At 56.1% G+C, this 57,671-nt stretch carries 34 protein-coding genes and 1 pseudogene (1 of these 35 only partly in view); 27 read left to right on the top strand and 8 right to left on the bottom strand.

Annotated elements, in window-relative coordinates; translation table 11 throughout:
* The first annotated feature begins 479 nt into the window (after positions 1-479).
* From IDH45_RS11275 to IDH45_RS11260, 4 genes are all read left to right on the top strand, one after another.
* Positions 480-1,919, top strand: a complete 1,440-nt coding sequence (locus IDH45_RS11275; protein ID WP_190927582.1) for an RtcB family protein — start codon at positions 480-482, stop codon at positions 1,917-1,919.
* Positions 1,920-1,937: 18 nt separating this feature from the next.
* Positions 1,938-3,248 carry an AAA family ATPase gene (locus tag IDH45_RS11270; protein ID WP_223836562.1) on the top strand — a complete coding sequence of 437 codons (1,311 nt, stop codon included), beginning with the start codon at positions 1,938-1,940 and terminating at the stop codon, positions 3,246-3,248.
* Between the two features lie 115 nt (positions 3,249-3,363).
* Positions 3,364-3,933 (top strand): RNA 2'-phosphotransferase, encoded by a 570-nt coding sequence (locus IDH45_RS11265; protein WP_190927578.1) that lies wholly within the window; start codon positions 3,364-3,366, stop codon positions 3,931-3,933.
* A complete protein-coding gene (locus IDH45_RS11260) occupies positions 3,933-4,730 on the top strand; it encodes a TatD family hydrolase (RefSeq protein WP_190927577.1) in 798 nt (265 codons plus the stop codon). Before IDH45_RS11265 ends, IDH45_RS11260 begins: the two co-directional genes overlap by 1 nt.
* Positions 4,731-5,216: 486 nt before the next feature.
* On the opposite strand, the gene IDH45_RS11255 is transcribed toward IDH45_RS11260, so the two are convergent.
* Together IDH45_RS11255 and IDH45_RS11250 are read right to left on the bottom strand one after the other, a co-directional pair.
* Positions 5,217-6,026, bottom strand: a complete 810-nt coding sequence (locus IDH45_RS11255; RefSeq protein WP_190927575.1) for a helix-turn-helix domain-containing protein — start codon at positions 6,024-6,026, stop codon at positions 5,217-5,219.
* 197 nt (positions 6,027-6,223) lie between these two features.
* Positions 6,224-6,880 carry a GntR family transcriptional regulator gene (locus tag IDH45_RS11250; protein WP_190927573.1) on the bottom strand — a complete coding sequence of 219 codons (657 nt, stop codon included), beginning with the start codon at positions 6,878-6,880 and terminating at the stop codon, positions 6,224-6,226.
* A gap of 155 nt (positions 6,881-7,035) precedes the next feature.
* Here IDH45_RS11250 and IDH45_RS11245 point away from each other — a divergent pair, with 155 nt between their 5' ends.
* The 3 genes from IDH45_RS11245 to IDH45_RS11235 are packed head-to-tail and all read left to right on the top strand — an operon-like array spanning position 7,036 to position 9,594.
* Positions 7,036-7,743: a PIG-L deacetylase family protein gene (locus IDH45_RS11245; RefSeq protein WP_190927572.1), complete on the top strand. Its 708-nt coding sequence runs from the start codon at positions 7,036-7,038 to the stop codon at positions 7,741-7,743.
* A gap of 34 nt (positions 7,744-7,777) precedes the next feature.
* The gene (locus IDH45_RS11240) at positions 7,778-8,560 is read left to right on the top strand and encodes an SDR family NAD(P)-dependent oxidoreductase (protein ID WP_190927570.1); all 783 of its coding nucleotides are present in this window, start codon (positions 7,778-7,780) and stop codon (positions 8,558-8,560) included.
* Between the two features lie 23 nt (positions 8,561-8,583).
* A complete protein-coding gene (locus IDH45_RS11235) occupies positions 8,584-9,594 on the top strand; it encodes a zinc-dependent alcohol dehydrogenase (RefSeq protein WP_223836560.1) in 1,011 nt (336 codons plus the stop codon).
* Between the two features lie 78 nt (positions 9,595-9,672).
* On the opposite strand, the gene IDH45_RS11230 is transcribed toward IDH45_RS11235, so the two are convergent.
* Complete coding sequence (locus tag IDH45_RS11230) at positions 9,673-10,737, bottom strand: hypothetical protein (protein ID WP_190927569.1); 1,065 nt, start codon at positions 10,735-10,737, stop codon at positions 9,673-9,675.
* A gap of 282 nt (positions 10,738-11,019) precedes the next feature.
* Here IDH45_RS11230 and IDH45_RS11225 point away from each other — a divergent pair, with 282 nt between their 5' ends.
* The 4 genes from IDH45_RS11225 to IDH45_RS11210 are packed head-to-tail and all read left to right on the top strand — an operon-like array spanning position 11,020 to position 16,801.
* Positions 11,020-12,141, top strand: a complete 1,122-nt coding sequence (locus IDH45_RS11225) for a mandelate racemase/muconate lactonizing enzyme family protein (RefSeq protein WP_190927567.1) — start codon at positions 11,020-11,022, stop codon at positions 12,139-12,141.
* 40 nt (positions 12,142-12,181) lie between these two features.
* Entirely contained in the window at positions 12,182-14,161 is a 1,980-nt protein-coding gene (locus IDH45_RS11220; RefSeq protein WP_190927566.1) for a hypothetical protein, read from the top strand.
* A 30-nt stretch (positions 14,162-14,191) separates the two neighbouring features.
* Entirely contained in the window at positions 14,192-15,463 is a 1,272-nt protein-coding gene (locus IDH45_RS11215; RefSeq protein WP_190927564.1) for an FAD-dependent oxidoreductase, read from the top strand.
* Between the two features lie 48 nt (positions 15,464-15,511).
* Entirely contained in the window at positions 15,512-16,801 is a 1,290-nt protein-coding gene (locus tag IDH45_RS11210; protein WP_190927563.1) for an ABC transporter substrate-binding protein, read from the top strand.
* Positions 16,802-16,926: 125 nt separating this feature from the next.
* On the opposite strand, the gene IDH45_RS11205 is transcribed toward IDH45_RS11210, so the two are convergent.
* A complete protein-coding gene (locus IDH45_RS11205; protein ID WP_190927561.1) occupies positions 16,927-17,730 on the bottom strand; it encodes an SGNH/GDSL hydrolase family protein in 804 nt (267 codons plus the stop codon).
* Positions 17,731-17,877: 147 nt separating this feature from the next.
* Here IDH45_RS11205 and IDH45_RS11200 point away from each other — a divergent pair, with 147 nt between their 5' ends.
* The gene (locus tag IDH45_RS11200) at positions 17,878-20,178 is read left to right on the top strand and encodes a right-handed parallel beta-helix repeat-containing protein (RefSeq protein WP_190927560.1); all 2,301 of its coding nucleotides are present in this window, start codon (positions 17,878-17,880) and stop codon (positions 20,176-20,178) included.
* A 123-nt stretch (positions 20,179-20,301) separates the two neighbouring features.
* Here IDH45_RS11200 and IDH45_RS35415 read toward each other — a convergent pair.
* A pseudogene (locus tag IDH45_RS35415) lies at positions 20,302-20,455 on the bottom strand (IS5/IS1182 family transposase); the annotation flags it as partial.
* A gap of 595 nt (positions 20,456-21,050) precedes the next feature.
* Between IDH45_RS35415 and IDH45_RS11195 the strand changes: the two are divergent.
* The 9 genes from IDH45_RS11195 to IDH45_RS11155 all read left to right on the top strand — a co-directional run bounded on the left by IDH45_RS11195 (position 21,051) and on the right by IDH45_RS11155 (position 39,103).
* Complete coding sequence (locus IDH45_RS11195) at positions 21,051-24,365, top strand: S-layer homology domain-containing protein (protein ID WP_190927559.1); 3,315 nt, start codon at positions 21,051-21,053, stop codon at positions 24,363-24,365.
* A 597-nt stretch (positions 24,366-24,962) separates the two neighbouring features.
* Complete coding sequence (gene pnuC, locus IDH45_RS11190; protein ID WP_223836559.1) at positions 24,963-25,655, top strand: nicotinamide riboside transporter PnuC; 693 nt, start codon at positions 24,963-24,965, stop codon at positions 25,653-25,655.
* Complete coding sequence (locus tag IDH45_RS11185; protein ID WP_397327026.1) at positions 25,648-26,679, top strand: AAA family ATPase; 1,032 nt, start codon at positions 25,648-25,650, stop codon at positions 26,677-26,679. The genes pnuC and IDH45_RS11185 overlap by 8 nt, the downstream gene beginning before the upstream one ends.
* A gap of 252 nt (positions 26,680-26,931) precedes the next feature.
* On the top strand, positions 26,932-28,383 hold the full coding sequence (locus IDH45_RS11180) for an SWIM zinc finger family protein (protein WP_190927555.1): 1,452 nt from the start codon (positions 26,932-26,934) through the stop codon (positions 28,381-28,383).
* 51 nt (positions 28,384-28,434) lie between these two features.
* Positions 28,435-30,306, top strand: coding sequence for a HEAT repeat domain-containing protein (locus IDH45_RS11175; protein ID WP_190927554.1), 1,872 nt, complete (start codon positions 28,435-28,437; stop codon positions 30,304-30,306).
* Positions 30,282-31,373: an ATP-binding protein gene (locus tag IDH45_RS11170; RefSeq protein WP_190927552.1), complete on the top strand. Its 1,092-nt coding sequence runs from the start codon at positions 30,282-30,284 to the stop codon at positions 31,371-31,373. Before IDH45_RS11175 ends, IDH45_RS11170 begins: the two co-directional genes overlap by 25 nt.
* Positions 31,370-34,009 carry a DUF5682 family protein gene (locus tag IDH45_RS11165; protein WP_223836558.1) on the top strand — a complete coding sequence of 880 codons (2,640 nt, stop codon included), beginning with the start codon at positions 31,370-31,372 and terminating at the stop codon, positions 34,007-34,009. The genes IDH45_RS11170 and IDH45_RS11165 overlap by 4 nt, the downstream gene beginning before the upstream one ends.
* 98 nt (positions 34,010-34,107) lie before the next feature.
* Positions 34,108-35,295 carry a VWA domain-containing protein gene (locus IDH45_RS11160; RefSeq protein ID WP_190927623.1) on the top strand — a complete coding sequence of 396 codons (1,188 nt, stop codon included), beginning with the start codon at positions 34,108-34,110 and terminating at the stop codon, positions 35,293-35,295.
* Between the two features lie 1,102 nt (positions 35,296-36,397).
* Entirely contained in the window at positions 36,398-39,103 is a 2,706-nt protein-coding gene (locus IDH45_RS11155; RefSeq protein WP_190927551.1) for a P-loop NTPase fold protein, read from the top strand.
* Positions 39,104-39,256: 153 nt separating this feature from the next.
* Here IDH45_RS11155 and IDH45_RS11150 read toward each other — a convergent pair whose 3' ends face one another.
* Entirely contained in the window at positions 39,257-41,656 is a 2,400-nt protein-coding gene (locus tag IDH45_RS11150; RefSeq protein ID WP_190927550.1) for a helix-turn-helix domain-containing protein, read from the bottom strand.
* A 299-nt stretch (positions 41,657-41,955) separates the two neighbouring features.
* On the opposite strand from IDH45_RS11150, the gene IDH45_RS11145 reads away from it, so the two are divergent.
* From IDH45_RS11145 to IDH45_RS11130, 4 genes are all read left to right on the top strand, one after another.
* The gene (locus IDH45_RS11145; protein WP_190927548.1) at positions 41,956-43,950 is read left to right on the top strand and encodes an extracellular solute-binding protein; all 1,995 of its coding nucleotides are present in this window, start codon (positions 41,956-41,958) and stop codon (positions 43,948-43,950) included.
* Between the two features lie 19 nt (positions 43,951-43,969).
* A complete protein-coding gene (locus tag IDH45_RS11140; RefSeq protein WP_190927547.1) occupies positions 43,970-45,313 on the top strand; it encodes an ABC transporter substrate-binding protein in 1,344 nt (447 codons plus the stop codon).
* Between the two features lie 163 nt (positions 45,314-45,476).
* The gene (locus IDH45_RS11135) at positions 45,477-47,543 is read left to right on the top strand and encodes a beta-galactosidase trimerization domain-containing protein (RefSeq protein ID WP_190927546.1); all 2,067 of its coding nucleotides are present in this window, start codon (positions 45,477-45,479) and stop codon (positions 47,541-47,543) included.
* 70 nt (positions 47,544-47,613) lie between these two features.
* Positions 47,614-49,344 (top strand): glycosyl hydrolase family 28-related protein, encoded by a 1,731-nt coding sequence (locus IDH45_RS11130; protein ID WP_190927544.1) that lies wholly within the window; start codon positions 47,614-47,616, stop codon positions 49,342-49,344.
* 566 nt (positions 49,345-49,910) lie between these two features.
* On the opposite strand, the gene IDH45_RS11125 is transcribed toward IDH45_RS11130, so the two are convergent.
* Both IDH45_RS11125 and IDH45_RS11120 read right to left on the bottom strand, forming a co-directional pair.
* Positions 49,911-52,040, bottom strand: a complete 2,130-nt coding sequence (locus tag IDH45_RS11125) for a beta-galactosidase trimerization domain-containing protein (RefSeq protein WP_190927542.1) — start codon at positions 52,038-52,040, stop codon at positions 49,911-49,913.
* Between the two features lie 981 nt (positions 52,041-53,021).
* The gene (locus IDH45_RS11120) at positions 53,022-54,341 is read right to left on the bottom strand and encodes an ABC transporter substrate-binding protein (protein WP_190927540.1); all 1,320 of its coding nucleotides are present in this window, start codon (positions 54,339-54,341) and stop codon (positions 53,022-53,024) included.
* Positions 54,342-55,450: 1,109 nt separating this feature from the next.
* Here IDH45_RS11120 and IDH45_RS11115 point away from each other — a divergent pair.
* Together IDH45_RS11115 and IDH45_RS11110 are read left to right on the top strand one after the other, a co-directional pair.
* Positions 55,451-56,761: an ABC transporter substrate-binding protein gene (locus tag IDH45_RS11115; RefSeq protein ID WP_190927538.1), complete on the top strand. Its 1,311-nt coding sequence runs from the start codon at positions 55,451-55,453 to the stop codon at positions 56,759-56,761.
* A 73-nt stretch (positions 56,762-56,834) separates the two neighbouring features.
* On the top strand, positions 56,835-57,671 hold the 5' portion of the coding sequence (locus IDH45_RS11110; RefSeq protein WP_190927536.1) for a hydroxyacid dehydrogenase. It continues 159 nt past the right edge of the window; the window shows 837 of its 996 coding nt (coding positions 1-837); the start codon lies at positions 56,835-56,837; the stop codon falls past the right edge of the window.

Raw genomic sequence — 57,671 nt, 5'->3', positions numbered from 1 at the left:
TATATTTTGGAAGGAGGTCGAAGACAATGATCCGCGATATTCGTTCGAATCAACAGCCACACTTCATTTCCGATTCCACAATCGCATATATCCGCTCATTCTTCATCGGCCTCTCCGGGTGCAGTACCGGATAACGGTCGCCGCTTGTTCGTGCACATTTATTTGTGCGTATGTCGGCCGTTTCCTTTGCTTGATCCGCTATGGACGCTTGGAGTCCATAGCTTTTTTGCGTTTCCGGCGATCGGGTTCGGGCGTCGCGGACGATGCGGAACTTCCCGAAGTGTTGCAGTCGAGCGAACCGGATGGGGGGCTGCGGAAATGGACTCCCGCTTGAGGATGCGGGACCGAGCCAAGAGCGGGAAGTTAGCGCAGCAGAACAGCAGAACAGCAGAACAGCAGAACAGCAGAACAGCAGAACAGCATATCTATAAATAACGATCGTTCGTTACTCACACTCATTTGAAAGGACTAATCGACTTATGTTTACCATTACAGCACATGACAACCAACCCTATTACCGGCAAGTGGAGCTCCCCGCAGGACCGCTGCACGTATACGCCGGAGACTCGCTGTACAGCGCCATGGAATACAAGGTGTTCGAGATGGCGAACAACAATTTGCAAATTCCGAACCGGGTGTACATGAGCTATACGCCGGACGTCCATGTAGGCGTAGGCACGTGCATCGGCACTACGGCCGTCTGGAAGTCGCGGGACGGTTATGTGTCCCCGTCGATCGTCGGCAGCGATATCGGCTGCGGGATGCGCGTCCATCTGACGAACCTGCACGCCGAGGAACTGCGCGAGGTCAAGCTTCGCCGCAAGCTGGTGAAGGCGATCGAAGCGAATCTGCCAGTCGAGGAGCACGCCAGAGGGTACTTCTCGGACATCCGGCTCGAGCATGTCGTGAAGAAAGGACTGCACGGCCTGCCGAAAAAGTACATTCCGGACGGTTACACGCCGCGCAAGTCGACCTCACTTACCCATGTGGAATGCGCCAAGTTCGGTTTCGACGAAGCGTATCTGGACCGGTTCCCGGAAGCGGTCTGGCATCGCTCGCACCGGCAGCTCGGGACGCTCGGCAGCGGCAATCATTTTGCCGAAATTCAGGAAATTCGGATCGACGAGAGCAACCGGGCGATCGCGGAAGCATGGGGACTGTTCGACGGTCAGATCGTCGTTATGATTCATTCCGGCTCCCGTTCCTGGGGCGGTGCGGTCAATCAGCACTGCGGGACGGAGATCGCCAAGATGATGCGCGCTCTCGGACTCGGAACGGCCGACCCGAAGCTCGTGTTCGCACCGCTCGACTCGCCTGCCGCCCAGTCGTACGTGCATCTGATGTACTCGGCGCTTAACTACGCGGTCGTCAACCGCCATCTGATCGCTTACGGCATCCGCGAAGCGCTCCGTGACGTGATGGGCCCGAAGGTAGAGCTGTCGACTTTGAACGACCTGATGCACAACTATGCATGGGAGGAAGAGCATGACGGCGAGGCGCACTTCATTCACCGCAAAGGCGCTACCCGGGCGCTTCCGGCGGAACATCCCGACAATCCGGCACCTTACCTTGCTACCGGCCACCCCGCATTGATCCCGGGATCGATGGGCACGTCGTCCTACATCATGGTCGGCGCAGCCGGAGGGAAAGCCAACTATTACTCGATCTGCCACGGAGCGGGGCGCATTCGTTCACGCAGCGCGACCAAAAGACTCGTCTCCGTAGAAGAGTTTAAAGCATCGCTCGGGGTAGGCACCGAATCGGAAATCGTAGTCAACCAGCGGACGCTGGAGTCGATCGTCGACGAATCGCCGCAAGCTTATAAAGATGTAGATCAAATCATCGAAAGCGTCGCAGGAGCCGGACTTGCCGGCGTAGTGGCCAAATGTAGGCCTCTCGCGACCGTAAAAGGAGTATAAATGACGATACCAACTATCATGAATCAACGAGCGGGGCTGTCTCATGAGACGGCAAGCACGGTCATCTCGTACCAGGAAGGAAACGCAGCGGCTTTGCCGGAATATGCGGATTATGCCCGGGTCGTACACCGGATTCGGGAAGTGTTGAAAACGAAATACGGAGCCGACTTCCATCTGTATGTGAGCGAGGACAACGGCCGGGAAGACTTCTGGGAGCTGCTTGAGGAGGATGTGCAGGACGGCTGCCCGGAAGTGGAATATGTGGCGCGTATCTTTGATCTGATCGAGTCGCGTGCGTTCTCTTACAAAGCCGAGCCGGAAGCGGCCGGCTACCGGGTGTACCCGTCGCAGCGCAATAACGTGTTTGCTTACCCGCAGCTGGGCGTGGCGCTTGCTCACATTCCGGTGTTCCGCGACCACGGCATTTTCTGCGATCAGGTTCTGTTTGCCGAGAACGACGTTGCCTTGCACCGGTTCCTGGCCCATATGCAGCGCAGACGCCAAGACCGGGACAGCAGCCGGGTGACCGTGTTCAGCGATACGCGGCATGGCATCGACCAGTCCCAGGAGCCGATAACCCGTCAGGTGGATCGCGACGAAGTGATTATGGACGAATCGCTCAAAACGGACATTTTCCGCTCGATCGACGAGTTTTTCGCAGAGGACCGGGGGTTTTTCCGCGAGTTCGACATCCCCTATAAGCGGGGTATCCTGCTCTACGGCAAGCCGGGCAACGGTAAAACGACGCTGGTCAAAGCGATCGCCGGAAGCGTGCGAGCGCCTGCCGCTTATTGGCAAATTACGGAGCATACGAGCAGCGACTCGGTGCAGGAAGTGTTCGAATCGGCAGTCAAGATGGCGCCGATGGTGCTGATCATTGAGGACATCGATTCGATGCCGGAGCATGTGCGCTCCTTTTTCCTGAACACGCTGGACGGAGCCACTTCCAAGGAAGGCATCTTCCTGATCGGCACGACAAATTATCCGGAGAAAATCGATCCGGCGCTCATGAACCGGGCCGGACGGTTCGACCGTGCCTACGAGATCGCGCTTCCCGATACGGCGGCGAGGGCAAGGTATTTGAAGCAGCGGGGGCTGGTGCGTCTGATCGGTGACGAAGCTTTGCCGGAGGCGGCCAGGCTGACCGAATCGTTCTCGCTCGCCCAGTTGAACGAGCTGTACGTATCGGCGGCGCTGCAATGGCACTATGAGCGGGAGGTCCGTCTGGAGGCTCTCGTGCGCAGCATGCGGGCGGATCTGAACAAGGGCCGTACCGGAGGCTGGATGAAGGAACCGGCGGACGGCAAAGTGGGCTTTATCCCTGCATAACCAAGCTGGCTGGCGGGGCCGCTGCCGGATTGCAACCGGCGGTGGCGTGTCTCACCGGCCTTACAATAAAAGTGTGTAATATCGGATACGTTAGGATTGGAAAGGATTGTACGTGATGTTAAGCAAAGAATACGAGGTAAGTTTAAGTAAAAGGATGACCAAAATTCTCCGGCACGATCCGGCGTCTTACGGTCTTGCATTGGACCCGCACGACGGTTCGGTACCGGTGGAGGAGCTGCTTCATGCGCTGCGGAGGTTAAAGGGATGGCAGTCGGTGACGATGGAAAATCTGCATCAGGTGGTCGCTAATTCGGATAAACAGCGGTTTGAGATCAAAGGCGACCGCATCCGCGCCCGGTACGGCCACAGCGTCGAACGGGTTACATATGAAGCGGGGCAGCCTCCGGCAGTGTTGTATCACGGAACGGGGAGCGGTGCGACCGTGGTCATTCTGAAAGATGGAATCCGCCCGATGGGCAGGCAGTACGTTCATTTGTCGGAAGGGCTGCAATTCGCTTCGCTCGCGGGAAAACGCAAAGGGCAATTGGCCATCGTCGCAGTCGATACAGCGAAAGCGGCGGGTGAGGGCGTCATCTTTTATTTCGCCGGCAACGAAGTGTGGCTCGCGGACTACGTCCCGGCGGGCTGCTGCAGCATCTATAAACCGGAAGCGAGGAGAAGGTAATGATGACTCCACTTATAGATATCGGTGTTAACCTGATGCACCGATCGTTTCATACCGACAGGGAGGAAGCGGTGCGCCGCGCGGCTGAAGCCGGAGTTACCCGAATGATCATTACCGGAACGAGCGTGCGAAGCAGCGAGGAGGCGGCCGCTTATGCGGGAGGACAGCCGGCGGGAACGCTGTATTCGACTGCCGGCGTTCATCCGCACGACGCGAAGAGGTGCAACCCCGGCACGATCAGCCGGCTCCGGCGATTGGCGGTGCAGCCGCACGTAGTTGCGATTGGCGAATGTGGTCTCGACTACAACCGGGATTTCTCGCCGCGTGACGTGCAGCGCACCTGGTTCGACGCACAGGTGAAGCTGGCGTGTGAGCTGCGGCTGCCGTTGTTTCTGCATGAGAGGGAAGCGTTCCGCGACTTTGTGCAGATTTTGCAAAGCTATGGGAAGGAGCTGCCGCCTTCCGTCGTCCACTGCTTCACCGGAACGGGAGCCGAGCTTGACGCCTATGTCAACATGGGGTTGTACATTGGCGTCACCGGCTGGATCTGCGACGAGCGGCGCGGCCAGCATCTGCGGGAGCTGGTCGGGCGGATTCCCGCCGACCGCCTGCTCGTGGAGACGGATGCGCCGTTCCTTACGCCGCGCGATTTGCATCCGAAGCCTGCCGGCTCCCGCAACGAGCCGGCTTATCTCCCGCATATCGTGCGTACGCTTGCGGAGTGTACGGGGCGATCGTTCGAGGAGATCGCGGCACAAACGACGCAAAATGCGATACGGTTATTCGGGCTGGCTTGACGCTGGGGCGAGCTCGCCAGTCTATGGAAGGAAGCGGGCGTACTCATCGGCGGTTGCAAGAAGGAATAGCGGCGCGATTCCCTTCAATATTCCATATTGGAAATATAGGGGATTATGACAAAGATAATGGATTATCACCGGAGAGGCTAACTTCTGGGTTGCCCATACTCCCACCGGACGAAGCGAATATGACCCGTGCGGAAGCGACGGCCATGATCGCAAGACTGCTCAAGATCACGGATCTGATCGACAGGTAATGAGGGATTCCAACAACCATTGATGACCTTCCGTTTCGTCGATGGTTGTTTTTTTGTCCAGTAGTCAGGTCATCAGTTGAGCCAAAGGATAAACAAGCCGAAAAAAAGGACACCTCGCTTAAGAATCCAAGTATTTCGCGGTTTATTTATAGTGATATGAACCGTATGAACCAAGATTATAAAGCTACTCTGAATAGGAGCTATATTACTCCTACTAGCAGTTGCCCGGTTAAGTCAAGACCTCAAGGTCGTGTATCGATTCTTGGCGTTTGCGCCACAGGGATGGGGAGGTGCCCTCCGCGCACTTGAACCATTGGGAGAACGAATGTAGCCGATGAAAGCCTACCTGCTCGGCGATTTCGTTCAGATCCTTGTCGGTCGCGCTCAGCAGCCATTTGGCTTCCTGCATCCGGCATTGCTGCTGGTACTGCTTCGGGCTCAGCCGGTACATTTTTTCGAAGGTGCGGCGGAAGGCGGCTGAGGTCATTCCGGTTAGTTCGGCTAGGTCGGTCACCTGAACGTTCTCGTGCAAGTTTTCCCGCAGGAAGTCGGCGGCCTTCGTGACCGTCATCGCCTGCAAATCTGATTGAGAATGCTCGTACAAGTAGAGCAGAAGCAACTCCGCCCATACAGCATGAATCCGCTTAGGATCTTTCAGAGGAGAAGCAAAAACGCGCAGACACTCACGGAACAGCTTCTCGAAACGGTCGCGATCGATCCGGGAGAGTGCGTATATTTGCGGCTGTTCATACCCGCGCGCAAGCTTGTCGGCGACTTCCCGGAGATTAGGCGGCATTCCCTGCAGATGAAGCACACCGAACCGCACCTTCGTTACGGCTGCAAACCGGTGTGATAAGCCGGGCGGTATGATGACGACATGACCGGTTTCGATAAACGCCTTATGCTCCGGCCATTCGAATAAGGCTCGTCCTTCAAGGACAACTTCGATTTCGAGCGTAGTGTTCTGATGAAAGCCTACATCGTACCAGTCTTCATTATAGGTTCCAATAGAGCCGTTTTTGTAAAAGGCCGGTTGCATCAGGCTTGTCCCTCCAACCGTAAAAGGGGATTTATCGAATCAATTATCCGTTTTCCACGTGATAGACTAGGCTTCTCGTTCTTATTAAATCGACTGCTCCACCGAGCTTGATCGGCTGCTTCTGGATCCTCCGGTTCGGCTGTCGGAAAAGCAGGACCGTTCCTGCTTGCAAAAACGTGCAGGAACGGTCTGCGGCTTTACAAGTAAAGCAAGCAATCGTCGTCTTCAATATGCTTCTCCCAGGCCGAAGTAATAACGCCAAGATCTTTCGTAACGAGGGCATCGACGAGCGTTCGATGATCGCTTGGGACCCTGGACAAATCAGGAAAGTGAAGTGTATTTTTCATAAAATGCAGCCTCAGCCGGTTGACGATGCCTGACCATATTTGTTGGGTATACGTGGACTCCGTCCATAACAGAATGCGTTCATGGAATAAAATATCCTCCTCCACGAGTCCAGCGATGTCGTTATCGGCTGCAAGCCGGTCCATTCGGACGATGGTCTCGTTCAACGAATCAATGAAAACGGCGTCATACTTATCCAGATTATATTTAATGGAGTACAGTTCCAGCCTTAGGCGGATCGGGATAAGCAGATCGACGATTTCTTCTCTCTTGACGTCAGCCACGACGGTTTCCTTATAAGGAAGACAAGTGACGAGCCCCATCGCTTCCAGATCCCGCAGCGCTTCACGGATCGGGCCGCGGCTGATGCCCATCTGTTCAGAAATCTCCTGCTCCTTAAGCTTTTCACCGGGCTTTAGGCTACCCTGGATGATCGCTTCGCGTATATCGGCCGCTACTTTTTGGCGAAGCGATAAGTTTTCTTGACTCTTAAATTGAAATTTACTCATTACCTTCTCCTAAGTGATGCAAAATTTTTCTCTCGTCTCTAGTATAACGCACTAAAATAAAAAATCAACAGAAATCAATTGATAGTTGATTGTTGACAATTTTAAATGTATGATGTGATGGAAGTTTTTATTCACTAGGAAGAGGGTATAAAGCGATGAATATACTGGCAATCTGTGCGCATCCGGACGATGCTGAAATTTGCTGCGGTGGTACGCTAGCCAAGTTCGCACAAAGAGGAGATAAAGTGGCGATCGCGGTAGTCACGAACGGGGAAGTCGGTTCGCCCACGCTGCCTAAAAGCGAAATAGCCCGAATTCGTCAAGCAGAAGCCGAAGCTGCAGCCGCCTTAATTGGCGCTGAACTAATCTGGATGGGGTTCCCCGACGAGTTTTTATTCGATGCGGAGCAGACCAGACTCGCCTTTATCGATGCGATGCGCCGGGTAAACGCCGATCTCGTATTGACCCATTGGCCCGGCGATCTGTACAATCCGGATCATACAATCACGGGCCAGATCGCCAATGATGTGGCGATTATGACGACCGTACCGAACATTAAGACTGGGCATCCGCCCTCGGCGCGAATTCCGGTTGTCTACTTTTTCGAAAGCATGGCCGGTCTCGGTTTTTTGCCGGAAGAGTATGTAGATATTACGGACACGTTCAAGACCAAGAGAAGTATGCTTGAGAAGCACGAAAGCCAGGTAGGGGATTGGCTGAAAGATCAATACGGCTCCAATGCGCTGGATATGATCGAGGTCATCTCGCGCTTCCGCGGTATTCAGTGCGGCGTACGTTACGCGGAAGGGTTTATCCGGGCCAAAGCTTATCCGCGCAACATTGCCGGCAGTTTGCTCCCATAACGGAAAGGAGCAGCTTGAAGAAGGGCGGTACATTGTGGAACGCTTCAAGGAGAAAACGGTCATCATTACCGGCGGAGCTACCGGAATCGGCTATGCAACAGCGAGGAGATTCGCCGTGGAAGGAGCTCACGTAGTTATAGCGGGGCCGCATCCTACAGCAGGAGAGAAAGCGATGCAAGGGCTTAGCGATTTGGGCGGAAATCATTTGTTCATCAAAACCGACGTTACCCGGGAGGAAGAGGTACGGTTGCTCATGGAGCAAACGATCGAAAGCACGGGACGTATTGATGTGCTCGTCAACAATGCGGCCATCTTTTATGAGAGCGGTTACTTGTTCGAAACGACATCGCGCTGGCGTAAAGTATTCGACGTCATTGTGGAAGGCGCATACTTGTGCACGCGGTACGGAGCCGGCGCCATGATTGCGCACGGAAACGGGATCGGCGGCGCCATTGTAAATGTTTCTTCTATTAATAGCAGCCGCGCGCTGGACAAATCGAGTCATTACAATGCGGCTAAAGGAGCGCTTGATCAATTGACCCGCTGCACCGCACTGGAGCTATCGCCTTACGGCATTCGCGTCAATGGTGTCGCACCGGGTTTCGTCGACGCCGGGCTAGCCGTCGTCGGAGGGATCGATGAACTGCAAACTGAGAACTTTCAATCCCAATACGTGGAGCAAAGAAAAATTCCGCTGGCGCGGCCGGGTCGCGCGGACGAGATTGCGGAGGTTATAGCTTTTCTCGCGTCCGCTCAAGCATCTTACATCCAAGGGGCGATCATCCCGGTCGACGGCGGCTTGTCTGTTACTTTCTAAGGATAATGAGGTGTACAAGACAGATGATGGAAACGATGAGAGCGCTTGTATATGAAGACCCTAAGGTTATGAATGTGCGGCAGGTGCCGATCCCCGTACCCGGAGACAAGGAACTGCTTATCCGCGTTAGTCGGGTCGGCATATGCGGTTCCGAGCTGAGTGGTTATTTGGGCTACAATTCTTTGCGCAAGCCTCCACTAATTATGGGGCATGAATTTGCCGGAACAGTCGCGGGGCTGGGCAAGCATGCGGATATGTTCCGGATCGGTGATAGGGTAACGGCGAACCCGCTTCTTTCGTGCGGAAGATGCGACCCTTGCACCGGCGGCAGCGCCCAGCTATGTGTCGAGCGCAAGCTAGTCGGCGCGCATGTACCGGGAGCTTTTGCTGAATACGTTGTCGTATCCGAAGCTAATGTTTACCCAATCCCGGACTCGGTTTCGTTTGAAGTGGCAGCTTATACAGAACCGTTCGCGTGCGCAGTTCATATATGCCGGTTAGCGGAGTTGTCTGCAAACGATCAAGTCCTGATCATCGGTGCTGGACCGATTGGACTATGTGTTCTTGCAGCAGCGAAAGCTATGGGCTTGCGGGATGTCGTTGTGATGGACTTGAATCCGGATCGGCTGCAGATCGTCAGGGAGTTGGGCGGATATGCGGTAAGCAGCGAGCGGGAGGTGGTCACGGTCCGGCCGAAACTAGGGTTTGACGCGGCAGTGGATGCGGTCGGCGCGCAGACGACCCGGATCCGCTGCGTAGAGTCGGTCCGAAGAGGAGGCCGCGTTGTCTTCAGCGGCTTGCATGAGGCGGACGCTAGTTTGCCTGTAAATACGATCATCCGGGAGGAACTGAAGCTGTTCGGCGCATTTGCCTATTCGCAGGAAGATTTTGCGACGGCGATATCCCGTATCGCAGACGGCACATTTAATTTGCTTCCTTGGACATTGCTGCATCCGCTGGAGCAGGGAACGGCATGCTTCGAGAAGCTGATTTCCGGTCCCGGCTCGATTGCGAAAATCTTGTTGGTAGTGTGAGCGCCCATCATGCGTTTACGGCTTGCTCAAAACAGGCATGCTTCCGTCGAACAACATCGGCGGAAGCACGCCTGTTTGTCATGTTACGGAAACGCGGATTCCGAGCATCAGGCTTGCGAGCGCATGGATTCGCCCGGTTTCTCCTGTGAAGTAGTACAGCTGCGACCGATCGGAGGTGAAGGAATGCGTGCCGATCGGAACGGCAGGGGTATGATACTCTAACTCCCCGAAGCCTCCCAATTGCCCACCGTCGTAAAAAAATTGCGTGCACAATCCGCGACAGTTCGTATCGCCAGGTGGGTAGTCGGCGTATAAGTCAGCCGGATATACCGAGAACTGACGGACAACCAAGTTGCTTTCCCGTTCGTTAAGCCGTCGAATATAGCCGAACCGTCCGGTCGACTGAAGCGCGTCGAAAGAAAGCTTGTACAAATGGGAGCCGCGGTATGGCAAGCAAATGCCGCTGGGATGGGCATCCACTTCGATCTGCCTGTCGTTGCCGAACATTACCAACGGTTTTGTGCTGCCCCATGTCGGGACGATAGCAGTTCCTCCTGCCGGTACCTGCATGATGCTCCATAGTCCGCAATACCCGGCTGCGGTCTGTGAAGGAGTGGGCTGGCAGCCTTCGCCGGGTAGGAGAGGGGAAACTGTCATCCGTTGCCTTACCTCATAACCGATATAGCCGATACCGGCCAGCTCTACATATGCAGTCGAAGTATTTGTCAGCAACGGATTAGGAATCGTCATAAGCTGTTTTTCCAGATGGATCCTAATCTCTTTGCCGGATGGACGGTGATGAAGCGTACAGTCTTGCTCCAGTTTTACGAAGGGCTCTCCAGCGTTTGCGGTCATGCTCCAGTCTCCGGGATCCAGCTCTGGGGGGACACGATAGCGGTTAGCGCGATCGTTAAAATAGTCCAGCTCGGGACTAATCCAAGTGCGATCCCCTCCAATGTTCCATGCATCTTGTTCAAGGGCGGCTGGGTTGGTCCAGAAGGCTGATTCTATTCTGGTGGCTGGGGTTAACGCCCACACTCTTCCTCCTCTCTCCACAATGACTATCTGTCCTCCGTGGACGCCTTCCATTACCGCAAAGCGTTGAGCAGAGCGGGAAAGATGTCTAATCAAATGCTCCTGCAAGAGACTTCCTCCTTTACATTAGAAAAATAAATAACAATCGATTGTTGACAATTATAACATGGCCGTCAACTAAAAATGAAGTATCATCAAGTAATATTATTAATTGTTGACAACCGACAGTCGTCAATTTACTATAAACCTATCAACAACCAAAAAGTTGATAATTCAAAAGGAGGACGAACAATTAACGAAACAACTAACGGATTTAATAGCTACCGGACGATTCAGTCATAACGAAAAAACTTGTTTTTGATCAATCACATTTTACTTGGGGTGACTTCATTGAAAATTACCGATGTGGAAACGATCTACCTACGCTTGCCTGAGCTGGATGCCTCGCGCTGCGATGGTACTCAGGATACTCTGCTCATTCGGGTCCACACAGACGAAGGCTTTGTCGGCATAGGCGAGGTCGACTCCGTTCCTTCGGTCGCGAAGGCGATTGTGGAAGCGCCTCCATCACATTCAATCGCAGCGGGTCTGAAGCATTTGCTAATCGGGGAAAATCCGTTCGAGATCGAGAGGTTATGGGACAAAATGTACCGGGGTACGATTTATTTCGGGAGAACGGGACCGGCGCTTCATGCGATTAGCGGAGTTGACATCGCTCTGTGGGATATCGCCGGGCAGGCTTCCGGACGTCCGGTCAGTGAGATGCTCGGTGGTACGTTTCGTAGGAAAATAAAAGCGTATGCCAGCGTTCTGATGCCCGAAACGCCACATGAAGCCGGGCGGCTGGCGGAACGATATGCAAAGCAAGGCTATTTGGCGGCCAAGTTCGGCTGGGGACCGATCGGGCGCGATTCGAAGCTGGACGAGGAGCTGGTCCGGGCGATTCGCTCGGCGGTAGGGGATCAGATGGACATTATGATTGATGCCGGTTTGGCCTGGGATTTAAAAGGCGCATTGAGAATGGCGAGTGTATACGAGAAATACGGCGTCTACTGGCTGGAAGAACCGCTGCATTCCAATGACATTGCCGGGTACCGGGAGCTGGCGCGCCGGACGAATCTATACATAGCCGGAGGGGAGCAGGAAAGCGGGCGGCTTGCCTTTCAGCGGCTGCTGGACGAAGGGCAGTTCGACATCATTCAGCCGGATCTTGCCCGTTGCGGCGGTTTGAGCGAAGGGAAAAAGATCGCATACATGGCTTACGACCGGCACAAAAAGGTCGTTCCCCATGCGTTTAAAACCGGCGTTCTACTGGCCGCGAGCACGCATTTTACCGCCGCTATTCCGAACGGGTTCCTGCTCGAATATACGATGTCCGATTCCCCGCTGGCGAGAGACTTGTCGGAGACGCCGATTGAATTCAAGGACGGGTACGTGAGCCTTCCGGACGACAGACCGGGTCTTGGAATAACCCTGAATAAGCGGATCGTGGAGCAATATAGAGTCGGATGACAGGCGGAGATGGACAAGATCGACGAGGGGGAACGCAGGCATGAAGCTTTCTTTAAGGGTTTGGCCGGCTAGATTTATAGAAGACGATCATTTTGAGCAGTTCCGTTCGTTGCTGCAGCCGTACCGGCATGCGATAGACGAATTGGCGTTAATTCTTGAATTTGTATACAGCGGCTATACGCCGCTCGATACGTTCAGGACGTGGTGCGAGACGCTCGCGGTCCGGGCGGAAACGCTGCGGCAGGACGGCTTCAGGGTCGGAGTCAATACCGTTTCGATCGGAGGCTTAAACGACGCGTGGGACTGGTATCCCACATTTGGCCAGCCGATGATAAGCCATGACGGTACCGTTGCGACAAGTCCGTTTTGCCCGAATCATGAGTCGTTTTACACATATTTGACGGATAAGTACCGTCTAATCGCGGAAGCGGGCGTCGATTTCATCTGGGTGGACGACGATTGCCGAATCCATCATCATCGGCCCGCAACACATCCTTGTTTTTGCCCGACATGCCTGGACGTGTTCAATCGTACGAACGGCGGCGCACATACGCGCGAGGAGCTCGTCGCTCTGCTCGATTCGCCGGAAGGGGGAGCTTACCGGGAACAATGGGTAGAGCATAACATCGCTACCATCGAGCGGATGCTGGGCGTCATCGAACGAGCGGTTCACGGTGTCGATCCGGAGATCGAGCTCGGACTGATGACCGGGACGCTTGAATGGACGACTTATTCGGGCGCCGCCTTCGATCGTTGGATGAAAGCGCTGAAGGCGGTCAAAGGCCGGCCCGGCGGCGGCTTCTACAGCGATCATGCGCCAGCGGGCATGTTGTTCAAAAGCATCGAATGCGCCCGGCAAAGCGAATTGTACCCGGATGTCGTGTCCGACGTGCAATACGAGCTGGAAACATTTCCGCAGCAGCGATATATGAAATCGGCCCGCATCATCAAGACCGAGTGCACGGTTGCAATGGCAAGCGGGGTGAATGGAATTATCGGGCATATCCTGAAGTCGGAGAAAGGCTCGATTGCCGAGTACGGGGATTGGCTGGAGGCGCTGACCGATATGAAGCCGCTCTGGGAGACGATGGACCGAATTTCCCGGGGGTTGGAACCGCTTGGCTTGTATCCCGCCTTGTCTCAAAAGTTCGAAGCCCGGCGGAAAGTCGACCGGAGCGGCTGGTTTAAAAACTCAAGCGGTACGACAGCCTCATACATATTGCACGAGCTGGGCATTCCGTTTTCCCTGAAGCCGGAATCGTCGTGCGGTGTTGTTTTGAGTGGTGATATGGCTCAAGGATACTCGAGGGACGAACTGCTGGATATGCTCTCCAAAGGCGTTCTGATAGATGGTCCCACTCTGGAGCTGTTGACGGAGCAAGGCCTAGGGGAATATTGCGGTGTGCGCGTCGTCGGTAAATACAATAACGGAGTCATGGAACAACATACGGCGGATGAACTTAACGCTCCTTACATTGGCGAACAACGGGTCGCCAGAAGTACGCATCTCCACGAAAACGGCTATGTGCTCGAACCGCTGTCCGATCATGGCGTACGCGTCTTGAGTGAGCTTATCAGCTATACCGGAATAAATCTGGGTCCGGCCTTCACCCTGTACGAGAACAGTCTGGGGGGACGCGTTGCCGTACACGGCTATGCTCCATGGTCCTGCTTGTATTCAGGAGCGAAGCGGCTGCAACTGATCCGCACGCTAGACTGGATCAGCAGGGAATCGCTACCCATTGTCGTCAAGGAAAGAAGCTTGAAGGTTGTCCCTTATATAAAATCGTCGGCCGACCGTTTACGTTCGCTGATTCTCCTCGTTAACGCCAGTCTGGACGAAACCGGCGAGTTCGAAACGGAGCTGCGTATTCCCGCTGGGCGATTGCGCCGTTTGGAGTTGACAGGAAATCCGGTGCTGATCCCGGAGGAGTGTATCCGCAGGAACAACGGCATAACCTATGTGACCTTGACGAATATAAAGCCGTGGGACTTTGTAGTACTATCGACTGACGAGTGAAACGATACCAAAACCGGAGGGCTTGGAACGATGAATGGGAAAAGGGCGGAATACGATGTTATTGTAGTCGGAGGGGGGCCGAGCGGTATCGCGGCTGCGGTTGCATCCGCAAGGGAAGGCAGCCGGACGCTTCTGGTCGAACGCTACGGCTTTCTCGGCGGTGCGGGAACGGCGATGATGGTGAACCCATGGATGTCCTACTCGGCAGCGCTCAGCTCCGAACAAATCATATTCGGGATCTTGCAGGAATTGATCGATGGGATGACCCGGATGGGGATGTACGGCAGCCCGAAAGCCAGAAACGCTTTCGACCCGGAAGCGCTGAAAGTTGTTGCTGAACGGCTATGTATGGAAGCCGGCGTCGAGTTGCTGTATCATACGTTCCTTGCGGGCGTCAAGATGGAGCCGAACGGGCAAAATATTGGTTCAATTGAGCTGGCCAACAAGGCGGGGCTCGTCGAGATGAAGGCAAGAATGTACATCGATGCGACAGGAGACGCGGATTTGGCGGCTTTGGCCGGTGCAGTCGTCGAGAAAGGCCGGGAAGTGGACAGCAACTGCCAGCCGATGACGCTGAATTTCCGGATGGCAAACGTCGATATGGACCGGCTGGCCGACCGGCAGACCATTACCGATCTGTATTTGGCGGCGAAAGCTCGCGGCGAGGTCGACTGTCCGCGTGAAAATGTGCTGTGGTTTCATACGAATCAGCCCGGCGTTATCCATTTCAATACGACACGCATTTTGTTAAAGGACGCAACCGATCCGTGGCAGCTGACTGAAGCGGAGATCGAAGGGAGAAGGCAAGTTCAGGAGCTCGTAATTTTTCTGAAAAAGGACGTGCCCGGCTTCGAGGAATCGTATCTGCAAACGACCGCTCCGCAAATTGGCGTCCGCGAATCGCGCCGGGTGATCGGAGAGCATCTTCTGACTGCCGACGAGCTGCTCTCGGCCTGCAAGTTCGATGACGTGATTGCGCGCGGCGCTTACCCGGTTGACATCCATAACCCAATAGGGGGCGGAACCATCATCCAGGAACTTGTGCCGGGGGAGTGGTACGATATTCCGCTCCGGGCGCTTATCCCGTTAAAAATCAATAACTTGCTTATCGGCGGGCGTCCGGTCTCGGCTACCCACGAGGCGCATTCGGCAATCCGAGTACAGCCGATCGCGATTGCGATCGGGCAAGCGGCGGGCACGGCAGCGGCGCTCTGCGCCCAATCCGGCAGTATTCCCAGGACGATAGAAACAAGTGTCGTACAGCGGTCGTTAAACAAGCAGGGAGCCCGGCTGTTCGGTTAGTTTTTATACGATGACCCGTCAGTACGTGGTCAATTAGGGGGAATTCCATTGAAAACTTGGATGAAAACGCTGTCATATTTATCGCTTCTAAGTCTGGTAGCCGCTTGCGGAAGCCAAAAAGACAATACGGCTCCGCAAAGCGGCAAAGAGCAAGAGCAGGCGAGCAAGGAGCCGGTCGAGCTTGTAATCCATTCGTCCGCTTTGACGACCGAGGACAAATTTTACGGAGAGCCGCTGAGGAAAAAATTCCCGAATTATAATATCAAAATCATTCCGAGTCAAAAAGGGACTACATTACCGGAGCTGATAGCCGCCGGAACGAAAATTGACATTTACTTCCACGCAATCGGCACTTTCGAAAGTACGATGCTCTCGCATGGCTTGGAGTACGATATGACCGAATTGATCAAAAAGCATAACGTGGATATGAGCCGATTCGAGCCGACGCTCGTGGATTCGATCAAGCAGCTGTCGGAAGGAAAGATATACAGTTTGCCCGTCTATGCCAACAACCTGGTGCTGTTTTACAACAAAATGATATTTGATAAGTTCGGCGTTTCTTATCCAAAGGACGGTATGACGTGGGAGGAAACGTTCGAGCTGTCCAAGAGGCTGACCCGTGTAGAGGGAGACACGCAGTACATCGGATTCACACATGTCCCGTTCATCACCGTGAGAAACAATCCTCTGTCGATTCCGATCGTCGATATGAAGACGAATATGCCGACGATTAATTCGAATAAAAGCTGGGAGCAGTTTTTCCGGACCTTCTTCGTTGATGCCGTGGATGAAGGGGTGCGTACTAAGATTGCGGATTCGTTGGACGGGAGAGCATTCATTGTAAACAAAAATATTGCGATGACGGCTTACTTATTCGGAACTGCACAATCGCTCGACCTGGAGAAGCCTTTCGAATGGGATATGGCCTCGCTGCCCGTCTTCAAGGGAACCAATGCCGGGTCGCAGATGACCGCCATCCATTGGGGAATTACGAATCAGTCGAAAAACAAGGATGCCGCCATGGAAGTTCTTAAATATTTGACCTCCGATGAATTCCAGACGATCCTGGCCAATTCCGGCCTGCTCCCAGTATTAAAAACGGACGTGACAACGAAATTGCTGGCCCAATCGACGCTGCTAAAGAACAAAAACTATAAAGCGGTATTATACAACAAGCCTGCGTCGATCCCAGCCAAGACGAAGTATGATCCGGAAGTCATTAGCATTTACGGAAACATTGGATCCCAAGTCATGACAGGAAAAATAGATTTGAACACGGCAATGCGTCAGGCGGAGGAGATGGCGAAACAGAAAATAGCGGAAATTTCCAACAAGTAAAGGCTGGATCCGAACAGCGTCAGGAGTTCCGTTTATTTCTTCAGCACGGCGATAGACGGAGCCCCCGCATTCTGTACTCCTCGGAGGAGCGGGATGCGGGGGCCGTATAAGAGCATGATTGCGGCTCAGCCGTAATCGGATACCGTCTGCAGCAATGCTTCATAATACAGGTCATGCCCGTGTTGGTTGACATGGATGCGTCCCGCATCCACACCCGTTGTCCAGTTGCGGTGGTCTACTCTGCGAAAACGGTACTGAAAATAATCGACGGTGTGAAGGAAGAAAATCTGGTGCTGCAAACAAACGGATTGGATGATGTCATAATAGTCCTCGTATCGGCCCTGGCCCCGCACATTGTCCGGCAATGGAGGTTTTGTAAGGAATTCGGGATGCTGCTTGTAATCGAAAGGCGTCGATTCGGTAATTACAGGAGCGGGACCAATTACGATCACATCCGGACCGGCCGCTAGAATACGCCTGATCATCCTTGTAAAGGCTGACCTCGTATCGGATAGGGGGACGCCGTGAAACCAGTCGTTAATAATCATCGGCTCCAAAATAATCAGTGTCGGATTCAGACGCAATACTTCGGCAAGGTGATCGGTGCAGTCCTTGTCGCCATCTTGACATGCCCCTGCATCAAAAGGTTCGCCTATATAGTCCATCATCGTATGGTTGCCTCTACCCGCATTCACGAACTGGGTCATACTCAAGCCGGTACGGTCACGGACAAATCTGGAAAACTGATCGAGCCATACGCCCGAAGAAGGAAAGCGCTGATGGAATCGGTCCGTTACGCCGGCAGGGGCGGGAAGTCCGGGAACCCGGTCGTCGCCAAGAGCGGATGCACCTTGACCCGCCGTATGCGAGTCGCCAGAAAAAACAATCAAGGCGTCGGCAGGGGCGATCGTATGGTTGGCAATTTTCATTTGCTTGGTTCACCTCATTATGTACAATTCTGTTCTAACCGTATTATAAACTCAACTGTTGACAATTTACAATACGCAATTAATTTTGTCATTCTCTCGTTAAGTCATCGTTTTCATATATCCCCATATCATTGAGGAGGACTTGCCATGCAGGAGCAAACGGATCAGATCCAGGATCAGAAAGAACATGCGTCAGTAAAAGCGCCGGAGAGACGCGGCGAACCAAGTAACGGGCTGAGCAGAAGGAAGCTGCTCGCTGTCGCCGGAATGAGCGGGGCCGCAGTTGTGGCGCAGGAACTATTAGCGAACCGCGTCGGATACAGCCAGCAAAGCACCGGAAGCGGTACGCACGACAAACTGTATGCTAGAAAAACAACTATTGCGGAAATTGGCAGCGGTATGTTTCCCGTCGGAACAATCTTGAAAGTATCGGATCGGGGTGACACAATATTCGATGTTGTTGCCGGAGGAGTTCCCAACGGATTGGAGATCGTAGATGCCGGTTCCGGTAAAACAGCGGTTGCCCGGCTTTCCAGGGCTGTCAGTCCAAAGGCTGTAGGAGCGAGCGGCGGGGTCACTGCTGATGCATCGGTCTATATAAACAGACTTCTAAATCTCGGATTTGATGTCGATTGCTCGGATGATGATTATCGTATCGACAACGACGTGATCATCCCAAGCCATAGAACCATCCGAGGAAGCAGGTCCAAAACGTTTATTGCAAACGGCAGATTATGTCTTGGCATCAAAAACTCCACCGGAGAGTGGGTTGCCTCGATTGCTCCGCTGGTCTACTTCAAACAAGAACATTACACGGCGAATGGCTACTCCAGAAACGAAATCACAAGCGGGGTTTTGAAAAAAGCGTCGCATATCCCGGTTCAGGATACAAGCCTGTTTAGCGCAGGTGATTATGTGTACCTATCGAATGGCTACGCCGATATGTGGCGCGTGCTATCTAATACTTCGATTTCCGGTATCGACTATCTTAGACCGCATATCGATTTGTGGAAGGCGGAGATTCATCGGATAAGGGGAATCAGCGGAAATACGTTGATCATCGATGGTGTCCTAGGATTTGATTGTCCCCTGGTTCCAAAGACTTATGGTCTCATACCGAACGAAAACAGTTCTGCCGCTTCTGTCGGGTTCACGACTCCAAATGTGGAAAAGCTGGTCGGAGCCAAAAACATACGGATTGAGAGTTTACATATCGTATCGGGCAATCATACGCCTGCGATTTTCGGGATCGGATGCGAGAATGTGACGGTAAGTGACGTAACGATCGATGCCGAAACCAACACAAGCGAAGAACAAATCTCCTTTCATACTTCGATCAATTGTAAGGTAATCGGCTGTACGGCCAGATCGCTCGGGTTTTCAGTAAGCATAAGAAGGGCTTCGACGGGTTGCCTCGTTACCGACTCTGTCTTCAGCACCGGGGGAGGAGCCGACAGCGCAGTGAATATTTGGGAAGGGGCATACGGCAATATCGCCAGCAATCTGAACATATTCTCGTTTGGCGAGCCTTCCAAGTTAACAAGAGGCGTTTATTTCAATTCCTCCCATGACAACACAGCTGACAATATTACCGGACACGATTTGTTAACAACAATTAACTTGGCTTTTCTAGGCAGCGGAAGCAAGATTTCCAATATTAAAAGCGTGAACTGTGATATGAGTTTCTCTTCCTACAGAGCTTTTGAGTTTAACGTGGATGGAGTGAACCATACCGGCTTTCATACTCTGGCAGGAAATAATTTAGCCAAAGGATTCATGGTTGAAAATTATGACTGCAATACGTTCAGCATCTCTAACGCTCACCAGACCGATCTGGAGTTTACAGGATTTGTCGGTGCATTTCGGAACGTGTTATGTCTGAATTCCCATCTTCACAACATCATCGCTCCAAAATGCGTCTTGTACGATCCGATAGAAGCATCGAGAACGTATCGGCCGGAGCTCGTAAGAATGGATGTGACGGACTCCTTGTTTTACTCCGGCGATATTAGATCCGAGACGTTCAACCTCTCCGATACCCGGGCTAGCAAATATAAAAATACGAAGTTTCTGAACGGGTTCTCGATTAAATTTTCTCATTATACCGAGTTTAAAGACTGTGAATTCGGGGGTACTCATGGTGCGATGCTCGATTTGGCGACGTTCACCATTTTTGAAGGATGCCGGTTTAGATGCACGGGCAGCGCGGTTCATTTCGGAACGAATCCCAGCATCAACAGATGCAATATCAAATTTAGAAATTGCATGGTAGAAGCTCCCGCCTACTTTACAAACTATTCGGATAACGAACCCAACTTGGTGGGAGGAAACGTGTCTCCTTTCGCAAGAGGCGGTGAGGAAGTCGATATCCTGACAAACTACCCCATTATCAAGACATACAAAAATACAAATGTTTTTGGTAATCAAGCAGGGTGGCTGCTGGTTTGAAAATGAAACGATAATGCTCAAAAACAAAATCAATGCTTGATGGTGTAATTCGAATAGAAAAATGGAAAAGCGTCTTCGCATAAGGGACGTAGACTCATCGTAGTTTCCTGGACCGATGTCTTCTTTTTTTAGCTCTATATTGGCCGTCTCCTTTAGTAGATTAAGCGAATCTAGAATTTTCGGCACTTGTGCGACTCCAGATTCCTTTTCAACGAAGGTAATGAGTTTTTGGCAATGATTCATCCATGACATAAACAGCCTTACGCACCTTCCGCGCAGTCTTTGTACGGAACGGCAGGCACGTTAAATATGGCCACCCTGTCTCTTCGTGTGGCGGAAATGGGACAATCGGAATTATGAACGTCATCGCCCGTACCGGAAGGATGCACGATCCAAAGTAGCAGGTACAGCAAATGGTTCGATCAGAGGCCGTTCTTTTTCTATTTTTACGCCAGAATGTGAGTTCGCTAAAGCGTTAAAACGGACCGAGGCATTCTGAACCAAGGAAAGCTGCCTCATACGCAGGGCATTGATCGTGGAAAAGGCTTCGTTTCTCGTTTAGAAGCTTTTCTTCTATTAAGCCCTTCCCTGTGGCAAAGTGGAGAAGGGGGCAGCTCCCTAGTCGATCTTAGCAAGTGTCGCAAGTCGTCCATCGCTCTCTAACGTATGGGTTTGCACGTAAAAGGACCGTCGGGGTCATTTCTCCGGCGGCTTTTTCTCCATGAGCAGATTTTGCAACCGTGACTTTAGTCATGGGTGGTTCGATAAAAATGAGTTTAAATCTGCATAAATATGTTCCGCGATTCGACAAAATCCGGTAAAATAATTGTTAGTTCCTGCTTCATACTCTCAGTCATTAGGAAGGTGAACCAATGATCGGTTCCGCAATGAAGAGAAAGATAAGCGTTTTCATACTTGCAGTGCTGTTTGCAACGATGCTGTGGTCTCCAAATACATGGGCCATAAGTACGATCCCTAACGGAAACGGGGTGAGCCAAAGCGCCAGAGTGGAGCCGAATCCGCTCGGGGAAAATGTAACAGCAAAGGTGTACGGCGACGACTTGCCTGCATTCTTTACCGCTTACGGCGGCGCTTTTGACGGCCGGTATATTTGGTTCGGGGATATGGGGTTAACGGGGAGAATCGTTCGGTTCGATCCCGTCACAGCGACTTCGGCCACTTACAATCTGCCTAGCGGCATAACGAGCGGATTTATCGGAACCGTATTTGACGGGCAAAACATCTGGTTCATTCCCAACACGGGCGGCAAGCTGGTTAAGGTAGACAAGGATACCGGTACCGCTACGGGATATGATGGATGGCCGGCTGGAGCTTCTCCGAGCCATTTTATGGGCGGCGCTTTTGACGGGCAATATTTGTGGCTTGCTCCCAGCGGTAACGGCTCCAGCATTGTGGTACGGGTAAAGGTCTCCGACGGCACCATGACGGGCTACCCCTTGCCAGTCGGCGTCGCCGGTTCATTTTTCGGAGCCGTCTACGACGAACAAAACGTCTGGCTGATTCCTAACGGCGGCAATGCGCTAGTCAGGATCAATCCTGCCGACGGTACGATGACCACGCATAGCAACTGGCCTGCGGATTTTACAACAACAGGCTCTTTCTCCGGAGGAATCTTTGACGGTGAATACATATGGCTGATTCCCGCTGGTGCTGACCGCATCATCCGATTGGACCCCGCTACGAATACCATGACGGGTTATAATAATTGGCCTGACGGGTTTAATAAAGCTCAGAACATGTACTTTAGCGGAGCATTCGACGGGCAGAACATCTGGTTCACGCCTTTCATCGGCGGACAAATGCTGAAGCTCGACAAAGCTACAGGAGAAATGAAGAGCTACGATATTTCAGGCTGCTCCAATCCAAACTATTTCGGCACGGTGTTTGACGGTCAACAGCTATGGCTCACTTCTCCTTCAGCATTATCAGCGGCATTAACCCGGGTGTCCACTGCAGGACCAGGCTCCGATACCGGCGCGCCGGTTGTCGCCAACGGGACTTTGACCCCGTCCTCGTTGACGTTCAGCAGTGCCGGCTTGTCCTGGGCGAAGGCGACGGATGACATTACTCCGGATTGTAAGCTCGAGTATCTGGTGTACCGCTCGGACAGCCCGAATATCAGCACAGTGAGCGATATGGAGACGAACGGTACCGCGGAGGGGGCCTTCGCAGCCGATATCGCGACCAAGACCGTTACGGGGCTTACTCCGGGATCGACCTATTACTTTAATGTGATGGTCAAGGATCAGAGCGGCAACAAAACCGCCTATACGATGGTTCCGGTGACGCTGCCGGCCCCGACGGTTACTTTGAGCTATAACGGGAACGGTCATACGGGAGGGACCGAACCGGTAGACGGATCGGCCTATTCCAACGGGCAATCGGCTTCCGTAGCCGGCAATTCAGGGAGTCTGGTCAAGGAAGGTTCCGTATTCCGGGGCTGGAATACGTCAGCCGACGGCAGCGGAACCGATTATGCTCCGGGTTCGGCCCTGACGATGGGCCTAGCGAACGTGACGCTGTACGCCAAGTGGGAGCTGCTTAGCAGCGAAGCACGTCTTGGCTCGCTGGCGCTCTCGGGAGTTACGCTGTCTCCTGCATTCCATTCCGACACGGCCGCTTACAGCGCAAGTGTAGGGTATGATACCCGAAGCACAACCGTGACGGCAACCGTCTACAGCCAGCAGAGCTCCGCTTCGTTGGAGTTGAATGATGGAATCGTACTGACCAGCGGGCAAGCAAGCGGTCCTGTCAGCCTCGCGGTAGGTAAAAACACGGTTAACGTGAAGGTGACGGCAGAGGACGGACAAACCCAGCTTACTTATACCGTGGAAATCACGCGGGAAGAAGAAAGCGCCGCTTCCCCGGAAACGGGATCGGGACCGGGACCGGTCGTTTCTGTGCCTCCGAAGGAGGACGGCTTCCGGGTGATCATCAACGGACAACCTCAGGAGCAGATTGCGACCGCCGTTAAGGAAAGCGCGAACGGGCAGTCGAAGCTCGTCGTGACGGTGGATGTGGACAAGCTGACCGCGCAACTGGCCAGAGAGGGCGATAAACCTACGGTAATCATTCCGGTGAGCTCCGGCGAGGATATAGTATCTGCGGTGTTGTCTGGAGCAGCGGTGCAAGCGATGGAGAACAAGCAGGCGGTTCTGGATATTCAGACGCCTCTGGGCAGCTACACGCTTCCTGCAGCCGAGGTCTTTATCGGCCGGTTGTCCGAGCAGGTCGGCCAGGTACAGCTGGCGGATATGGAGGTTCGGGTCGAGATCGGGAAGAGCGGCGAGGCCGCGGCTGCGCTTATGAGTGAGGCGGCTTCGAAAGGCGGTTACGTCTTGAGCGCTCCCCCTGTCGATTTCACAGTCAGCGTCAGCTACAAAGGGACGACTTTGACGATCGAGAAGTTCAGCACCTACGTGAAGCGGGAAATCGCCCTTCCGGAAGGGGCGGACGCGAACAAGGTTACGACGGCTCTAGTACTCCATGCCGATGGCACGACCCACCATGTGCCAACGTTCGTGACTTCCCGTGAAGGCAAGTCGTACGCGGTAATCAACAGTTTGACCAATAGTACGTATTCCTTGGTGTGGAGTCCGAAGACGTTCGGCGATATGGAAGGCCATTGGGCAAAAGCGGCCGTTACCGATATGGCGTCCAGATTCGTGGTAAACGGAAAGTCCGCTTCGAGCTTTGCGCCGGATGCAGTCATTACCCGCGCCGAATTTGCCGCGATTGTGGTCCGGGCTCTTGGATTGTCGGATACGGGCGAAACGGCGGCATTCCAAGATGTGTCCGACAAGGACTGGTACGCCGGCTCCGCAGCGAAGGCGAAGGAGTACGGGCTGATCGACGGGTATGAGGACGGCACCTTCCGTCCGGACCGGTCGATCACACGTCAAGAAGCGATCGTGATTCTGTCTCGGGCGATGAAGCTGGCCGGGCTGGAGACAAGCGTCTCTGCCGGTCAGGCGGATGCGGTGCTTGCCGCTTTTGCAGATCGTCAGGAGTTGGCGGATTGGGCGAAAGAAGCTGCCGCGGCGATGGTTCGGGGAGGCCTGGTTGCCGGGGACGGGACCGGCTTGACCCCGTCGGCCGACATCACGCGCGCCGAGACGACTACGATGGTGCAGCGTGTTCTGAAGGCTGCGAAATTGATCGATTAAGCTAGGCAGGGGCTGCCCCAAAGGGATCGGCGAGTTGAACAAGTCCCGAATGATGGACAAGGACGCTTCCATAACCACCGGATAGGTGGGATGGAGGCGTCTTTTGTTTTGATTGCCAAAGTGTTGTGGCGGGGGGAAGAGGTTGAAAGCAAATAGTAACAGGTCCATGCACGGACTCGCCAGTTCGAATCGTTTTTTGGAAGAGCAGGGAGTTGCAGCGGCGCGCAGTCGGTCGGCTAACGGACATGGGAGCAGCTTAGAGTGGCAAATGGGGGGAGTCGACTAGCTAACGGACAGGAGAGCAGCTTACGTGGCATTAGACGCCGAAAATAGAGGGTAATCGGCTCCTAAGCGTCTGTGGTGTCCGTTATGGAGCGAAATGGAGCTAATTTGGTGTCTAAGCAGCTGTGGTGTCCGTTAGAGGGTCTGTGCATGTACCTACTCCAAGAACGGCCGGCAATTCCCGGACAGTTCCTAGCGACCCGGAAATCGCAGCTGCATCTCCTCCCAATATCCCATTGACAGCCGGAAATTAATATGTCATTATGAAAATATCAAAACGACAATATCAATTTCAGGCCGGAAGGAGTTCTCATCATGAGCAAAACTATGAACAACGTATTGCAGGCTGTCGGGCTCGTCATCGGTATGGCGCTTATCGGTTACACCTCTTCGACGGTTTTGGAGGCGGCGGCTTCGATTACGGGGCTACTCAGCGTCTGGCTGACCGCGCGGGCGAATATATGGGCTTGGCCGACGGGACTGGTGAGCGTCGTCTGCTTTTTCTACATCTTCATGGATGTAAAGCTGTATGCGGATATGACGTTGCAAGTGTTCTTCTTCGTTCTTAGCATCTACGGCTGGGTCGTATGGCTGAGCGGCAGAGGGAACGCCAAAGTGCGGCCGACGACCCGAATGACAGGCCGCCTTGCGATCGTGCTGATCGTATTTCTGATCGCAGCTACCGCAGGCTGGGGATATGCGCTGGACGGGTACACGGATGCGGCCGTCCCGTATCTGGACGCTTTCATCGCCGTGCTGAGCCTGATCGCCCAATATTTGCTGTCGAGGAAAGTGCTGGAGAGCTGGTACGGCTGGATCGCCGTCGATGTGCTGTCGATCGGGATGTACGCCTACAAAGGGCTGGACGCGGTCGCCACCCTGTACGTCATTTTCCTGGGGATCGCGATCTACGGACTGGTAGGCTGGAGAAGAGAGTACACAGCCTTATATGGCAAAACGCAACCCCCAACCCCAACACAAGGAGAAGGAGGCGGAATCCGTGTCTGAAACGACAGGACTAACGCTTGGTAAATTCGCGCCGTTTCATAAAGGGCACCAGTTGCTCGTGGAGACGGCGCTGCACGAAACAGACCGGGTCATCGTCGTGATCTACGATTGTCCGGAGACGACTCCGATCCCGCTCATGGTTCGCGCCTGTTGGATTCGCACGTTGTATCCGTCTGTGGAGGTGATCGAAGCGTGGGACGGCCCGGCTGAGACCGGCTATACGCTGGACATTATGCGGAAGCAGGAGCGTTACATCCTGGGTTTGCTAGGGGAGTGCAAGGTGACGCATTTTTATTCCAGCGAAAAGTACGGGGAGCATATGAGCGAAGCGCTCGGCGCGGTGAACCGGCAGGTGGACCCGGACCGGGGGCGGTGTCCGGTATCCGGTACGGCGGTGCGGGCAGCGCCATATGAACATCGGCACCTGGTCGATCCGCTCGTGTACCGCGATCTGGTCACGAAGGCGGTGTTCGTAGGCGCCCCATCCACCGGCAAAACGACGACGGCCCAGGTGATGGCCGCCCGGAAAAATACCGTCTGGATGCCCGAATACGGACGGGAATATTGGGAAAATCATCAGATCGAACGGCGTCTTACCCCGGAGCAGCTCGTCGAGATTGCCGAAGGGCATCTGGAACGGGAGAATGCGGCGTTAACCGAAGCCCGCGACTATTTGTTCGTCGATACGAACGCGATCACGACGTATATGTTCGCGCTGGACTATCACGGCTTCGCGCTGCCGCGGCTTCAGGAACTGGCCGAACGTGCGGTGTCCCGGTACGATCTCGTGTTTGTATGCGGGGACGATATCCCGTACGACGATACGCCCGACCGGTCCGGCGACGTCCACCGGCATACGTTTCAGAAGAGGATTGTCGCGGATCTGCTGGAGCGGAACGTCCCGTTCATCCCGCTGGAGGGAACGGTGGAGCAGCGGTTGGAGCGGGTCGATTCGGTGCTGAGCCGGTATGTGAAATACAGGAGCTTGGGCGAACTGGTATCGGTCCAGGATCACCCCCTCTAAGCGGAAAGCGGCCGCACATGCAGCCAGGCGAACGTCGGGCTGGTCCCGAAGCGTGCTTTTTCCCCGGATGGTACACGGATTGTAACGGAACTGCAGACGATAACGTACAAGTAAGGGCGGATGAAAAAAATGAGCCGCAAGTCTCATTTTCGCTGCCGGATGTCCGACTGGCCCTGTTGCAAACAGGAAAATCCGATCCGGTTGTGGAAACATTTAGTCAGATCCCGATAAAAGATGCAGCGAGGTACAAGTGTGATAGAGATAACCGAAGCTTATATCGATTCGATAGCTCCCAATGCAGGGGCGATCAAAAACGGCCGCGATCTGGTGAAGAAAAACAGCTTTCCGAAGCTGTGCCGGTCGGAGGACGGGACGCTGCTGTTCGGAGAGTGCAAAGGAAGCGGCAAAGATCCGTACCGGTGCTCGGCCGACTTCGTCAAGCCGGAAAGTCCGGTGTTCCGTTGCAGCTGTCCAAGCCGGCAATTTCCGTGCAAGCATAATCTTGGGCTACTTTACGCATATGCGGGAGGCAAACCTTTTGACGTAGAGGACGTTCCCGAGGATGTGGCGGATAAGCGGAGCAAGATCGAGCAGCGCGAGGAGAAAAAGAAGGAAGTAGCCGAATCCACGGCGGCGGGGGGCGAGACGGCAACCGCCAAGCGTAAGACGAACAAGTCCGCACTCGTCAAAAAGATGGCTGCCCAGCTGGAAGGGATCGAGCTGCTCGACAAGCTGGTCCGGCAGATCGTCCAATCCGGCTTCGCCTCCCTGGACGCGAAAACGATGAAGATGCTGGACGACCAGGCGAAGCAGCTCGGCAACTACTACGTGCCGGGACTGCAGAGCGCTTTCCGCGAGCTGCTGCTCGTACTGGAAAGCGGGGACGACCAGGAGCGGATGTACACAGAGGCGATGGACAAGCTGACGCTGCTCCATATGCTGGTCCAGAAAAGCAGGGACTACATCGAAGGCAAGCGGCAAAATCCGGAAGGTCCGATGGACACTGTCTCGCCAGTCGAGGAGTCGATCGGTCATGCGTGGCAGGCGGCGGAGCTGAAGGAATACGGGCTCGTCCGTTCGGATGTCGAGCTGCTGCAGCTGGCGTTCCGTTCTTATGGAAATGAGGCGCGGGGCGAATACGTGGACGAGGGCTGGTGGATTCGGCTGGACACGGGCGAGCTGCACACCGTCCGGACATATCGGCCGTATCGTGCGGCCAAGTATATGAAGGAAGAGGATTCGTGCTTTTCCGTCGTTAAGGCGAAGGAATTGTTCGTATACCCCGGACAGTGGACGCCCCGAGCCCGCTGGGAAGAGATGACGATGCGGGACACGACGCCGGAAGACCGCGCCGCCGTTATTTCACATGGCAAACGATTATTCGCGGAAACGATTAAGGCTGTTAAAAATGAACTGAAAAATCCGCTGTCCGACAAACGTCCGGTCGTGCTGCTGTCCTATGCCAAGCTGGGCGTGGCCGGCGGGCGGTACGTGCTGGAGGACGAGGCCGGCAAAAGGCTGACGCTCGGAGACATCCGCTCCCTGTCCCATCCCGGCATGCAACTGCTGCCGCTGCTCGGGGAGCACATATGCCGCGACCAGGCGATGCTCGTTATGTTCGAGCAGGATTTGCTGGACGGCAGCCTGATCGCCCAGCCGCTCTGCCTTGTCACCGGGACGGAGACGGTGCGGTTCATTTACTGATTCGGGAGCTTCTGGTTTGTGATGACAGTTTGAAGAAAGGAGCACGGACCGTTGAGCATTCTAGTATTAACCGATTTGCACCGGGAAGTGCGCCGGTTGTTCATAGCGGGGAGCGGCCTGGCTGCGGGGGATTTGCGTCTGGCCAAGCTGGTGCCGCAGCTCCGGCATCTGTCCGGCACCGCTCCGGTGCTCGGGAAGGTGGCCGACGCCGTCTCGCAGCTGTGCGAGGCCGACCGGGAGCGGGCGCCGGGCAAGCTGCTGGAGCTCGGCGCGCTGCTGCACGCGATCCTGTATACGCAAGGCGATGCCGATACGAAGGGCGGGTTCCGGGAGTTTGAGCCTTACGAACCGCTTGGCGGCGATGCGGGGAGCGGGGCGTTCGCTTTGGCGACGCCGGCAACGTTCCGCCAGTTGAAGCCGCTGATCGACGCGCTGACCGAGCGCGGCTCGGGGCGGCTGGAGGTGATCCGGCAGGCGTGCGAAGCCGGGCTGTTTGCAGATATGCGGACGCATGTGCCGGCGGTGATCGCCTTGGAGGACCCTTCGTCCGAGATTGCCGAATTCGTCGCGGCCCATGTCCTTCCGGCGATCGGGACGCCGGCGCTGCCGATCTTGGATAACCGGCTTGAACTGGAGGGAGGCAGGGGCGACGCCCGCAAGCTGCAATTGATTCACCGGCTGACTAACGCCGGAGCGGAAGAGCTTGTCGTGCGGGCTGCAAGCGAGGGCTCCCAGGAAGTCCGGATCGCGGCGATCGAGCTGCTCGCCGATTACCCCGGCCAGGAAGCGTACCTATTGGAGCAGTCCCGGGATAAGAAAAAAGAGGTTCGCCGTGCCGCTCTGCACGCCTTGGCCGGTCTGGGAACCGGAAATGCGGCAGCCCGGCTGCTGGAGGCGCTTCGAAGCAAAGATCAGGATATCGCCGTCGAACCGGTCCGCCTGTGCGGCAATGAACGGTTAACGGCAGAGGTGATCGGGTATGCCGCAGCGCTTACCGATCAGCTCCGTTCGGAAGGGCAAGCGGATGCTTCCGCGGACAAAGCGGCGAAAGAAAAAGCCGCCGCCGCTGCGGCGGAGAAGCTTCACTACGCGCTGCAGGCGCTCGACGGGAAACGGGAGCCTGCGGTCGCCGCCTTTCTGATGAATCTGGTGCCGGACACGACGCTGCCCGCGAAGGAAGCGGCGAATCTCCGTGAGCAGGCGGCCGGGCTGCTGCTCGATATGGAGACGTCCGGGACGGACTTGTTCTTGCACGATTTGCGCGACCGGCGCGATCTGCGGTTGCTGTCGTACAGTTTCCGCGCCGCTATGCGCGCCCTGACGGCTGCCGAATGGTACGACGCTTACGAGCCGTTCGTACGCAACCGGAAGCAGGCCGAGGCGAAGGAATTGCTTGAGGTGATGCGGAATGCCGCTTTGCGCTTCGACATCATGGAGGACCACGACGAGGAGCGGGAACGGTCCCCGAAGGAGTGGGACGGCCGCTGGATATACCGGTTCATTGAGCTGGACGAGACGGAGCTGGTATGCCGTCTGGTGCAAGGGCCGGACGACAAAGTCGAGGCTTACTTGTCCGGTAAATTTGCAGCCGAACCGAAGCTGATTAAGCACGGGACGGTGCACATTTTGCTGGCCTTATTCCGACTGGGGCATGCGGAAGCGGCCGAGCTCACGATGAAGGCGTTCGAGGCGATGACCTCGAGACAGCTGTATTACCTCGACCGGGAAAAAGCTGCGCTGCTCCTGCAGCTGCCGCGTGAATATGCGGACAGACTGCGAATGTATGCCGAAGGACTCGCCTATGAAGGCGTTAAAAATGAAATGCTTGAAATCGCCGAGCTGATCGGAGCCAAACCGGAACAACCGGAACAAACCACTAAAGGAGCGGGATGGATCGAATGGATCAAACGCAAAATGTACTAAGATTGCCGGCTGAGAAACTGTATGAGTCGGAGCTGCAGGCGCTGAAAGCGATGGACCGGGATGCGAAGCCGGCGGGATGGCAGCTGTCGCCCAAGGCGGTGCTGACGTTCCTGACGGGCGGCGAAGTCGGAGGCGTCCAGATTACGCCGAAATATATCGGCAACCGCAGACTCGTCGAGATCGCGATCGCTACGCTGCTGACCGACCGGGCGCTTATGCTGATCGGCGAGCCGGGGACGGCGAAGTCGTGGCTGTCCGAGAATTTGACCGCCGCCATTCACGGCGATTCGTCCAAAGTGATTCAAGGAACGGCGGGGACGAGCGAGGAGCATGTCCGCTATTCGTGGAACTATGCGATGCTGCTGGCGAACGGACCGTCTGATCAGGCTTTGCTCAAAAGCCCGATCTATCGTGCGATGGAAACCGGCGGTATCGCCCGGTTTGAAGAAATATCGCGCTGCGCTTCGGAGGTACAGGATGCGCTGATCTCGATTTTGTCCGAGAAATCGATCGCCATACCGGAGCTGGCCCGCGAGGTGTCGGCGGCGCGCGGCTTCTCGATCATCGCTACGGCCAACACGCGGGATCGCGGCGTGAATGAGATGTCGGCGGCGCTGAAGCGCCGGTTCAACATCCTTGTCCTTCCGGCGCCGAACGAGCTGGAGACGGAAGTGGACATCGTCCGCAAGCGGGTGAGGGAGATCGCCGCGAGCTACGAGCTGAAATCGGCGCCGCCGGAGGAAGAGGCGATCCGCAAAATCGTCACTGTATTCCGCGAGCTTCGCGTCGGCATGACGCTTGACGGCAAGGAAAAGGTGAAGCCGCCGAGCGGCGTCATTTCGACAGCTGAAGCGATCTCGCTCTTAACGAACAGCATGGCGCTGGCGGCAAGCTTCGGCGGCGGGTCTATTGCCGACGAGGATCTGGCGGCGGGCTTGCAGGGCGCGATCGTGAAGGACGAGGAGAAAGACCGGATCGCCTGGAAGGAGTATCTCGAAAACGTCATGAAAAAGCGGGGATCGGAATGGCGCAGCCTGTACAACGCATGCCGGGAGCTGAACGATTGATCGCGGAGAACAGCCGGGAAAAGGAGTGGACGGACATGCGGGCAGGTGCTGAACATTCGGGCAAGGCGGCTGTTGCAGCTGCGGCTGTCGCAATAGAGGAGCGGAAGACAGGGTCCGGTGTAGACGGCAGCGGGGATGGGCAGGGCGTGCATGTATTCGGCATCCGGCATTTATCCCCGGCAGGGGCGCTGCATCTGCGCGCTTTTCTCGACCGGGTCCGGCCGCAGCTCGTCCTCGTGGAAGGGCCATCCGACGCGACGGGCCTGATCGGCCAAGTGACAGCGGCCGGGGTAGTGCCTCCGATCGCGATCCTCGCTTATACCGACCAGCTTCCGATTCGTACGCTCGTATTTCCGCTGGCGGAGTATTCTCCGGAGTATCAGGCGTTCGTCTGGGCGACGGAGAACGGCGCGCGTGCGGAGTTTATGGACTTGCCGTCGGATGCCGCCGTCGTGCTGTATGACCGGGCGAGGAGAGCAGCAGCGGAAGCGGCGCTGGAGGAGGAAGCTGCGGGGTTGCGGGGCGATGGGGCCGCAGGCGAAGGCCGTGAGGAGGCCGGTGCTGACGGCGGCGTCGATGCCGGTGCCCATGCTGGTGCCGGTGCGGATGATTCGCAAGGCGATGCGGGCGATAACGGGCATGCGGCGGGACAAGGGAGCGATCCGGCTGCAGATAACCGCCGCAGGGACTATTACATCCGCCAGAACGGCTTGTATGAGCGGATTGCCGATCTGGCGGGGGAGCACGATTACGAGAGCTACTGGGAGCGTCATTTCGAGCATAGCGACCGGTCCGATACGTACCGCCAGTCGGCCTATGCGTTCTCCGCGCAGATGCGCAGCCTGATGGAGGCGGAGGAGCGTATCGCCGATCCGCGGGAAGCGGCTTACAATGCGATCCGCGAATCGTATATGCGCCGCCGCATCGCCGAGGCGCTCAAGGCCGGATACGAAGCAGGACGCATCGTTGTCGTGACTGGGGCGTACCATGCGTCCGCGCTCGATCTATCGCTGCCGGCGATGACCGACAAGGAGCTGAAGGCGCTGCCCAAGGCGGCGACGAAAATGACGTTGATGCCGTATTCGTCGTACAAGCTGTCCACCCATTCCGGCTACGGGGCGGGCAACCCGGCTCCGGCTTACTTCGGATTGATGTGGGACTGCTTGAGACAGGGCGATGCGGCCAAGCTGCCTTCGCTGTACATGTCGAAGGTGGCCGCTTCCATGCGCGGGGAAGGCACGTTCCGTTCGACGGCTTCGGTCATCGAAGGGGTCCGGCTGGCCGAATCGCTTGCCTCGATGAGGGGCGGGCGTCTGCCGGTCTGGAAAGATTTGCGCGACGCGGCGATCGTCTGTCTCGGGTTCGGGGAGCCGTCGGCTGTGGCCGAAGCTTTGGCCCGGACGGACGTAGGCACCGCGATCGGCTCGCTGCCGGAAGGCGTCAGCCAGACGCCGATTCAGGACGACTTCAACCGGTATTTGAAAAAGCTGAAGCTGGACAAATACAAATCGGCCGTAGCGGCCGACCTCGAGCTAGATCTGCGCGAGAACCGCCGCGTCAAATCGGAGGAGGCCGCTTTTATCGATTTGGCCCGTTCGGTTTTCCTGCACCGGCTCCGGCTGCTGGAGATCGGCTTCGCCCGGAAACATAACGTTCGTCAGGACGGGGCGACCTGGGCGGAGCATTGGGTGCTGCAGTGGACTCCGGAAGCGGAGATCCGGATGGTCGAATCGACGCTGAAGGGCGAAACGGTGGAATGGGCGGCGGCTTACGTCATCCGCGAACGTCTGGAGAGCTGCACCGACATCCGTGAAGCGTCCCGCATCGTCAGAGAGGCGTGCGAATGCGGTCTGCCCGAGGCGATGGACGACGCCCGGTCGACGCTGCAGCGGCTCGCCGTGGACGGGGGCAGCGTGCCGCACCTCGCGGGCGCGGCGCGCGAGCTGTCGGTGCTGCTGGGCTATGGCGATATTCGCCGGATGGATACGGCATCTCTGGAGCCGCTGTTGCAGCAGCTGTTTCTGCGCGCGTCGCTGCTGCTCGTCGATGCGGCGTCTTGCAGCGACGAAGCGGCCGGCGAGATTGCGGCTGCGATGGGCGAGTTGCACCGGGTGTCGCAGGAGTTTCACGAGCTTGTCGACGACGGCGCCTGGCTTCGCCAGCTCCAGATGCTGGCGGAGCGGGACGACCGGAACGCGAAGCTGTCTGGACTTGCTTTTGCCATTCTGCTGGAGCGGGGAGAGACGGAAGACGAGCGGGTGGCGCGGGAAGTGTCGCGCCGGCTGTCTCCGGGCATCCCGGCGGACGTGGGAGCGGGCTGGTTCGAAGGGCTGTCGATGCGCAACCGGTATGCGCTGCTGTCCCGGGAAGCGTTATGGCGTCAGCTCGACGCTTATATCCGGTCGCTGGACGGCGATCAGTTCCGCCGGGCGCTCGTCTTCCTGCGCCGTGCGTTCAGTCTGTTCGAGGCGCGGGAGAAAACGTCCGTTGCCGATATGATGGGCGAGCTGTGGGGAATCGGCAGCGAGCAGTCGGCGAATATGCTGCTCGGACCTCTCAGCGAGGAAGAAAGAGAGAAGCTGGAAGAGCTGAACGAATTCGATTTTACGGAGTTTTTTCACGATAAGGAAGGTTAACCGCCTTAATCAAACATGACCGAAAGGAGGAACATCCATTGACCGATCAACAGCTTGTACCGGATAACGGCTCCTCCTCGAAGACAGGCGAGCCCGAACTGGAGCATTTGCGGCGCTGGCGGCTTATTTTGGGACGCGATTCCGAAGAGAAGCTTAGCGGCTTTGCACAGGGCGCGGGGCTGCTCGACGAGGAAGCCGGCATGATGGACGAGGCGCTGGCGGCGATCTACGACGATACGGCCGGAGACGGTTCGGGCGGCGGCCCGCCCAGGCGAAGGTCCGCCGGACTGGGCTCCTCCTCGCCCAGACTCGCCAAATGGCTCGGCGACATCCGTACCTTTTTCCCGTCGGACGTCGTGTCGGTCATCCAGTCGGACGCGATTGAGCGCAAAGGGCTGAAGGAGCTGCTGTTCGAGCCGGAGACGTTATCCCAGGTGAAGCCGGACTTGCGCATGGTTGCGACGCTGATGTCGCTGCGGGGCAGAATTCCGGAGAAGACGAAGGATACGGCGCGGCAGCTTGTCCGGACGGTTGTCGAGGAGATCAAGAAGCGGCTCGAAAGCGAGCTGCGCAGCGCTGTGACAGGCGCTCTGAACCGCCGCAGGCATTCGCCGCTTCCGTCGATCAGCAGCATGGACTGGAAGGCGACGATCCGGCGCAACCTGAAGCATTACGATACGGAGAGCCGCAGGCTCATTCCGGAAAAGTTTTATTTCTTCGACCGGGCCAGACGGAGCAAGGAGTGGACGGTCATTCTCGATATCGACCAGAGCGGCTCGATGGCCGACTCGGTCATCTATGCCTCGGTCATCGGCTCGATCTTCGCCAGCCTTCCGTCGCTCGACACGCGAGTCGTGGCGTTCGATACGGAGGTTGTCGACCTGAGCGAGCAGTGCGCGCACGACCCGGTCGATATGCTGTTCGGCATCCAGCTCGGTGGCGGGACCGATATTAACAAATCGGTCGAATATTGCGAGCAGTTCGTCACGGAGCCGAAGAAGACGCTGTTCATCGTCATCTCCGACCTGTACGAGGGAGGCAATCAGGCGGCGCTGCTGCGGCGCATGGAATCGCTGCGGCAGGCGGGCGTAACCGTCTTGTGCCTGCTGGCCCTGTCCGACAACGGCAACCCTTCGTATGACGAGAACGTGGCGCGCAAGCTGGCCGGCTTCGGCATCCCTTGCTTCGGCTGCACGCCCGACCGGCTCCCCGAGCTGATCGAGGGGGCGCTGAAGGGCAAGGACCTGCATGCGCTGGCCGCCGACGTCGGCGCGAAGGGCAAGTGAGCGGGTACGGGGCGATCGGGGGCTGAAGCCGGGAGTTGGGAGGCAGGAGCGGCCAGCCAAACAGGCCGGGCGGCGGGAACTGGTTTGGGGCGGGCTCGCCTGCCGGCGCATGGCGCACGTGGCCTTGACTGCCTCGCCGATGGGAGCGAGCCCGCGCTCGCTTGCTGGGCAAGCGGTCCGGCGGTAGCTGGGCATGGCGGTATGCTCGCCGCCGTCACGAGGCGCAGGTGCCGCGGTCGAGTCCGCCAAAGGGGAGCGAACCCGCGCCTGCCAGCTGGGCAAGTAGCCCGGCTGTAACTGGTCCGGCGATATGCTCGCCTTCCGACGCTAGGCGCGGATAGCCGTGGCACGTCGCCCGGGAGAGCACGCTTGCTCGCTTAGCAAACGGTTAAGCGAGTCATGGCGAGCCTAGCCGCCCGCTGAATTAGCCGGATTTCCCCTCCGTGGCAACGTAAGCTGCTCAATAAGAGCGGTTTACGACCGTTATTTTCGAAGAAATCCGGTGATTTGCGTAAATAGGAGATGTTTGGAGCTCTTATTTTAGCGAATCACCGGATTTTTGCTATATGTGCTAAGAATAACGGTCCCAAACATCTCTTATTTGGTCCGAACTGCCGAACTATGAGAATATAAGAGTAGCAAAAGACTGCTATTTTGTTTAAACCCGCCAGGCAGTCCGAGTGATCGGGAACCTATTAGCCGTTTCCTGCAACTGGCCGGTGTGATGTCGGTTCAAGATCAGCCGAGAACGCATTTCAACTGGATCGAAAGACCCGGTCTATAGGAGGAATGGACTGGAATGTGTCGAAATAAGGGTTTTGGTATGTAGTCGAAACTGGAGTTGTGCCCGGTGCTCTTTCAGTACGATGCACAACTCTTCAAAGCCGGAGGTGCGGTCTGCCCAAGTCAGGGATGGCGGCATGAGCATCATGGGCTTGGATGGGCCGTGCACTAAGCGGCGCACGGTTGTCCTGATACCGTTACCGCTCCGTACCGCGGTGCGGGAGGGAGTCGATGCCGTCGAGGACACTACATAGTCCAATGAACGTCCGGCCTAATATCGGCCCGTCTGGAACGAACCTTTGAATAGCAGGTGATTGGAATGAAGGAATGGATGAAACGGATCAAACTATACGCAGCCCGGTTAGGTCTGGCCGGGGCAGTGGGGGCAGCCACCTACACCGGGATACTCGGTTTGCGGGTTCAGGCTCCCGCGTTTATGACCAAACCGCTGACCGGTTACGAGCTGCAGCTCGCGATTGCCGTTTACGGGTTTGTTCTCGCCGCCCTTGTATGGGTGTATGTTCGCAAGCCGAAACGGGGCTGGTGGAAAACGAATCCGATTCATTCCGAAAGACAGCTCGTCTATCTCGGAGCGGCGTCCGGAGTGCTTGCGGACTATGCCTGGAACGATATCAACCGGAGCTTTACCGGCACAATCCAATCCAATCTGTACGATGTGACTCATTTGCTGAGTCTTATAGGCGTGGGCTGGATTGTTATCCGTTTCTTGATGTTTCTGGCGTTTGCCATAGGCGCGTTGGTTGTGGAGCGCAAGGGAGGCTTGTCCGGGACCGCGGCCGGCCATGCCGAGCCGTCGTTCAGTCTAAGACCGTCGCTAGGGGTGGACGGACAGGACGAGCTGAACCGCAAGGAGTTCTCGGAGCATATCGCAGAAGCGATCTACAGCCGCATGAGCCGCAGCGCGGGCAGTGCGCTGACCGTCGGATTATATGGGCCGTGGGGTTCCGGCAAAACCTCCGTGTTCGATATGATGGAGGCTCATTTGGCGAAGAAGACACTCCGTCCTCCGGTTATCATCCGCTTCCAGCCGTGGTATTCCGGCAAAGACCAGCTTAACATTATTCCGGAATTTTTGAATCTGCTCATCGGAAAGCTGAAGGAACAAAGCCCGGTCGCGGAGGCAGGCCTGATCGGACCGCTGAAGCGGTATGCCAAATATGTAACCCCAATCAGTCTGAGACCTCCCGGGATGATCGTCAATCTGAAAGATTTCGCGATCCATCCGGAGTTCAGCAAAGAGTACAACGACGCCGAGGAGCTGCGGCAGCAGATTGTGGAGAAGCTGGCGCATATGAAGGTGCTGATCGTCATTTTTATCGATGATCTGGACAGGCTCGACAACAAAGAAATCCAAATGGTCTTTAAGCTCGTCAGGCTGATCGGGGATTTTCCCAATACGACCTACGTAATTGCGATGGATGAGGAGATCGTAACCAATTCGCTGGCACAGATGTACTCGAAAGACTACAAGGAAGACGTCGGCAAAAAATATTTGGAGAAATTTATCCACATCCCCGTCTACCTGCCGACCGCCGATCCGGTTAGGCTTTCCAAGCTGGGCTGGAAATCCATCGAGCCGATTCTCGCCTACAATGAGGTCAAGATAGCGCCGGACGAAGTAAAAGCGCTGCTGCATCAGGCAGGCTGCTCGCCCCGCAATCTGCAGCGTTTGACCAACATGCTGCAAATTTATTTGCCGCTGTTGAAACGGGACGTGCACGGGATGGACCTGCTGCGGCTGCTGATCATTAAAGTCAATGTACCCGGCCTGTTCGACTACGTGCTCAAGCATTCCGGCTATTTCCTCGGTACCGTAAGCGATGATCAGGAACGGGGGAAGATCGCCGGGGAGCTGAGGGAGCAGTACGCCCGATACGTTCCTTTAGTCGAGCAAATGTACCCGCCCGGTATGAGCGATGAGGAAAGGGCTCTCGGAGATCTGCACAAGCGGATCTGCTCGCCGGAGCACTTCTGGACCTACTTCATGTATTCCCTTCCCGAAGGGAAACTGTCTCAATTGCAGTTGAATTCATTCTACAAGGTGGTCAAAGCGGATAAGCTCGCCGACAAAGCTTACGACAATTTGGTCAGAGCAAGCTCCATTACCGAATTGAACCAGAAGCTGTCCTGGAACATAGCGGCCATGTCGACCGAAACGAACCTGGATACGTTGAAAGTGTTGACGGCCCGTTTCTCGCGGATGTACGGAACCGAGGAGACCGTAGACGACCCGACCCATTCGACACGCTCGCTGATCATGGACCTGCTCCGCAGCCTGCTTCAAGGGGAGGGGGCGAATAATGCCTATAAAATACTGCTCGCCGCCAATGCGAATTGGGTGCTTGCTTCCACTGCGTACTATCATTGGATCGGTGCCGCGTCGCTGGAGGAACGGCTGAGGGATTATTTCCGGGACCAGTTTACTTACGAAGCGTTAAATCGCTACGAGCGGCGCGACGTTCAGCTCATCTTCGATGCATGGATGAAGTCGGCTCAGGAAGATACGCTGCGTCCGGTGCTGTCCTCTTGGGCGAATCGGTATGGCCTTGGGAAAACGGCACAATTTCTGATGGACGACCAGCTCGAGGACGATGAGTCGACGTTATCGAAATATGTCCGGCTGATCGCCTATATCCCTGCGGAGCTTTTAGAGCGGGACGTTCAACAGTCTGGGCGGCTGGATACGTTTGCCGCAGCGAAAAAGGCGGTCAACAGGGGAGCGGACCCGCTGATGGCGGTTCTCCGCTACGCGCACTGCAGAACTTATGAATATGCGCACGAGGTGCTCAGTGAAGCGGTATCGCAAAAATGGTTTCTCCGGGAAGATATCCGGCGCCCGGTGCAGGATCTGTGTGCTTACGGATTCTCGCCTCGTCTTGGTGACTTGCGACAGCTGGCTGAGCGATACCAAACCGAGCAGGCGGAGCAGGCGGTGTACAAAGAACGCGGAGGGGATACGGATATGGCGTCTACGCTGAATATACGCAAAATCTATACGCCGTAAGCCAATGGCCACAGCTCAAACCTCCGTCATTTACGCTCGAGTGAACAAGGCGGATACCCGGCCTAACCCCCGATCCTGATTCTAAGCGTCTTCGTGACCTTAACTTAGGGCTATCCGTGCGATCTTCAAACGGCACTCCCGTCCTTTCCCCGGCTACCCCTCCGCCGCCATACGCCGTTCCCGCCGGTATTCGAGCGGCGTAAGTCCGGTCAGCTTGCGGAACATGCGGGTGAAGGAGTTCGCGTTTTGGTAGCCGACCAGCGAGGCGACCTCGTTAATTTTGCAGTCGGTTGCCTCGAGCATCTCTTTCGCTTTATTGACACGAACGTCGTTCAGCAGGTCGGTGAACGTGACACCGCTGCGGCTTTTGATGTAGTTGCACATATACCCGGCGGAGATGTTCAGCTTGCCGGCGACGGTCTCCTGCTGAATATCTTCCCCATAATGGGATTCGACGTAACGACGGATGAAGTCGAGGATCGGGTCGGTCTCGGACAATTTGCCCTCGATCAGCGCTGCGGCCCGGCGGGTCCACGTATCCAGAAAATCGGCATATTCTTCGGCGGTTGCCAAATCTCTGGCTAACTCGTATATGGGAGTTTCCCCGTGCCATTCCACCGGATCGATTCTCTGCGCGGTAAGCGCCATCAGCAGCTTGGAGACGATCTCCTGCGCGAACTGCCGGTATTGCCACGCGGTGGCGTCGGCTTTGCCCACACGATGCAACATTCTCCGGACAAGCTCCACGGCGGCGGACGCATGACCCGACTGAAGCGAAGCGGCGAACTCGCGCTCCTCGGCGGGACTGAAATGAAGGTCGTCCCGCACCGGATGTTTCTCCCGTACAATCTGCGTGAGCGGTTCCAACCGCCGCTGGCGCAGCAGCTCCATCCCGTCCTCGTAAGCGGCGGTGAATTCGCTTGCGCTTCGCAAGGACGGATTAAAGGCGACCGTTAAATAATAAAAGCCGCCATCCCGGTCGAACACCTGCTTCATACGGGCAAGCTGGTCCATCAGCTCGACGCATAAGCCGAAACCGTCTGCGCCGTCCCCCCTGTCGCGCTTGCTGCCGGCCACTTCGGTCTCCCGACCCGAATTCTCCTCATACACGTCCGGCGTCGATTCGCCGTCGCTGCCCGCCGTCTCCGCGAACACGATCGCAAACAGCAGATCTTTCTCGCTCTGGGCGGTAATCGCCCCGGGGAACCGCTGCTGCATGCTCAGATTAATAAACTCCACAATATACCCCGTCAACTGCTGATCGCCGATGCCGAGCTCGCGGAAACGCCGGGTCCGTTCGATTTGAAACAGGATGAAATAAAACGGCTTGGACGTATCGACCAGCGAGCGGACATCCTTGTGGTTGACATTTATTCGCTTGACGAGATCCAAATAGCCATATTTCTCAAGCATTTTCGTCTTCTGGTGCAAATCGTCGCGAATCCGGTTCCCGGAAGCGATCAGATCCTGAAGGCGGTCGCCGATCAGCTTGAATTCGGAGATCGTACTGCGCAGCTGGATGTCCGGGCTGCTTCGCTGCAGCGAATGGACGAGCTTCTGGATCGGCTGCTTGAACTTAAAGCTTAAAATGACGGAGAGAAGAAAGCTCACCAGAACGGACAGGACAAGCAGCACGAGCCATACGGCATTCAACCGATGCAACTGGGCGGTAATCTGTTCGTTAGGGACGAAATTGACGTACGACAGGCCGGTAGCTTGCCCATGGATTTGGAATATATAGTTGCCGCTTTCGGTAAAATAACCGCCGTCCGTCCCCGTACCCGTTCCCGTTTGCGGAAGAGAGGTTGCATTGGCAGCGTTTACAACGGAGGCCCGGTCGGAACTGTAAAGCAACCGGCCGTCAGGGCCGGAGATTTGGAACACGTCGCTGCCTGACAGCGAATAGCTTCGAGACAGCGCCTCCGCATCCAGCAGCACGCCGATGTAGAAGGTTTGGTTGATCTTATGTTTAAAGATGATGGGGAAATACAAGCCCGTCTGCTCATGCGAGCCGTCCAACTGCTCCTTATCGAAGCGGACGGCAGGAAAGATGCGGCTCCGGTACGGCTCGCGGAAAGGCTCCGACCAGAAAGCTTCGCCGTAATCGGAATGCATGTATTGACGCATATAGAAGTCCTTCGCCGGCACAAGACCGGTCTTGTCGATCAGCAAGTCCTTGTCCTGAAACGCAATGAACACATTATGCACATACAGATTGTTGGAGGCGGAGGAAAGCTTGGCGAATTCTTCGCGCAACGCGTTTACTGCATTAAAATACCCGTACTTGTCGGCTTCGCCGGTAATGGCCGCGAACCTGGAGCTGTTCAGAAAGGGGGCGACGGCCTCCTCCAGCTTGCGGAAATGGTCCTCGTATTTGGCTACGGAATAGTTCATCCGCAGGTCCGTGTTTTTAACGATCTCCGAACGGATGCTGCCGATGAAGATGTTGGAAGCGAACATATGGAACAGAAACGGAACCGACCCGACGATCAGGAAGGCGAGCAGCAGTTTGGTAAAAAAAGAATGGCGGTGTGCTTTCCAGCCGGATGCCATGACCGATCCCCCTATCCGAAGCTTTGTATGCAGATGCAGCGAGTTTAATCCCGGGTAAAGTGCTCTCATTCAAACCGTTATTCTTATTATATAAAACATTATATATAATTTGAATATCAATTATGGTACGATCTTCTCAAATTCATTATTTATTCCCCGATTCACTTTTGTTCGTCTTTTCCCAAACCGGGTGCGAAATGTGGAAACTTGCGGCTTCCGAATCCGGCCGGCATCGGCTAATCTACAGGTGCCGGCAAACGGGTTTCGGGAGGGGATGGGCACAGAAGAGGAGACAGCAGATGATGCGGAAAAACAGACACGGCTCTTATGTCAGCAGAACGGCTGACAACCCAGGTACTGGTGTAAACAACAGCCGCACAGCTACAAGCACACTCGGCCCAACAACCGGCCAGACGCTTAGCAGCAACGCTGAAAATGTGGTCAGCTGTGCGGGCGGCCTGACGGCCATCCATACGGCTGACAACATGACCAATAATATCGTCCCGGACTCACACGAGAAACGGATGACGGTAAAAACCTCCGCCGCCCGCACCAAGTCGTGCTTATTCCGACACGGGCGTGCCGTACCCAAGCCGTATATCCGGCTTGTATCGCGCCTGCTGCTGCTGGCGTTCCTGGTAAGCGCCTGCGAGCCGGTTCCGGAGCGGAACGTGATGCCGTCGGCAGCCGGTAGTGCCGGCGACGGCCATGCTCCTGCGGCTTTACCGGCGACGGAAGCGGTATGGAGCGGCGACAGCCATGATAACATGAAGTACGACCCTCCGATTACGCTGCGAACGATCCGGGTCAACGAGCCGGGGGTGCGGTTTGCGCCGGGTGATTCCTACAATAACAATCCGTGGACGCGCGCCTATGAGCAGCGGCTCGGCATCCGGGTCGAGACGCTCTGGTCCGACGACAGCAGCCAGTATAACCGGAAGCTGGATCTGATGATTGCCTCCGGGGATATCCCCGATCTGTTCCGGGTGAACGCCGCCCAGCTGCAGCAGTTGGCCGAGAACGGGCTGATTGCGGATTTAACGGATGTGTACGCCGCTCATGTGTCCGAACGGACCCGTAAGCTGCTGGACGACCGGGGTCCGGATGCGCTCCGGCTGGGTACGATCGGCGGGAGGCTGATGGCCATTCCGTGGACGAGCACGCTTTCCGAAGCCGCGCAGGTGCTTCACGTCAGGACGGATTGGCTGAGAAAGCTGAATTTGCCGGAACCGGGATCGATCGCCGATGTGATGGATATTAGTGCGGCCTTTACGTCCCGTGATCCGGACGGCAATGGCATTCACGATACGTACGGGCTGGCGATGGACCGGAATTTCAACCTGGCGGCCGGTTTTTTCAATGGCTTCCATGCGTACCGGAATTTATGGATCAAGGCGGGCGAGGGGCTGGCCTACGGGACGGTGCAGCCGGAGATGAAGCGGGCGCTCGCCGGTTTGCGGGAGCTATACGCATCCGGACAGATCGACCCGGACTTCGGCGTCAAGGATGAGCTGAACGTATTCGAATCCGTCGTGGACGGGAAGATCGGGATGTTTTACGCCTCTCCGTTCGCCGGTTCGTATCCGCTGCATCAGGCCAAGAAACGGGACCCGGCTATGGAATGGAAGGCGTACCCGCTGCCATCGATCGACGATACGAAAGCGCGCCCGCAGGTTCCTTTGGATGTAAGCGGTTACTGGGTCGTCAGCAAGGAAGTGAAGCGTCCGGAGGCGATATTGCGGCTGCTCGATTTCTGGATCGAGACTTATTACGAGAACAACTCCGAGCAAGCGTATTACGAATTCAATCAATCCAGAGAGAACAATCCGGTATGGAAAACGGCTCTGGTTTCCCTGACCAAGCAGTACAAAAATGTGGACGAAAGCCTCCGGATTATCGAGGCGATGGAGACGAACGACCGCTCCAAGCTTACTCCCGAAGATAAAGGAGTGCTGCAGCGCATCGAATCGTACCGAAGAAACGGCGAGACCGACGGCTGGATGTGGGACTATATGTTCAGCAAAGGCGGGTCGTTGTCGGTGGCCGAGTATTATCGCAAGCAAGATTTGTATAAGCGCGAGCGGCTCGTGTCGCTCCCCCTGCCGGTCACCCAGCGAAGAAGCGAAGCGCTCGGCAAGCTGCAGTCGGAGACATTTATGAAAATCGTACTGGGGCTGCAGCCGGTCGAGACGTTCGAATGGTTCGTCGAGCAGTGGGAGGGGATCGGCGGCCGGGAGATGACGGACGAGGTGAACGAATGGTACCGGGAGCGCGGCAACCCATCAACCGAGTAACGTCAAGGGGGATATACGAATGGCTCAGAAGAAGCTGGCTTTGATCAGTATGGTGGCGGCGATTGCCGTGGTGGCCGGATGCGGCGGGACAGGCGGCGGCAGCGGTACGGGCGGTGGCACTGCGGAAGGGAACGCGGACAAAGAGGCGGCAGGACAACCCGCGCCTAAGCCCGCACAGCCGATCGAGCTCGTCATCCACTCCAATTCCGGAGATAACGAAGACATGTTTAACGGGCAGTACGGCAACGCGCTCCGCAAAAAATTTCCCGACTACACGATCAAATATATTCCGCACAGTCAAGGAAAAACGCTGAACGAGCTGCTGGCTCAGAAGCAGCAAATCGATATTATGTACCAGTCGATCGCCTATTACCCGCAGTTGTCGGAAACGGTCGGTCTCCAATACGATATGAGCGAGCTGGTCAAAAAACACGGAGTCAATCTGGGGGCGTTCCAGCAAACGCTGATCGACGGCATCCGCAGCTCCGGAGGAGGGAAGCTGCACGCGCTGCCGGTCACCAATACGGTGCAGGTGTTGTATTACAACAAGGGGCTGTTCGACAAGTTCGGGGTGTCTTATCCGAAGGACGGGATGTTCTGGGACGAGACGCTGGAACTGGCCAAGAAGCTGACGCGCAAAGAGGATAAGCAGTACGTCGGATTCGCCGCTTCGGCTCCGCATTTGCTGGGCAACAACCAGCTCTCGCAGCCTTATCTGGACGCCGCGGACAAAGCGACGTTCCAGACCGACGTCTGGAAAAAGATGATCTCGGCTTATTTCCTGGACCCCGGAGCCGATCAAGGCTACAAAGACCGTGTGACGGCGCTGAAAGCCGTCCCGTACCGACTGGAGCTGACGAACAGCCAGGAACTAGCGATGTTTGCCTTCCATTCGCAATTTCCGTTTGCGGTGCCGAAGGACATGGAAAAAATCGATTGGGATCTCGTCTCGCTTCCGACCTTTCGGGATAAGCCCGGCGTGGGGTCGCAGATGGCGCCGTTCGTGTTCGGCATCACGTCGATTTCCCCGAATAAAGACGCGGCGATGGAGGTCATCAAATATTTGGTGTCTGCGGAACAGCAGATGAACTTCTCCAAGCAGGGCATTATGCCGGTAATCGAGGACGAGAACATCAAGAAAGCGTATGCCTCGGAATCCGCCTTTAAGGATAAAAACTGGAAGGCGATTTTCCACAACAAGCCGGCCCCGATCGCCGCCAAATCGAAGTACCAGCTGTCCGTGGAAGGGCTGCTCACGAAGCGGATTCCCGATATCGTCAAAGGGACGGTCGATCTGAACACGGCGCTGCGCGAAGCGGCGGAAGAAGCGGATAAGGCGGTCGCGGAGGCGAAGCGAAACTAATCCCGCCGACTACCGAGGGAAGTCCCGGCGCGGGCCGGGACGATCCCGGTCGGCCGTGCGTAACCAAGCCGCGGCAAGCGTCCGAATAACGGGTGTGCCGCAGCAACGTTCCGATCCATCAGGACGAATGAACGAATCCGAAAGAAACAGGAGCTGACGAATAATGAGCTTGTATCGCACAACACTTCGAAGAGGGCTGCTTGATTTCCATATCGGGGAGGCCGTGCCGGAGATCGCCTTCGACGTTCCGCGTTATATGCGGGAGATGGCCGAGGCCGGGATGCAGACGCTGACGTTCATGACCAAGGACGCGTTCGGAACTTCCTACTACGACACCCGAATCGGCAAAAAAAACGCGAAGCTGGCGGGCAAAGATCTGCTGGAGGAAGCGGTGACGGAGGCGCACCGGAACGGCATCCGTCTGATCGCTTATTACAATGTCGGACTGAACAGCTACGTCGCGGGCGCCAATCCCGACTACCGGCAGCGGGATAAGGACGGCGCGCCGGTCACGAACGCATTCGGCTTCTACGATCTGCTCTGCCTGAATTCCCCGTACCGGGATTACGTGGCCGCACAGCTGTCGGAGATTGCCGAGCGGTATACGGTGGACGGCTTTTTCTTCGATATTACATACGTCTGGCCGTCTTCCTGCCACTGCGACTACTGCCGCAAATGGTATGTGGAGAAGTATGGGCAAACGCCGCCCGTCTCGCCGCCTCCGGGCTCGGCCGACCTGCGTAGATGGCAGCAGTTCCAGCGGGATATTCGCGCCGACTTTTTGCGGTTTATAACTGGCAGGCTGAAGAAGCTGAATCCGGATCTGGAGATCGGCTGGAATCATGCCGGGGACCTGGCGTTTGCGCATATGGAGCCGGATGAGCGGGCGGATTATTTAACCTCCGAATTTCATCCGCCGATTTATTTGTACGGCAGCCTGCTAGCCAAGTGGAAGCGGACGAAAGGCAAGCCTTTCGAGCTGATGATGCCAAGCGAGATGGGGAGCTGGGGGGAGTGGACGCTCGCCCCGGCGGCGACGCTGAGGGCGGCAGCGGCGATTACGGTATCGGGCGGCGGCTCGATCAGCTTCGGCCACGTGCCGCTTCCGTCGGGCGCGCTCAAGGGGGCGCTTCCTTCGCCGGTTGTAGAGGCGATCAAGGAGGCGAACGATTTTATCCGCGAGCGGGAGGAGTGGCTGATTGGAGCGTCCAGCGTCCCTGACGTAGCGGTGCTGCACGGTGTTCACAACCGGCGCATGTTCGAAGCCACGTCGCTGCCGAATCACGCGGACGACGCGCTGAACGGGATCAACCGGATGCTGATCGAAGGGAACGTCCACTTCGATGTGTTGTCGGAGCGCGATCTGGTGAAGCAGCTCGGCGGATATGCCGTCCTCGCGATGCCGGACCAGGCGTATGTGTCCCCGGAGGTCGAGGAGGCGGTTCGCGAGTTCGTCCGCGGCGGGGGCCTATTGATCGCTACGCACCGGACGTCTCTTTACACCGAAGAAGGGGTGCGTAAAGCGAACTTCGGGCTGTCGGACGTGTTTGGCGTGGACTTCGACGATACGTCGAGGTACAGCGTTAATTATATGGCCGATTTCGATAAGGGCGTGTTCGCCAGCGTTCCGGATATGCCGGTGCTCGTGAAAGGGACGAATACGCCGGTGCTGCGGGTGCGGCCGTCTGCGGAGGCAAGGGTGCTGTCTGTGTATATGGAGCCCGCCATGGAGACGAAGACGCATCGGCACGTGTATCATCAGCATGCCCATCCGGCGATCCGGACGGACGATCCGGCGATTACGCTGTATCCTTACGGCAAAGGCGCATGCCTGTATCTGTCTGCTCCGCTCGAGGCGTCGTATTGGAAGACGGGCTCTCCATGGCTGCGCCGGATCTACATGGACGGCTACAAGCTGCTTCGTCCGAAGCCGCTGATCGAGGTCGACGCGCCGATCGGGGTGGAGGTTAATCTGATGCGCCAGGCTTCGCGGTGGATCGTGCATCTCGTACAGGTGCGCGAGGAAAAGGCGGCGGGCTCGAAAACGTTTATGGAGGAAATATGGCCGCTTCACAACATTAAGGTGCGCATCTGGGCCAAGCCAGCGCGGCTTTATTTGGCGCCTCAGCTGGAGCCGCTTCCTTTCGACGAAGAGGGGGACGGCATCGTATTTACGATACCGGTGCTGGAGCTGCACGCGATGGCTGTGCTGGAGGATGTGCAAGGGTAGGGAGCGAACGGCAGCGCCGGTAATGACGGGAGAAGCGCCCAGGGAGATTCATAATCCGGGAGGGAACTATATGGATCGTTTAAATAGGGAAGAGCCAGGCGCGCCGGCAAGCCCGAAGCGCCCGTTAAGCCGCAGAAAGCTGCTCACCGCGATGGGGATGGCCGGTGTGGCGCTGGCCGCAGCCGGAATTCCGGGCGAACCATCCGCCGAAGCAAAAGGCAAAAAAAGCGACGAAGATTGCGTCATCGCCGTTCCTTCCGTGACAGACCTGCTCGCCCTGGACACGAGCTCGCTGCCCGACGGCCAGATTGTCCGGGTATTGTCCGTTTTTGCGACGCATCCCGGCGGGGCTTCCGCCCTTTCCTTGCCGGCGGACGTGAACGGCGGCGGGGAGTTTGTGTGGAAGGCGTCCGAGCCCAAGTCGGGCCATAACGGCGGAGTCGTCATCAGCCCTACCGTTCCGTGGAACGGGACGGTGGCTAATCTGCCCGCTTTCCTGGCGGGAACGGGCGAGACGAGCCCGACCGGGCTGGGCTGCTGGCTAAGGGCGTCCGGAGGACCGGTCAACCCGACCTGGTTCGGGGCCATTATGGATGGCTCGACCGATAACGGCGTACTGCTGACCCAGGCGATCGCCTATGCGGTTGCCAGCGGTCGGCGGTCGATCGTACTGCCGAAGGGCGTTTGCGCCACATCGGCCAGCCCGAACTGGGGCTACTCGTACTTGTCGGTCAGAGGAGCGGGCAAGCATGACACGGTTCTGAAGTATACCGGATCGGGGAGGGCCTTTGTCGCAGACGGCAGCCCGTTCGGTCCGTCGGTCATCTACGGGATAACGGTCGAGAACTTGACGATCGAAGGCAACCCGGCAATCACCGATTTATTGTTTACGGAGAACGCTTCGCATCTGGTCGTCCGGAACGTGAACCTGCGCGAGGCGAATTCGGCGACGGGCACGGCGCTGAAGCTGAATTGGACGGTGGCCAGCGTGTTCGAGAGCGTCACCTGCTCGGTGAACGAGCAGCCGATGACGAGCAAGCCGTACACAGGCATTCATATCAGCAAATCGCCGTCGCGCAACCTGCGCTCGACCTGCAATACGTTCATCAACCCGATTATCGAAGGGTTGACCGGGATCGGCATCCGCATCGCGGACGGGGACCAGAATACGTTTGTCGGCGGCACCTCGGAAGCGATCGGCATCCACGGCGTAGTCGTCGCGCCGGGCTGCAGATTTAATTCGTTTACCGGGCTCGGCTTCGAGGGCAACGGAACCGATGACTTGATGGATCAGGGCGAATTTACGAAGCTGATCAATTGTTATTCGGCGAAAAAGCTGCACTTTGCCGTCGGCTCGCTGAATGCCGAGGTGAGCGGGGGGCTGCATGAGCGGATTCAGACCGATGCGGGGGCCCGCCGTACCCGGATTGAGAAATTAACCGTCAACTACTGGAATACGTCGGCGGGCGGGGTGTTCGACAACGGGGCGGACTCGACGATCCGCGATATTTTCGACCACGATACGAGCCAGTTTATAACGGTTCCCAAGCCGAGAACCGGCATAACGGTCGGGGCGTCGCCGTTTACGTATGCGAATAGCGCAGGCCATCTGCAGCAAGTGGCTGTACGAGGCGGGACGGTGACGCTGGTGCAGTTCAAGCGCGGGGGCGACCAGACGGTTGTGGGCGGCGGGACGTCCGGACTTCCGGTCAACAACTTGTACGCCCTGATGCCGGGTGACGAGCTGATCGTCTCGTATTCCGCGGCACCGGAGATGTTTGCGATTCCGCTGGGCGTTTGAATGGCGCTGCTGGTTGGCGGGGTTACGGCAGTTCGGACCTGCTTGTAGGTGCGGGCTGCTGTTTTTTGTCGAGGAAATAGGGGCCCCATACAATTGCGGGTAAGGGTAAGTTTCGCCCGAATTCTGCGAAGCGGCCCCCGCTTGTAACATCCCTGCGTACACTCCATAGGGTAGCGGAAGAAAAACTTCCGTTATTTCCGCGATGTACGTAACTTTCACGCTGTAGCGGAAGTATGACTTCCGTTATTTCGACTTAGTAAGGGGATATAGGCGATTTTCCCGAAAATAGCGGAACAAATTGTTCCGTTACATGTTTATTTCCTGCTGCCTGAAACAAATAGCGGAAGTTTTATTTCCGGTAGAACTTCACAGGCAACAGCTGAATCGGATTTTTGCCGCATTTATCCAAATGACAAACAGTGCAATGAGCGGCTAAAGTGAAAGTATCAGTTCCATCCCACGGCGGGCGGAACGATCGGACTGGAGTTTGTCAAAGACGAAGCGGGCCGATGGGGGCCCGCTTGTTTCAGGTTTTGCCCGAGGCGGTGATCAAGGGAGGCGGCTTGCTAGGGAGCGGCATCAGCCGATGGATGAGACTGGGCGATGGCCGCGGGGATTGTCCCGGTTTCCGTGGAATATTCCAGCAGCAGCATCAGGAATGTATCCAGCTTTGGCGCAGTAAAGGATACTGCGCCATCCCCGGCAGTGAAACCGATCGGTTGTCCGTCGGGTACGGTTCGGAGACGAAGCGGACGTTTGGCGCCGATATGCAGTTGGATGCCGATCCCATGGACGGGAATGTTGGGCAATTGCTGCTGAAAGTTAAGCAGGTGAAGGCGGTACCGGTTTAGGTGCGCATCGTGAAAGAGGGTGATCTCGACACACTTGGGCGCATCCGATTCATAGTGGAAAGGCTTCGAGCGTAGAGAACGGATCAAGCTGGCGAATAGCTCGCGCTGGCCTTGGTGCGGCGAGCTTTCGATGTCCCCCGCTGCGTACACGACTTGACCTTGCCCGTAGCGGCGGCGCGTAATCGCCGGCCAGGACGTCGGTTTCCCCGGCGGATTGCTGATGGCCGAAGCGAACGCGTCGACTCTTTGCGGATCGACGTAGGGTAGGGTGATGGTCGCTTCCAGCCGGGTGTCCTTCGATGGCTCGACGAGTAGCTGCGTTCCTCTCAGCATGGCGGGATAGGCGGCGTTGAACGGCTGCAAGCTGCAGGTGCTGTCCGGGGAAGGGGCGATATACGTGACCGTTTCTTCCGTTTCGCCCTTCCAGGATACGCCGAACAGCTCGGACAGCTGAAAATTTCCCAACCGGACGCCGTCTTTGTCCATCAGCGACGTTCGTTTGCTGGCGTAGAGACTTCCTCCGTTCTGCACATACCGGGTGAACGCTTCCGTTTCCTCCTGATCGAGCATCAGCACGTTCGGCAGGATGACAATTTGGCATTGCGCCAACTGCCGCAAATTTTTTTTCGTGAGTACGCCGTAAGGGATATTAGCGTCGCTTAGGGATTTTGCCGCACTGGTAGCTCTGTTCATGTAGGAATCCTCGCCGTCGTACGGCTCGATCGCGGATTCGAAATTCATATAGATGGCTGCGTCATAGCAGAATTCGGCGTTGTGATCGAGGAACGGCTCGAACGGTTCGAGTTCCTTGTACAAGCGGCCCATCATTTCGTATACGCGGCGGTCCAGTGTCCCGGACGGGTCTATGGCGTCGATGAACAGGAAGGCGCCTTGATGCGCCAAGGCGGAAAACATCTGCGCGCGCAGCAGCTCGGCGGGCTTGGTCGTCGTATGATCGCTCAGATCGGGACAGCGGGAGGTCATAAATTCGAACGGCTTATTCTCGCTTAACTCGTACAAAGCTTTGCAAGTAAACGACTGATGCAGCGCATCCCCGTAAAAATCCCCGCTGGCGTAATCGCTGTTGCGGAAAGCGGCGTTGGTCATCCCGGTCCGCCAGCCGGTCGACCATGCCGAAAATTGATGGCCGAAGGAAGCGCCGGGACGCTTACGCCTTACGACGGCGGCCAGTTCGCCGATGAATTCCGCCAGCCAGGCTTCCCGGGTACGCTGGAATCGGACCCAGCCCGGATCGGCCCAGTCGGCCTTGAGCGGCAGCTCGGCTCCGGTTTCTTCGCGGTATCGTCGCTTGCAGCCGGGGCAGTGACAGGGCGAATACGGCCAAAAGATCATGTCGATCCACATGCCGTCAAACGCGTAGCGGTCGCACAAATCTTCGATTTGCGCCAGCATGAACCCGCGGTAGGGCGTATTGAAGCAGCAGACGCCATAGCGGCCCTTGGTCCATAAATAGTCGGCCGTGCCTTTGCCTTCATCGGAGATGAACCGCCATTCGGGGTAGTTGTCGTAGGCCCACTTGGACCAAAAGTTGTCATACACGATCGCGTTGATTCCGCGCTCCCGGCAGCCTGCGACGATCTCCCCGAGCATGTCCCGGCCTCGGATGCCTCCATGCATATGGCCGATGGGAGTCGGCCAGTAGCAGATGCCGAGGCAGGAGTCGGCATAGATCATCGCGGTGTCGACACGGGCGAGGGTCATCAGGTCCACGTAGGCTTGCGGGTCCAGCTCCGACAGAAACCGTTCGTCCCAGTCGGGAATGTGCATATCGATCAGGCAGCGCCGGAAGCTGCTTTGGTACCACGGCATTTTTTGCAGGTTCATGCTTGGCCCTCCTTGTTTGGGTAAAGGGAGCAGCAGCCGGCGCGGGTTCGGGGCCGCCTCACCCGCGGCATGGCTCATTGCCTTGCTTCACCGCCTTGTTCGTGGTAAGCGGAGGGAGCTCCGGCATCCTCCGTTTGGCGGAATATCCTGATCCGGAGAGGACTGCCGTGCTGCATATTGTGAAGTTCGGCTGTTGTTCCTGAAAGTGATGAGTATATGTAGCTTCGCGCCGCGACGATGGTGAGCAGGGCAGAACAGAACAGAGCAGAGCAGGGCAGGCCAAAGTAGGTCAGGGCGTCGTGGCCCCAGCTAGTTCGTAGAATCCGATCTGCCTGAAATAAGAGCGATTAGCAGCTCTTAAATCGGCGGATCTGCCAAATTTGGAGAAATAAGAGCTTTTTGCAGCCTTTATTTCAGCGGTGTAAGGGCGAAATGGCGTTTTCCGTCTGTAATAAGGGTCCCGTTCATCCCTTATTTTGGATGAATAACCCGATTTGTTGAAAATAAGAGCTGCTAAAGACCGCTATGCCACCTCTCGAACGATCGCGTCCACCGGCTTGCTGAGAAGATGAAGGAGGTGGAAGGCGGGGGGAGCAGGATGGGGGGCAGGAGGGTAGCAGAAAGGTAGCAAAAAGGGGACAGGGGGAGCGGGAATCAACCATTGGACCGGTATAAATGAAATCGATCCTGCGAGATTATCCAACATCCCCAGCGGCGTCCCATGGCCCATTGCGCCCTATAGCACTCCGAAACACTCGTTCGACTTCCTGCTCCATAGCTACCGATTCCGCCCCATAGTTTCATGAAGCTCCCGTAGAAACTACCCGCCAATTCGTGTCAAAAGAGCACTCGTTCGACTACCTTCCCCTCAGCTACCCGGAGCGTCCTAGCGACTACCTGCTCCGTAGCCTCCAAGAGCGTCCTAACGACTCCCCGCCCCTCTGCACCGGTTCCCCTCGAACAACCGCCCCCCCCCAGCATTTACTTCAGGAATGCTTTCGTATCCTGCTCCATCAGCTCGTTTGCTTCGCGCAGCGCGGTGTTGATGTCTTTGCCTTGGTGCAGCACCTCGTTAAACGCGGTGTTGATCCGAATGACCGGCAGAGTGGGGTAGTCGTAGACGAAGGGCTGGATTACTTGCAGCTTGGCTTTGGTGAGAGCGGCTACATTTTTGTTTTGGAAGGCGGTGATTGCTTTGCCGAATTCGTTGTGAATGCTCGTGTCCTTCAGGACGGACATCTTCCCGTTGCGCGACCATTCGAGCTGCACTTCATCCGACAGAACGACGGAGATGACCTGGAAGGAGGCGTCTTTGTTTTTGCTTTGCTGCGTGATCAGCATGTTGTAGGTGTCCGCCCGCTGGCCGAAGCCCGGTGCTTTGTTGTTCGACGGGTACGTGAACACGTTCCAGTTGAACGGGTTCGTCTCGCGCAGCTTCTGCAGCGTTCCCATATGGCCGAAGGCGATCGCTACCTGCCCGTCGAAGAACAGCTGCTCGTAGTTCGTACCGGCCGGGGGCATCAGCGCTCCTTGTGTATCGTACAAGCTCTTCCACAGCGCCAGCACGCTTCGCCAATCTTCCGTGTCCAGCATCGCTTTTTTCTTTTCTTTGTCCAAATACGGCAATCCGAGCTGATACCCGCCCCACATCGCGTCGCCGGCCCACAGTCCGATATACTTCTTATCTCCTTCCTCTCTCGTGAGCTGTACAGCTTTCTTCTGAATCTCTTCCCACGTCATCTTGTCGGTCGGGTAGCTGACGGCGAATTTGTCGAATAGGTCGGCATTGTAAAATAAGCCGAAGGCGTTGTTGTAAAAGGGGAGCGATACCATGTAGTCAAGGCCGGTGGCGGTTTTCAGGGAGTCGATGAGTTCGGGCAGGAGGCGGTTTTTATCGAATTGATGCTTGCGGATCAGGTCATCCATGTTTTGGGTGACGCCCAGCCCGATTATTTTCATCAGCGCATACGGTGCGTCGACGAGGATGTCCGGAATGTTTTTGTTCACGACCATTTCTTCTACCGTTTGGGTTCCTTTCGGCATGTCGTTGGACCGGACTACGGTAATGTGCGGATATTTTTTCTTCACGGGGTCGGCTACGTACTTCTTCAGTTCCTCGTCCGTCAAAAAGAACGGATTCGCTCCGATCGTGACGGTCACCGGCTCGGTTTGGATGGCCGGTTTCGCGGGTTCTCCAGTGGCGGGCTCTTGAACGGTAGTGCCGGGAGATTTGCTGCAGCCGCTAAGGATCAACACAACGGATAAAGCGGAAAATAACAAAGGCAATGCCGATTTGCTCACTTCGATCACCTCATGATTATTTTGGTTAATCCGCTTGCTTGTTAGCGAAGTGTGATGTTGGCAGACAACGAAACTTTACCTCTCTCTGGGTGGACCGCCCACATGCGGCCGGGCTTCGTCCAGGGTGCGGATATGGTTCTCTCCGGTGCGGAAACAAAACTGCGATTATCGGATGACGGGGCACGTTTGTTGCCGGATAGACTCCTCCTTTCCTGAGCGATGCAAAACCGTGCGGACATTTCCCGTTGCTTTTCTTATTTATATGCGTGAATGGGGAGATCAACTATCATTTATAGATTATATATAATATATTATATTTCGGTGTAAACTTGTCTGTCAATATAAATAAACGGATGATTTCACGTGAAACATATTGGGTGTTTAAGGGAGAATAGGAATTTTATTGATGATGGACAGGCGTCCCGTAATATGCAACGGACAAACCGGGGCGTGATTCCAAGACAAGTTCCAAGTCATAATGCCAGGACGCGATTTCAAGATATAGTCCAAGGCATAGTTCAAAACGCAAACCCAAAACGCAAACCCAAAACGCAAACCCAAAACGCAAACCCAAAACGCAAACCCAAAACGCAAACCCAAAACGCAAACCCAAAACGTAAATCCAAGACGTAAACCCAAAACGTAAATCCAAAGCGTAAACCCAAACAGAATTCCAATACGCACCTAGTAAATCCGTGCCTAAAAAATGCCTGCCAGTTCTTACATAGATCACATCGTTCTGGTTCCCTTTTATAAGAAAAAAGAAAACCACAATTATAGACCGGACATTTTTGAAGAAGGTCGGAAACTTGCAGATAAACCAAAGAAAACCCTTATTTTATAAGGATTTGCTTGCAACCCATTCCAAACCAGTGTCTTTATATAAGGCTATAAGTAAGGAACCAGTTGACAATAAATAAAGCGCTTTCTAAAATAAACGTTAGAAACATTGGAACTAGAAAGACACCACAACCCGATTCAATACACGATGACCGGCGGGACTACAGAACGATAAGGGGGATGTTTGTCCGTAAGGGGTCGAAGCGAAAGAAGCTGTTTTCGCCGTATTGAAACACAACAAACAAGATGTTTAGGGGAGGGTGGTTGCTATGGTTAAAAAGAAGGGGTATATCGCTATAGCTGCTCTGATGTCCGTTCTGGTGTCCGCCTGTGGAGCTCAGGGTACGAAGGAAGGAGGCGATCCGGCACCGGCGGCGCCGAAGCCGAAGGAACCGTATACGTTGAAAATATGGGGCGGCGGCGTGTCGGCGGCGGAATTCAACGAGCGGTTCAAGGCGATGTTCGCTCAGAAGTTCCCGCACATTACGGTCGAGTATATCGTCAACGGGAAAGGAACCACGATGCCGGAGCTGGTGGCGGCGGGGGACATCCCGGATATTATCCGGTTCGACGTGCCCAGTATCCGCACGAGTTACCTCGATCTCGGGATCGGCTACGACTTGTCCGAGCTGATCAAGACGAACAAGTACGATACGCAGCGATTCGTTAAAGTGTTTATGGACGAAGTGATCGACGCCGGACGTTCGGAAGCGGTGTACGGGCTGCCGATGCCGCCTTATTTCCCGCAGGTGCTGTATTACAACAAAGATTTGTTCGATAAATTCGGCGTCGCTTATCCGAAGGACGGCATGACCTGGGATGAGATCTATGACATCTCCAAAAAGATGACGCGTGTGGACGGAGGCGTGGAGTACCGGGGCTTCAGCTCCAATCCGGTTAATACGCTGCGCGACAATCCGTTCTCGCTGCCGATTCTCGATCCGACCCGGGATCAGCTCGCCGACCCGGAGAAGTGGAAGCTGCTGTTCACTAATCTGAAGCGGTTTTATGAAATTCCGAACAACAAGATCGAGGCGACGAATACGAATGAAAATGCCGCCTTCTCCAAAGGAAAAGTCGCACTCATGCCGAATCAACACAGTGTCTACTTGACGATCCCCGAGTCGGTGAACTGGGACATGGTGACGTACCCGATCATGGAAGGAGCGCCGAAGCTGGCGCCGCAGCGGGGACCGGCCTATCTGGGTCTCTCCAAGACGAGCAAGCATAAGGAAGAAGCGTTCGAGGTCATTATGGCGATGCTCTCGGACGAGATTCAACTGGCCGATTCCAAGCGGGGCATCACGACTACGCTGAACAGCAAGGAGATCGAAGGTGCGCTCGGCACCGGACATCCGGTATACAGCAAGAAAAACATGAAGGCCGTTAACCATTACCCGCCGACACCTTATACGCAGAAGCGTAAGGCTGATCTGCTGGACGTTCCCGGCGCGACGCAGCAAAACCTCGTCGGCACGACGTTCATCGAGGTCGCTCAAGGCAAGGTCGACCTGAACACGGCGATCCGCCAGCTCGAAGAGAAGCTGAAGGCGGAGCTCGACAAGCAGAAAAACAAATAAAGGAACGAACGGGCATAAGCTTAGTGGACCGGGTACGCCGGACACAACTTACAAGGATGGAGATGGAGAGAAGATGGGAGTTCGAATAGCCGTACTGGCAGAACCTCGAATACAGCAACGGATTTTTGGCGAGAAACACTGGGAGCAGTTGAGCGCGCTCGGGGAGGTCGCCCGGATCGAGCAGGAAGGGCCGATGCAGCCGGTTGCCATGAAGGCGGTTATCGAAGGAGCCGACATCGCGATTACCTCGTGGGGGTGCCCTGCGCTGACCGGAGATATTTTGGAAGGTGCCCCGAAATTAAAAGGAGTGCTCCACGCCGCAGGTACGGTGAAAGGGATCGTCACCCCGGAAGTTTGGCGGCGGGGCATCCGGGTGTCGAGCGCCAACGGGCCGCTTGGCAGGGGCGTAGCCGAGACGGCGCTCGGCTTCACGATCGCTTCGCTCAAGCATATGTGGTGGCTGTCGCAGTCGACCCGCCTGGGCGGCTGGGGTTCGGGCAGAGATAAAGTGCGCGAGCTGTACCAGGTGACGATCGGCGTCATCGGCGGCGGCAAAGCGGGCGGCCACTATATCCGTCTGCTGCGCAATTTCGACGTCCATATCATGATCTACGATCCGGTGATGACGGCCGAGCAGGCGGCGGCTATGGGAGCGCAAAAGGCCGAGCTGGAAGTCGTGCTGGCCGCAAGCGACGTCGTCTCCATTCACGCCCCGTCCCTTCCGGCGACGTACAAGATGATCAACCGCGAGCGGCTGGCCGTCATGAAGGACGACGCGATCCTGATCAATACGGCCCGGGGCTCCATCGTGGACGAGGAAGCGCTGGTCGAGGAGCTCCGCAAGGGGCGGCTGTTCGCCTGCCTCGACGTCACCGACCCGGAGCCGCCTGCGCCGGACCATCCGCTGCGG

Origin of the sequence: Paenibacillus oceani (assembly GCF_014705615.1) — a bacterium.
GTDB classification, from domain to species: domain Bacteria; phylum Bacillota; class Bacilli; order Paenibacillales; family NBRC-103111; genus Paenibacillus_AB; species Paenibacillus_AB oceani.
The sequence above is the reverse complement of the archived record's forward strand: the minus strand, read 5'-3'. Positions and strand labels throughout refer to the sequence as shown.

Excerpts from the sequence above, each read along its gene's own strand:
- IDH45_RS11205 (WP_190927561.1), bottom strand. The coding sequence starts at position 17,730 with ATGAAAATTGCCAACCATACGATCGCCCCTGCCGACGCCTTGATTGTT.
- IDH45_RS11270 (WP_223836562.1), top strand. The coding sequence starts at position 1,938 with ATGAATCAACGAGCGGGGCTGTCTCATGAGACGGCAAGCACGGTCATC.
- IDH45_RS11145 (WP_190927548.1), top strand. The coding sequence starts at position 41,956 with ATGATGCGGAAAAACAGACACGGCTCTTATGTCAGCAGAACGGCTGAC.
- IDH45_RS11245 (WP_190927572.1), top strand. The coding sequence starts at position 7,036 with ATGAATATACTGGCAATCTGTGCGCATCCGGACGATGCTGAAATTTGC.
- pnuC (WP_223836559.1), top strand. The coding sequence starts at position 24,963 with ATGAGCAAAACTATGAACAACGTATTGCAGGCTGTCGGGCTCGTCATC.
- IDH45_RS11115 (WP_190927538.1), top strand. The coding sequence starts at position 55,451 with ATGGTTAAAAAGAAGGGGTATATCGCTATAGCTGCTCTGATGTCCGTT.
- IDH45_RS11250 (WP_190927573.1), bottom strand. The coding sequence starts at position 6,880 with ATGAGTAAATTTCAATTTAAGAGTCAAGAAAACTTATCGCTTCGCCAA.
- IDH45_RS11140 (WP_190927547.1), top strand. The coding sequence starts at position 43,970 with ATGGCTCAGAAGAAGCTGGCTTTGATCAGTATGGTGGCGGCGATTGCC.
- IDH45_RS11125 (WP_190927542.1), bottom strand. The coding sequence starts at position 52,040 with ATGAACCTGCAAAAAATGCCGTGGTACCAAAGCAGCTTCCGGCGCTGC.
- IDH45_RS11220 (WP_190927566.1), top strand. The coding sequence starts at position 12,182 with ATGAAGCTTTCTTTAAGGGTTTGGCCGGCTAGATTTATAGAAGACGAT.
- IDH45_RS11235 (WP_223836560.1), top strand. The coding sequence starts at position 8,584 with ATGATGGAAACGATGAGAGCGCTTGTATATGAAGACCCTAAGGTTATG.
- IDH45_RS11170 (WP_190927552.1), top strand. The coding sequence starts at position 30,282 with ATGGATCAAACGCAAAATGTACTAAGATTGCCGGCTGAGAAACTGTAT.
- IDH45_RS11255 (WP_190927575.1), bottom strand. The coding sequence starts at position 6,026 with ATGCAACCGGCCTTTTACAAAAACGGCTCTATTGGAACCTATAATGAA.
- IDH45_RS11275 (WP_190927582.1), top strand. The coding sequence starts at position 480 with ATGTTTACCATTACAGCACATGACAACCAACCCTATTACCGGCAAGTG.
- IDH45_RS11260 (WP_190927577.1), top strand. The coding sequence starts at position 3,933 with ATGATGACTCCACTTATAGATATCGGTGTTAACCTGATGCACCGATCG.
- IDH45_RS11150 (WP_190927550.1), bottom strand. The coding sequence starts at position 41,656 with ATGGCATCCGGCTGGAAAGCACACCGCCATTCTTTTTTTACCAAACTG.
- IDH45_RS11155 (WP_190927551.1), top strand. The coding sequence starts at position 36,398 with ATGAAGGAATGGATGAAACGGATCAAACTATACGCAGCCCGGTTAGGT.
- IDH45_RS11265 (WP_190927578.1), top strand. The coding sequence starts at position 3,364 with ATGTTAAGCAAAGAATACGAGGTAAGTTTAAGTAAAAGGATGACCAAA.
- IDH45_RS11130 (WP_190927544.1), top strand. The coding sequence starts at position 47,614 with ATGGATCGTTTAAATAGGGAAGAGCCAGGCGCGCCGGCAAGCCCGAAG.
- IDH45_RS11200 (WP_190927560.1), top strand. The coding sequence starts at position 17,878 with ATGCAGGAGCAAACGGATCAGATCCAGGATCAGAAAGAACATGCGTCA.
- IDH45_RS11135 (WP_190927546.1), top strand. The coding sequence starts at position 45,477 with ATGAGCTTGTATCGCACAACACTTCGAAGAGGGCTGCTTGATTTCCAT.
- IDH45_RS11195 (WP_190927559.1), top strand. The coding sequence starts at position 21,051 with ATGATCGGTTCCGCAATGAAGAGAAAGATAAGCGTTTTCATACTTGCA.
- IDH45_RS11215 (WP_190927564.1), top strand. The coding sequence starts at position 14,192 with ATGAATGGGAAAAGGGCGGAATACGATGTTATTGTAGTCGGAGGGGGG.